The 55,998-nt window shown below is 71.2% G+C and carries 50 protein-coding genes and 2 pseudogenes (2 of these 52 running past the window's edge); 19 read left to right on the plus strand and 33 right to left on the minus strand.

The window, feature by feature from the left end:
* Nucleotides 1-2,256, plus strand: the 3' portion of a protein-coding gene (locus tag ACWGJM_RS05745; protein WP_453410397.1) for a GH92 family glycosyl hydrolase. 72 nt of this gene lie to the left of the window's left edge; 2,256 of the gene's 2,328 nt are visible here — the last part of the coding sequence; its start codon lies beyond the left edge, outside the window; the stop codon is at nt 2,254-2,256.
* A 74-nt stretch (nt 2,257-2,330) separates the two neighbouring features.
* Nucleotides 2,331-2,822, plus strand: coding sequence for a peptidylprolyl isomerase (locus ACWGJM_RS05750; protein ID WP_453410398.1), 492 nt, complete (start codon nt 2,331-2,333; stop codon nt 2,820-2,822).
* Between the two features lie 78 nt (nt 2,823-2,900).
* On the opposite strand, the gene ACWGJM_RS05755 is transcribed toward ACWGJM_RS05750, so the two are convergent.
* Nucleotides 2,901-3,362 carry a hypothetical protein gene (locus ACWGJM_RS05755; protein WP_453410399.1) on the minus strand — a complete coding sequence of 154 codons (462 nt, stop codon included), beginning with the start codon at nt 3,360-3,362 and terminating at the stop codon, nt 2,901-2,903.
* Between the two features lie 99 nt (nt 3,363-3,461).
* Between ACWGJM_RS05755 and ACWGJM_RS05760 the strand changes: the two genes are divergently transcribed.
* On the plus strand, nt 3,462-3,782 hold the full coding sequence (locus ACWGJM_RS05760; RefSeq protein WP_453410400.1) for a hypothetical protein: 321 nt from the start codon (nt 3,462-3,464) through the stop codon (nt 3,780-3,782).
* Between the two features lie 6 nt (nt 3,783-3,788).
* Here the strand turns inward: ACWGJM_RS05760 and ACWGJM_RS05765 are convergent, their stop codons facing one another.
* On the minus strand, nt 3,789-4,727 hold the full coding sequence (locus ACWGJM_RS05765; protein ID WP_453410401.1) for an SDR family oxidoreductase: 939 nt from the start codon (nt 4,725-4,727) through the stop codon (nt 3,789-3,791).
* Between the two features lie 124 nt (nt 4,728-4,851).
* Here ACWGJM_RS05765 and ACWGJM_RS05770 point away from each other — a divergent pair, with 124 nt between their 5' ends.
* Nucleotides 4,852-5,427, plus strand: coding sequence for a helix-turn-helix domain-containing protein (locus ACWGJM_RS05770; protein ID WP_453410402.1), 576 nt, complete (start codon nt 4,852-4,854; stop codon nt 5,425-5,427).
* 242 nt (nt 5,428-5,669) lie between these two features.
* On the opposite strand, the gene ACWGJM_RS05775 is transcribed toward ACWGJM_RS05770, so the two are convergent.
* Both ACWGJM_RS05775 and ACWGJM_RS05780 read right to left on the minus strand, forming a co-directional pair.
* Complete coding sequence (locus tag ACWGJM_RS05775) at nt 5,670-5,843, minus strand: hypothetical protein (RefSeq protein WP_453410403.1); 174 nt, start codon at nt 5,841-5,843, stop codon at nt 5,670-5,672.
* Nucleotides 5,844-5,863: 20 nt separating this feature from the next.
* The gene (locus ACWGJM_RS05780; protein ID WP_453410404.1) at nt 5,864-6,145 is read right to left on the minus strand and encodes a hypothetical protein; all 282 of its coding nucleotides are present in this window, start codon (nt 6,143-6,145) and stop codon (nt 5,864-5,866) included.
* A 136-nt stretch (nt 6,146-6,281) separates the two neighbouring features.
* On the opposite strand from ACWGJM_RS05780, the gene ACWGJM_RS05785 reads away from it, so the two are divergent.
* A complete protein-coding gene (locus tag ACWGJM_RS05785) occupies nt 6,282-7,031 on the plus strand; it encodes an SDR family oxidoreductase (protein ID WP_453410405.1) in 750 nt (249 codons plus the stop codon).
* A gap of 14 nt (nt 7,032-7,045) precedes the next feature.
* On the opposite strand, the gene helR is transcribed toward ACWGJM_RS05785, so the two are convergent.
* From helR to ACWGJM_RS05820, 7 genes are all read right to left on the minus strand, one after another.
* Nucleotides 7,046-9,217 (minus strand): RNA polymerase recycling motor ATPase HelR, encoded by a 2,172-nt coding sequence (gene helR / locus ACWGJM_RS05790; protein ID WP_453410406.1) that lies wholly within the window; start codon nt 9,215-9,217, stop codon nt 7,046-7,048.
* 98 nt (nt 9,218-9,315) lie between these two features.
* A complete protein-coding gene (locus ACWGJM_RS05795; RefSeq protein ID WP_453410407.1) occupies nt 9,316-10,530 on the minus strand; it encodes a glycosyltransferase in 1,215 nt (404 codons plus the stop codon).
* A 195-nt stretch (nt 10,531-10,725) separates the two neighbouring features.
* Nucleotides 10,726-13,386, minus strand: a complete 2,661-nt coding sequence (locus tag ACWGJM_RS05800) for a discoidin domain-containing protein (RefSeq protein ID WP_453410408.1) — start codon at nt 13,384-13,386, stop codon at nt 10,726-10,728.
* Nucleotides 13,383-15,104 carry a DUF2264 domain-containing protein gene (locus ACWGJM_RS05805; protein WP_453410409.1) on the minus strand — a complete coding sequence of 574 codons (1,722 nt, stop codon included), beginning with the start codon at nt 15,102-15,104 and terminating at the stop codon, nt 13,383-13,385. The genes ACWGJM_RS05800 and ACWGJM_RS05805 overlap by 4 nt, the downstream gene beginning before the upstream one ends.
* Entirely contained in the window at nt 15,104-15,970 is an 867-nt protein-coding gene (locus ACWGJM_RS05810) for a carbohydrate ABC transporter permease (protein ID WP_453410410.1), read from the minus strand. The genes ACWGJM_RS05805 and ACWGJM_RS05810 overlap by 1 nt, the downstream gene beginning before the upstream one ends.
* Nucleotides 15,971-15,978: 8 nt before the next feature.
* On the minus strand, nt 15,979-16,920 hold the full coding sequence (locus ACWGJM_RS05815; RefSeq protein WP_453410411.1) for a carbohydrate ABC transporter permease: 942 nt from the start codon (nt 16,918-16,920) through the stop codon (nt 15,979-15,981).
* Entirely contained in the window at nt 16,917-18,236 is a 1,320-nt protein-coding gene (locus ACWGJM_RS05820) for an ABC transporter substrate-binding protein (protein ID WP_453410412.1), read from the minus strand. The genes ACWGJM_RS05815 and ACWGJM_RS05820 overlap by 4 nt, the downstream gene beginning before the upstream one ends.
* 91 nt (nt 18,237-18,327) lie before the next feature.
* Between ACWGJM_RS05820 and ACWGJM_RS05825 the strand changes: the two genes are divergently transcribed.
* On the plus strand, nt 18,328-19,377 hold the full coding sequence (locus ACWGJM_RS05825; RefSeq protein WP_453410413.1) for a LacI family DNA-binding transcriptional regulator: 1,050 nt from the start codon (nt 18,328-18,330) through the stop codon (nt 19,375-19,377).
* 6 nt (nt 19,378-19,383) lie between these two features.
* On the opposite strand, the gene ACWGJM_RS05830 is transcribed toward ACWGJM_RS05825, so the two are convergent.
* Nucleotides 19,384-20,490, minus strand: a complete 1,107-nt coding sequence (locus ACWGJM_RS05830) for an NAD(P)/FAD-dependent oxidoreductase (RefSeq protein ID WP_453410414.1) — start codon at nt 20,488-20,490, stop codon at nt 19,384-19,386.
* Nucleotides 20,491-21,106: 616 nt separating this feature from the next.
* Here ACWGJM_RS05830 and ACWGJM_RS05835 point away from each other — a divergent pair.
* Together ACWGJM_RS05835 and ACWGJM_RS05840 are read left to right on the plus strand one after the other, a co-directional pair.
* Complete coding sequence (locus ACWGJM_RS05835; RefSeq protein WP_453410415.1) at nt 21,107-23,428, plus strand: glycosyl hydrolase family 95 catalytic domain-containing protein; 2,322 nt, start codon at nt 21,107-21,109, stop codon at nt 23,426-23,428.
* Nucleotides 23,429-23,453: 25 nt separating this feature from the next.
* Nucleotides 23,454-25,379, plus strand: a complete 1,926-nt coding sequence (locus ACWGJM_RS05840) for a glycoside hydrolase family 97 catalytic domain-containing protein (RefSeq protein ID WP_453410416.1) — start codon at nt 23,454-23,456, stop codon at nt 25,377-25,379.
* A gap of 450 nt (nt 25,380-25,829) precedes the next feature.
* On the opposite strand, the gene ACWGJM_RS05845 is transcribed toward ACWGJM_RS05840, so the two are convergent.
* On the minus strand, nt 25,830-26,408 hold the full coding sequence (locus ACWGJM_RS05845; RefSeq protein WP_453410417.1) for a TetR/AcrR family transcriptional regulator: 579 nt from the start codon (nt 26,406-26,408) through the stop codon (nt 25,830-25,832).
* 91 nt (nt 26,409-26,499) lie between these two features.
* On the opposite strand from ACWGJM_RS05845, the gene ACWGJM_RS05850 reads away from it, so the two are divergent.
* Both ACWGJM_RS05850 and ACWGJM_RS05855 read left to right on the plus strand, forming a co-directional pair.
* A complete protein-coding gene (locus ACWGJM_RS05850; RefSeq protein WP_453410418.1) occupies nt 26,500-26,946 on the plus strand; it encodes an anthrone oxygenase family protein in 447 nt (148 codons plus the stop codon).
* 203 nt (nt 26,947-27,149) lie between these two features.
* Complete coding sequence (locus ACWGJM_RS05855) at nt 27,150-27,575, plus strand: DUF4267 domain-containing protein (protein ID WP_453410419.1); 426 nt, start codon at nt 27,150-27,152, stop codon at nt 27,573-27,575.
* A gap of 899 nt (nt 27,576-28,474) precedes the next feature.
* On the opposite strand, the gene ACWGJM_RS05860 is transcribed toward ACWGJM_RS05855, so the two are convergent.
* The 3 genes and pseudogenes from ACWGJM_RS05860 to ACWGJM_RS05870 form a co-directional block, all read right to left on the minus strand.
* Nucleotides 28,475-29,254: an SDR family NAD(P)-dependent oxidoreductase gene (locus tag ACWGJM_RS05860; protein WP_453410420.1), complete on the minus strand. Its 780-nt coding sequence runs from the start codon at nt 29,252-29,254 to the stop codon at nt 28,475-28,477.
* A 49-nt stretch (nt 29,255-29,303) separates the two neighbouring features.
* Nucleotides 29,304-29,603, minus strand: coding sequence for a hypothetical protein (locus ACWGJM_RS05865; RefSeq protein WP_453410670.1), 300 nt, complete (start codon nt 29,601-29,603; stop codon nt 29,304-29,306).
* 59 nt (nt 29,604-29,662) lie between these two features.
* Nucleotides 29,663-29,776: pseudogene (locus ACWGJM_RS05870) on the minus strand (hypothetical protein); the annotation flags it as partial.
* Here ACWGJM_RS05870 and ACWGJM_RS05875 point away from each other — a divergent pair.
* On the plus strand, nt 29,736-29,957 hold the full coding sequence (locus tag ACWGJM_RS05875) for a hypothetical protein (protein ID WP_453410421.1): 222 nt from the start codon (nt 29,736-29,738) through the stop codon (nt 29,955-29,957). The pseudogene ACWGJM_RS05870 and the gene ACWGJM_RS05875 overlap by 41 nt on opposite strands.
* 21 nt (nt 29,958-29,978) lie before the next feature.
* On the opposite strand, the gene ACWGJM_RS05880 is transcribed toward ACWGJM_RS05875, so the two are convergent.
* Complete coding sequence (locus ACWGJM_RS05880; protein ID WP_453410422.1) at nt 29,979-30,428, minus strand: DUF4396 domain-containing protein; 450 nt, start codon at nt 30,426-30,428, stop codon at nt 29,979-29,981.
* A gap of 700 nt (nt 30,429-31,128) precedes the next feature.
* Entirely contained in the window at nt 31,129-31,323 is a 195-nt protein-coding gene (locus ACWGJM_RS05885; RefSeq protein WP_453410423.1) for a hypothetical protein, read from the minus strand.
* A 493-nt stretch (nt 31,324-31,816) separates the two neighbouring features.
* Here ACWGJM_RS05885 and ACWGJM_RS05890 point away from each other — a divergent pair, with 493 nt between their 5' ends.
* The 3 genes from ACWGJM_RS05890 to ACWGJM_RS05900 all read left to right on the plus strand — a co-directional run bounded on the left by ACWGJM_RS05890 (nt 31,817) and on the right by ACWGJM_RS05900 (nt 35,960).
* Nucleotides 31,817-32,875: a hypothetical protein gene (locus ACWGJM_RS05890; RefSeq protein WP_453410424.1), complete on the plus strand. Its 1,059-nt coding sequence runs from the start codon at nt 31,817-31,819 to the stop codon at nt 32,873-32,875.
* A 213-nt stretch (nt 32,876-33,088) separates the two neighbouring features.
* On the plus strand, nt 33,089-34,522 hold the full coding sequence (locus tag ACWGJM_RS05895; RefSeq protein ID WP_453410425.1) for a cytochrome P450: 1,434 nt from the start codon (nt 33,089-33,091) through the stop codon (nt 34,520-34,522).
* Between the two features lie 55 nt (nt 34,523-34,577).
* Nucleotides 34,578-35,960 carry a hypothetical protein gene (locus ACWGJM_RS05900; protein WP_453410426.1) on the plus strand — a complete coding sequence of 461 codons (1,383 nt, stop codon included), beginning with the start codon at nt 34,578-34,580 and terminating at the stop codon, nt 35,958-35,960.
* 10 nt (nt 35,961-35,970) lie between these two features.
* Here the strand turns inward: ACWGJM_RS05900 and ACWGJM_RS05905 are convergent, their stop codons facing one another.
* Entirely contained in the window at nt 35,971-36,375 is a 405-nt protein-coding gene (locus ACWGJM_RS05905; RefSeq protein ID WP_453410427.1) for a VOC family protein, read from the minus strand.
* Nucleotides 36,376-36,491: 116 nt separating this feature from the next.
* Here ACWGJM_RS05905 and ACWGJM_RS05910 point away from each other — a divergent pair, with 116 nt between their 5' ends.
* Complete coding sequence (locus ACWGJM_RS05910; RefSeq protein WP_453410428.1) at nt 36,492-37,514, plus strand: helix-turn-helix transcriptional regulator; 1,023 nt, start codon at nt 36,492-36,494, stop codon at nt 37,512-37,514.
* Here ACWGJM_RS05910 and ACWGJM_RS05915 read toward each other — a convergent pair.
* Nucleotides 37,452-38,486 carry an LLM class flavin-dependent oxidoreductase gene (locus ACWGJM_RS05915; RefSeq protein ID WP_453410429.1) on the minus strand — a complete coding sequence of 345 codons (1,035 nt, stop codon included), beginning with the start codon at nt 38,484-38,486 and terminating at the stop codon, nt 37,452-37,454. The genes ACWGJM_RS05910 and ACWGJM_RS05915 overlap by 63 nt on opposite strands.
* An 86-nt stretch (nt 38,487-38,572) precedes the next feature.
* Between ACWGJM_RS05915 and ACWGJM_RS05920 the strand changes: the two genes are divergently transcribed.
* On the plus strand, nt 38,573-39,352 hold the full coding sequence (locus tag ACWGJM_RS05920; RefSeq protein WP_453410430.1) for a helix-turn-helix domain-containing protein: 780 nt from the start codon (nt 38,573-38,575) through the stop codon (nt 39,350-39,352).
* Here ACWGJM_RS05920 and ACWGJM_RS05925 read toward each other — a convergent pair.
* Both ACWGJM_RS05925 and ACWGJM_RS05930 read right to left on the minus strand, forming a co-directional pair.
* Nucleotides 39,331-39,753: a hypothetical protein gene (locus tag ACWGJM_RS05925; protein ID WP_453410431.1), complete on the minus strand. Its 423-nt coding sequence runs from the start codon at nt 39,751-39,753 to the stop codon at nt 39,331-39,333. The genes ACWGJM_RS05920 and ACWGJM_RS05925 overlap by 22 nt on opposite strands.
* Before the next feature lie 288 nt (nt 39,754-40,041).
* Nucleotides 40,042-40,521, minus strand: coding sequence for a MarR family winged helix-turn-helix transcriptional regulator (locus tag ACWGJM_RS05930; protein WP_453410432.1), 480 nt, complete (start codon nt 40,519-40,521; stop codon nt 40,042-40,044).
* 102 nt (nt 40,522-40,623) lie between these two features.
* Between ACWGJM_RS05930 and ACWGJM_RS05935 the strand changes: the two genes are divergently transcribed.
* The gene (locus ACWGJM_RS05935; protein ID WP_453410433.1) at nt 40,624-41,007 is read left to right on the plus strand and encodes a hypothetical protein; all 384 of its coding nucleotides are present in this window, start codon (nt 40,624-40,626) and stop codon (nt 41,005-41,007) included.
* A gap of 59 nt (nt 41,008-41,066) precedes the next feature.
* Here ACWGJM_RS05935 and ACWGJM_RS05940 read toward each other — a convergent pair whose 3' ends face one another.
* Both ACWGJM_RS05940 and ACWGJM_RS05945 read right to left on the minus strand, forming a co-directional pair.
* Nucleotides 41,067-42,098 carry a LacI family DNA-binding transcriptional regulator gene (locus ACWGJM_RS05940; protein WP_453410434.1) on the minus strand — a complete coding sequence of 344 codons (1,032 nt, stop codon included), beginning with the start codon at nt 42,096-42,098 and terminating at the stop codon, nt 41,067-41,069.
* A gap of 20 nt (nt 42,099-42,118) precedes the next feature.
* The gene (locus tag ACWGJM_RS05945) at nt 42,119-45,013 is read right to left on the minus strand and encodes an aminotransferase (protein ID WP_453410435.1); all 2,895 of its coding nucleotides are present in this window, start codon (nt 45,011-45,013) and stop codon (nt 42,119-42,121) included.
* Nucleotides 45,014-45,226: 213 nt separating this feature from the next.
* Between ACWGJM_RS05945 and ACWGJM_RS05950 the strand changes: the two genes are divergently transcribed.
* Complete coding sequence (locus ACWGJM_RS05950) at nt 45,227-46,609, plus strand: glycoside hydrolase family 43 protein (protein ID WP_453410436.1); 1,383 nt, start codon at nt 45,227-45,229, stop codon at nt 46,607-46,609.
* Here ACWGJM_RS05950 and ACWGJM_RS05955 read toward each other — a convergent pair.
* The 5 genes and pseudogenes from ACWGJM_RS05955 to ACWGJM_RS05975 all read right to left on the minus strand — a co-directional run bounded on the left by ACWGJM_RS05955 (nt 46,603) and on the right by ACWGJM_RS05975 (nt 50,791).
* Nucleotides 46,603-47,346, minus strand: coding sequence for a class I SAM-dependent DNA methyltransferase (locus tag ACWGJM_RS05955; protein WP_453410437.1), 744 nt, complete (start codon nt 47,344-47,346; stop codon nt 46,603-46,605). The two genes, ACWGJM_RS05950 and ACWGJM_RS05955, sit on opposite strands and share 7 nt — an antisense overlap.
* 72 nt (nt 47,347-47,418) lie before the next feature.
* Complete coding sequence (locus tag ACWGJM_RS05960; protein WP_453410438.1) at nt 47,419-48,600, minus strand: epoxide hydrolase family protein; 1,182 nt, start codon at nt 48,598-48,600, stop codon at nt 47,419-47,421.
* Nucleotides 48,601-48,623: 23 nt separating this feature from the next.
* The gene (locus ACWGJM_RS05965) at nt 48,624-49,169 is read right to left on the minus strand and encodes an ABC transporter ATP-binding protein (protein ID WP_453410661.1); all 546 of its coding nucleotides are present in this window, start codon (nt 49,167-49,169) and stop codon (nt 48,624-48,626) included.
* 189 nt (nt 49,170-49,358) lie between these two features.
* Nucleotides 49,359-49,516 (minus strand): annotated as a pseudogene (locus ACWGJM_RS05970) (MBL fold metallo-hydrolase); the annotation flags it as partial.
* 126 nt (nt 49,517-49,642) lie between these two features.
* The gene (locus tag ACWGJM_RS05975; RefSeq protein ID WP_453410439.1) at nt 49,643-50,791 is read right to left on the minus strand and encodes a glutathione-independent formaldehyde dehydrogenase; all 1,149 of its coding nucleotides are present in this window, start codon (nt 50,789-50,791) and stop codon (nt 49,643-49,645) included.
* A 202-nt stretch (nt 50,792-50,993) separates the two neighbouring features.
* Between ACWGJM_RS05975 and ACWGJM_RS05980 the strand changes: the two genes are divergently transcribed.
* Nucleotides 50,994-51,182 carry a hypothetical protein gene (locus ACWGJM_RS05980; RefSeq protein WP_453410440.1) on the plus strand — a complete coding sequence of 63 codons (189 nt, stop codon included), beginning with the start codon at nt 50,994-50,996 and terminating at the stop codon, nt 51,180-51,182.
* Nucleotides 51,183-51,201: 19 nt separating this feature from the next.
* Here ACWGJM_RS05980 and lexA read toward each other — a convergent pair whose 3' ends face one another.
* From lexA to ACWGJM_RS06000, 4 genes are all read right to left on the minus strand, one after another.
* Nucleotides 51,202-51,873 (minus strand): transcriptional repressor LexA, encoded by a 672-nt coding sequence (lexA, locus tag ACWGJM_RS05985; RefSeq protein WP_453410441.1) that lies wholly within the window; start codon nt 51,871-51,873, stop codon nt 51,202-51,204.
* A 97-nt stretch (nt 51,874-51,970) separates the two neighbouring features.
* A complete protein-coding gene (locus ACWGJM_RS05990) occupies nt 51,971-53,131 on the minus strand; it encodes an XdhC family protein (protein WP_453410442.1) in 1,161 nt (386 codons plus the stop codon).
* Nucleotides 53,124-55,259 (minus strand): xanthine dehydrogenase family protein molybdopterin-binding subunit, encoded by a 2,136-nt coding sequence (locus ACWGJM_RS05995; RefSeq protein WP_453410443.1) that lies wholly within the window; start codon nt 55,257-55,259, stop codon nt 53,124-53,126. Before ACWGJM_RS05995 ends, ACWGJM_RS05990 begins: the two co-directional genes overlap by 8 nt.
* Nucleotides 55,256-55,998 carry the 3' portion of an FAD binding domain-containing protein gene (locus ACWGJM_RS06000; RefSeq protein ID WP_453410444.1) on the minus strand. It continues 250 nt past the right edge of the window, so 743 of the gene's 993 nt are visible here — the last part of the coding sequence; its start codon lies beyond the right edge, outside the window; it ends in the stop codon at nt 55,256-55,258. Before ACWGJM_RS06000 ends, ACWGJM_RS05995 begins: the two co-directional genes overlap by 4 nt.

Consider the following 55,998-nt stretch of genomic DNA (forward strand, 5'->3'; position numbering starts at 1 on the left):
ACCGCGCCCGCGGCCGAGGCGGCCGCCGACCAGGACGGCCAACTGACGGACCTCGTCAACCCGTTCATCGGAACCGAGAACGAAGGCAACACCTACCCCGGCGCGGCCGTGCCCTTCGGGATGGTGCAGTTGTCGCCGGACACCGGGCACAACACCGGTTACGACTACGCCCAGAACCACATCCGGGGCTTCTCCCTCGTCCATCTCTCCGGCGTCGGCTGCGGCCTGGGCGGCGACCTTCCCGTACTGCCGACCACCGGCGACGTCACGGAGACCGACTACGCGAAATACGAGGCCGAGTTCAGCCACGACACCGAGAAGGCGAGCCCCGGCTACTACAAGATCGGGCTCAAAACCGGCATCGACGCCGAACTGACCGCGACCGCGCGGACCGGCGTGCAGCGCTACACCTTCCCCGCGACGGACAAGGCGAACGTCCTGCTCAACGCGGGCCAGTCGCTGCACCGGACGGTCGCCACGAAGGTCGAGGTCCTCGACAACCGGACCGTGCGCACCGCGATCACCGGCAGCGGCTTCTGCCAGGACACCAAGCCGTACACCGTCTACACGATCACCCGCTTCGACCGCCCGTTCACCGCGTACGGCACCTGGGACGGCTCCACGGTCACCGACGGGTCGAGGACCGGCCGGGACGGCGCGTACGTCCGCTTCGACACGACCGGGGACCGGACCGTCGAGGCGACCACCGCCCTGTCGTACGTCGACGCCCACGGCGCCGCCGTCAACCTCCGCGCCGAGGGCGGCCGTTCATTCGACCGGGTGCGCGACGCCGCACGGCGGGCGTGGGAGGACCGGCTCGACGACGTGCGTGTGCAAGGCGGCAGCGACACCCTCCGCCGTACGTTCTACTCGTCCCTGTACCGGTCCTTCCTCGCGCCGAACATCGGCGGCGACGCCGACGGCCGCTACACCGGCTGGGATCAGAGGATCCATCGCGCGCGGGGCTTCACGTACTACCAGAACTGGTCCCTGTGGGACACCTACCGCACCCAGTCCCAGCTCCTCTCTCTGCTCGCGCCGCGTGAGGCCCGGGACATGGCGATATCCGTGATCAAGATCGACGAGGAGAGCGGCTGGCTGCCCAAGTGGGGGTACGGCACGGTCGAGACGAACATCATGACCGGCGACCCGGTGACCCCGTTCCTCACCAACGCGTACCAGCAGGGTTTGCTGAAGGGCTATGAGGATCGGGCCTACCGCGCTCTGAAGAAGAACGCCGACGGGGTGCCGCCCGCCGACTCCCCGGCCGTGGGACGTGAGGCGAACGAGGCGTACATCGCCGACGGCTTCGCCCCGTACATCAAGGGCCGCCCGCACGCGAAACCGGGAGACTCGGACTACGATCACGGCGCGTCCGCGACACTGGAGTACGCCCTGTCGGACGCCATGCTCGCCGAGATGGCCCGCGACCTCGGCCATGCCGCCGACGCGGCGCGCTACACCGCCCGCGCCCAGAACTACCGCAGGATGTTCGACGCCTCGACCGGCTTCTTCCGCGCGCGCGACGCCTCCGGCGCCTTCACCGGACCGGACGACCCGGCCAGGAGCGAGGGGTTCCACGAGGGCACCGCGTGGCAGTACCAGTGGCTCGTGCCGCAGGACCTGCCGGGCATGGTCGCCCTGATCGGCGGCGAGCAGGCGGCCAACGACCGGCTGGACTCCTTCTTCGCCTACGACCAACTCGTGCGGGATCCCGCCAAAACCGCCCGCGAGGTGTGGGTGAACGGTCCGTACGACTACTACAACGCGGACAAGTACAACCCGCAGAACGAGCCCGACCTCATCGCGCCCTACACCTATCTCTCGACCGGCGAGCCGTGGAAGACGACCGACGTGGTGCATGCCGCGCTGACCCTGTTCACGGACACCCCGACCGGCATGACCGGCAACGACGACCTCGGCACGATGTCCGCCTGGAACGTGCTGTCGTCGATCGGTCTCTTCCCGGTGCAGCCCGGCTACGACACCTGGGGCCTGTCCACACCCGTCTTCGACCGCGTCGACCTCACCCTCGACCGGCGCTACTACCCCCACGGGTCGCTCACGGTGACGGCGCCCGGCACCTCGGACGCCCGCCGCTACATCCGGTCGGCCCGCGTCGACGGCTCCTCCTACGACCGCACGTACCTGACGACGCACGACCTGCGGCACATGCGGTCACTCCAGTTCGCGGTCGGTGCCGAGCCGTCCGGGTGGGGCACGGCCGCCCAGGCCGGGCCGCCTCCGCTGAACTGACCGCGCCGACACGGGTCGCCCTTGGGCATGCCCTCCGGGAACGCCGGGCGCTGCTTGACGATAGGTTGATCGCCATGAGCGAGAACGTTTACTTCGACATCACCATCAACGACGCACCGGCCGGCCGGATCGTCTTCAGGCTCTTCGACGACGTCGTGCCCAAGACGGCCAGGAACTTCCGCGAGCTGGCCACCGGCCAGCACGGCTTCGGTTACGCCGGTTCCTCCTTCCACCGGATCATCCCGCAGTTCATGCTTCAGGGCGGCGACTTCACCCGGGGCAACGGCACCGGCGGCCGGAGCATCTACGGCGAGAAGTTCCAGGACGAGAACTTCACCCTCAAGCACGACCGGCCCTACCTGCTGAGCATGGCGAACGCCGGCCCGCACAGCAACGGGTCGCAGTTCTTCATCACCACCGTCGTCACGGACTGGCTCGACGGCAAGCACGTGGTCTTCGGTGAGGTCGTCGAGGGCCAGGACCTCGTCGACCAGATCGAATCCCTCGGCAGCGGCAGCGGATCGCCCAAGGGGAAGGTCACGATCGCCGCGAGCGGAACGGTGTAATCGGCGCCGCTGGTGCGGCGGGCCGGTTCTCGCCCGTTCTCCGGGTGGGTCAACCGGCCCGCACCTGCCGCGGTCGTGTCACACGGGGAGAGCTCCGGCCGGCTGACCACGCTCTCGCCCGCAGGCGGTGAGAGCGAGGACTCCTGAGCCCTCGACCCTGGTGTGCCCACCCAGTGCTCCGGGATCGACCGAGAGCCGGGCGGCGATGTCCTTGGCGTAGCAGGTGTCGGGTATCCGGTGTTCCTCCTTGATGCGGCGGCACCGGGCGGCGAACTCCTCGGAGTCGGAGAGGCTGACGCCGTCGAAGGCATCGGCTGGGAAACCGTCCTGATGCGGCAGGAGGTAGCCGGCCTCGGCCGGGTGCCCGGGGCCTTCGTCCCCGCCCTCCGCGGCGGTGAACGCGTCGTAGTGGCGCACCACTTCGCCGTCTTCGGCGATGCACCAGGCCGTCCAGCCGTCCCCGCAGCTCATTCCGTACCAATGGGCGGCGCCGAACCGGCGGCTGAGGTCGACGCACCGCCCGCGTACGACGTCCGGCATCGTCTGCTCCCGGTCGTCCGCTTCTTCGATGCGGTGAGTGTTCTGGGACGAGTCGCCGAAGACGAGGGTCCAGCCGTCCAGTGCCGGGCTGACGAATCCGTGACCAAGGCTCCGGCCCTGCTGGAGGGGGAAGCCCTCGCCCAAGCGGCCGACGCCCGTGGCAACCGGGAGATGGACATCCGAGGCGGGATCAGGCCCGGGGCGCTGTCGGTCCTCGTGGAGTGCCAGGGCAAGGGAAGACTGACCGTCTCGGTCGAACCGGTCGGGCTGAGCTTCCCGCTCGACTGCGTGGACGGAAGAGTCAGCAGCATCCTCAACGGACTGGAAGTGACGCGCACCCACGAACACGGGACGGTGAGCGTCGCCGCCCCGGCCGGCGTCCGCTGGGCGCTCACCGTCGGACGGTCCCGTGGACGGTAGGGGAACCTACGCGGCGGTGTCGTGGAAGTGGAAGTAGTGGCCCTTGTCGAGGTCGTCGATGAGCCCGGGGCCCGTCGGCTGCCAGCCCAGTAGTTCGCGGGTCAGGGCGCTCGAGGCCGGGCTGTCGAGCGCGATGAAGCCGGCGAGCCAGCCGAAGTGTTCGGCCGCGTCCTCCGGCGGGACGGCGGTCACGGGGACGTCGAGGTGCCGCCCGATCACTTCCGCGACGGTGCGGATCGGCACCCCCTCGTCGGCCACGGCGTGCAGCACCGACCCGGCCGGGGCCTCTTCGAGGGCGAGGCGGAACAGGTGAGCCGCGTCGGAGCGGTGCCCGGCGGGCCAGCGGTTGGTCCCGTCACCGACGTGGCCGGCGACGCCCTTGGCGCGGGCGATGCCGATCAGTGCGGCCATGAAGCCGTGGTCCCCTTCGCCGTGCACCGTCGGAGGGAGCCGGACCACGGACGAACGGACGTCATGGGAGGCGAGGGAGAGTGTCAGCTGCGCCGTGTCCAGCCGGGTCCGCGGACCGTCGCCGAGATGCTCGAGGGACAGGCGGCGACCGGCGTCCTCTTCGGTGGCGACGCGTCCCGGGGCGAGCCCGAGTATCCCGGAGGCGAGGACGAACGGCCGGCCGGAACCCGCGAGCGCCTCGCCGAATGCCTCGACCGCGCGGCGGTCCGCGTCGGCGGCGCCCTGGAAGTCCCCCGAGAAGGCGATGTCGTGCTTGAACGCCAGGTGGATCACGCCGTCCGACGCGGCGGCCGCGCTCCGCAGGACGTCGAGATCGTCCACGGTGCCGCGCCGCACCTCGGCCCCGGCCGCGGTCAGGGCGGCGGCCGAAGAGTCCGAGCGGGCGAGCCCGACGACCTGGTGGCCGGCGCCGATGAGTTCGGGAACCACGGCGGAGCCGATCCAGCCGGAGGCGCCGGTGACGAATACGCGCATGAGAAGCCCTTCGGATAGGTCGACCGTCCTCGGCGCGGCGTGTGGCCACACCCACGGTCGATGTCAGTGACTGCCATCGACCGTAGCACCGATGTCAGTCACTGTCATCGCGTAAGATCAGGACATGGGTCGATGGGAGCCAAACGCGCGCGGGCGACTCGAGCGGGCCGCACTGGAGCTGTACGGCGAGCGCGGATACGAACAGACCACGGTGGCGGAGATCGCCAAGCGGGCCGGGCTCACCGAGCGAACCTTCTTCCGGCACTTCGCCGACAAGCGGGAGGTCCTGTTCGCGGGCGCCGCCTCGCTCCAGGAACTCTTCGTGAGCACCGCCTCCCAGGCGCCCGAGTCCGCGGCACCGATCGACGCGGTGGCCGCGGCTCTCGAGGCCGTCGCCGTCATGTTCCAGGAACGCCGCGCACACGCGCGGCAGCGCCATGCCGTCATCGTCGCGAACGCGGAACTCCAGGAGCGCGAGCTGATCAAACTCGCCTCACTGTCCGCGGCACTCGCCGACACCCTGCGCGGGCGCGGCGTCAAAGAGCCGGCGGCGAGCCTGACCGCGGAGGCCGGGGTCGCCGTCTTCAAAATCGCGTTCGAGCGCTGGATCGACGCGGACAACGAACGAGACCTCGGGCACCTCGTCCGGGAGTCGCTGGACGAACTCAAAGCGGTGACAGCGGGTCACGCGCGGCCCTGAGCGGGGCGCGGCATCTGGCTCGCGGCCAGGGTCCGGTACAGCGGGCTGCTGGTCAGGAGATCCTCGTGGCGGCCGCTCGCCGTGGTGCGGCTCGAGGGGCGGGTGAAGGAGCCGGCCACGGCGGCCGCGCCCGCGAGGTCGGTGAAGACCGCGAAATGCGCGTCGCCGGGGCCCGTACCCGCACCTTCGCTGTCGGCGAGGGTGAGGTACGGCGGCGGACAGTGATCGCACGCGAAGGAACCTCACGAGGTCCTGGTGTCGTCCCGTTCGCCCTCCGCCTGGGACGGTTCGGTCCTGGGGACGTCCGGGTGCTGCTCCACGGCCGCACGTTCGGCCGGTTCGTCGCGCTCACCCTCGGCCTGTGAGGGCGTGTGAGAGTACAGCCAGGAGTCGTAGTCCGAAGCTCCGGTCTTCATGGCGAGCCTCCCTCTTCCGCTCAGGTCTCGATCACGGCATCGCAGTCGGGGCACACCACGGACGCGTACTGCGGGGAGTACCAGGGCGCTCCGGGGTGCTCGGCGGGCCTCCAGGAAGCCGTTCGCATGGCGAAGGTGTCCTTGCCGCACAGGGTCCGCGGCCCTGTGGCGGAGGACATCCCCGGCGCGGAGGGCGCCGCGTGCACCCTGCGGACAGGCTGCTGCTCACCGCCCTGCGTTCCCGAGGAGGTACGCGCGGCCTTCGGCTTGTCGAGCTCGTACACGACGACGATCCCGCCCATGTCTCCATGGTAGGCGGGCCCCATGGACACCGCGGGGTCGGCGGGCGCTCGTCATGGGGGCCGGTGGGCTGGGGGCCGCCTGCGCCCGTGCCCCGGCGGCCCCCAGCCCACCGGGGCACGGGCGGCCGTGGTGGACGTGACCGAGGCGAAATTGCAGTCACTGCGGGACGATCCGGCGCTCGCGCACGCCGGTGTGCGGGTCTTCCCGGCCGATGTGACGACCTCCGAGGCGTGCGAGGAGGTCATCGCGGCGGTGGCCGGCGAGCTGGGCGGGCTGGATGTGCTGGTGCACTCGGTCGGTACGAACGACCGGCGCCCGGTGCTGGACACCCCCGACGAGGTGTGGGACCGGATCGTCACGCTGAACCTGGCGACTGCGCGGCCCGTTCAACGCCATGCTCCTGAGCCCGCCGGTGGGGCTCGCGGTACAGGCCCTCGGGGCGGCCGTGCGCGCGGCCCCGGCGTCACCGTCGAGGACGTACTCAGGGCGACCCGTGCGGTCGCACCCGCGCTGGAGATCGTCGACAGCCGGATCCGCGACTGGAAGATCACGCTCGTCGACACCGTCGCCGACAACGCCAGCTCCGCCGGTCTGGTCTGCGGTCCCTGGACGCCGCCGGCCGAGGTGCCCGACCTCGCCTCCGTCCTCGTCGACCTGGTCGGCGACGGCGAGCACGTCGCCACGGGCAGCGTCAAGGAGGTCCTGGGCCACCCGGCCGCCGCCGTCGCCTGGCCGGCCAACACCCTCGCCGGCTTCGGCACCGGGCTGGAGCCCGAACACGTCGTGCTGCCCGGCACCATGACCACAGCCCCCTTCGTCAGCGCCAGCCGGCGGGTCGAGGCACGCTTCAGCCAACTCGGCCCGGTGTCCGTGGCCTTCGTCTGACGCGTCGGCCGGAGTCAGGAGCTCTTGAGGACGACGAGTCGCTGGGTCGCTCGGGTCATCGCGACATAGCGGTCGACCGCTCCTTCGATGCCCTCGCCGAACTCCTCCGGGTCGACGAGGACGACCAGGTCGAACTCGAGCCCCTTCGACAGCTCCGGGGCCAGCGACTGTACGCGGGACGTCGCCCGGAACGCCGGATCGCCGATGACGCAGGCGATCCCCTCGGCATGTTCGGCCAGCCAGGTGTCGAGGACGGAGTCCAGGTCGGCAACGGATCCGTACGCGACGGGGATGCCGTTGCCGCGGATGGAGGTCGGCACGTTGGCGTCCGGGAGCGCGGCCCGGATGACCGGCTCTGCCTCCGCCATGACCTCTTCCGGTGTGCGGTAGTTGATGCTCAGGGAGGCCAGCTCGATCCGGTCGAACCCGACCCGCTCGAGCCGTTCCTGCCACGACTCGGTGAACCCGTGCCTGGCCTGGGCTCGGTCCCCGACGATGGTGAAGCTCCGGGACGGGCAGCGCAGGAGCAGCATCTGCCACTCCGCGTCGGTCAGTTCCTGGGCCTCGTCGACGACGATGTGCGCGAACGGACCGGCGAGCAGGTCCGGGTCGAGGGCGGGCAGCTCGGACTCGTCGACCAGGCTGACCTGGGCGTCCTCGCCGCGCAGCATCGTCACCAGGCCTTCGCCGTCGTCACCGTCGGCGCCGGAGTCGGCCGCGGCCCCGATCAGGTTGTCGACGACCTGTGCCATGCGCTCGCGCTGGGCGGCGAGGACGGCCTCGTGCCGGTGCTTGCGCCGCGCCGCCTCCGGGTCGCCGAGCCGCTGCCGGGCCGCGTCCAGGAGAGGCAGGTCCGACACCGTCCAGGCCTGGGCGTCCGCGCGCTGGAGCTTGCGCACGTCGTCGCGGCCGAGCCAGGGAGCGCACATCCGCAGATAGGCGGGCACCGACCACAGGTCTCCGATCAGGTCGGTCGGTTCGAGCAGCGGCCATGCGCGGCCCAGGGTGTCGACCAGCTCCTTGTCGTGCAGCAGCGACCCGCGGAACTGCTCGCGCGGGACGTCGTCGCCGTCGTACTTGTCCAGCAGGATGGTGACCAGCTCCTCCCAGATCTGGTCACGTGCTTCGTTGTGCGGCGTACTCGGCCCCGGTGCCCGGAACGCCTCGGCCCAGTCGTCGGCGCTCAGCCAGAGGTCGGACCAGTCGGTGGTGACCGTCATTCCCTCGGCGGGCGGTTCCTCGTAGAACCTGACGGCCGTCTCGATCGCCCTGACCATGTCCGCGGACGACTTCAGGCGGGCCACGTCCGGGTCTGCCTCGAGCGTCGCTTCGGCTCCCTCGTCGACGAGGTCCCGCAGGACGCAGGTCTGCACGCCCTCCTCGCCGAGGCTGGGCAGGACGTCGGAGACGTAGTTCAGGTAGGGCCGGTGCGGGCCGACGAACAGGACGCCGCCCCGGCGGTTTCCGAGACGGGGGTCGGAGTACAGGAGGTGGGCGGTTCGGTGCAGGGCGACGACGGTCTTCCCGGTGCCCGGGCCGCCGTCGACAACGAGAGCGCCACGGGATCCCGCGCGGATGATGGCGTCCTGGTCGGCCTGGATGGTGGCGAGCACGTCACGCATCCGGGCCGACCGGTCGGTGCCCAGACTGGCGATGAAGGCGGACTGGTCGTCGAGCGCGGCATGCCCTTCGAGCCCGTCGGCGGTGAACACCTCGTCCCAGTAGTCGCTGATCCGGCCGCCCGTCCAGCGGTACCTGCGGCGGCTCTTCAGGCCCATCGGGTCGGCGTGGGTCGCCGCGAAGAACGGCTCGGCCGCGGGTGACCGCCAGTCGAGCAGCAGCCGGCGGCCCTCGCTGTCGGTGAGGCCGAGCCGTCCGATGTAGACGGGCTCGCGGTCGTCCGCGGCGACCATGTGCCCGAGACACAGGTCCAGGCCGAAGCGCCGCAGGGTGCGCAGGCGTCCGGTCAGTCGGTGGACCTCGATGTCCCGGTCCATCGCGGCCCGGCCCACTCCGCCCGGCGCCTTCAGCTCGGCGTCGAGGCGGTCGGACAGCTCGGCGATCGACTGCGCCAGGCACTCCGCGATGGCGGTGAAGTGCCGTTCGTCGTCGGCGATGAGCGCCGGGTCTGCCTTTGCGGAGAGGCGTTCGGGCAGGTCGAACGCGCTCGTGGTCAGGGGGTTCACTGCATCAGCTCCGATGTGGGGGCCGCTCGCGCCCATGGCGCACGGCGAGGCGTCCGGACCGCTTTGCTCACGGGTCCGGGCCGGCGGGTTGCGCGTGGTCACGCGGACGCGGACGGCGTTCCCCGGCTGATCTCGTCGAGGAGCAGCCGCGCGGCCACGGTCGCCCCGTCGGTGCGGATCGTGCCGGCCAGGGCGGTCGCGCGGGCGCGGGCCCCGGGGGTCAGGGCCACCTTGAGCGCGGCCGACAGGGACTCGGAGGTGGGGGTGGGGCCGTCGTGTGCCGCGCCGATGCCCAGTTCGGCCACCCGGGCGGCCCAGTGCGGCTGGTCCACGATCTGGGGGACGACCACCTGGGGCGCGCCGGCCACGGCGGCCGTCGTCGTGGTGCCCGCGCCGCCGTGGTGGACGACGGCGGCCACCCGGCGGAACAGCGCCTGGTGGTTGACCTCGCCGACGGCGAAGCAGTCGTCCCGGTCGTCGACGGCCGCGAGGCCGGCCCAGCCCCGCCCGACGAGCACGCGGTGGCCCTGGGCGCGCACCGCTTCGACGGCCACCCGGGCGACGTCCGGTGAGGTGCGCATGGCCATGCTGCCGAAGCCCACGTACACCGGCGGCGCGCCGGCCTCCAGGAAGGCTTCCAGCTCGTCCGGGAGCGGGCGTTCGTCCGGCAGGATCCACGCCCCGGTCTGCACGAGGTCGAGATCCGTCATGTCCTGCCAGGGGCCCAGGCCCGGGTCCGCCGCCAGCCACGGCCGGTCGGTGAGGACATGGTCGCGGACGTTGTCCACCGGTGGCAGGCCGATCTCCGCCCGGTGGGCGTTGAGCGCCTCGCCGTACAGCGCGTTCACGCGCTCGGCGTCCACCTTCCACAGCGTCTGGATGTCGGCGTCCGGCGGGGCGGGGCGGCCCGGCCGACCCGGCGGCGGGAACTGCGACGACGGCATTCCGAACGGATGGAAGCACGCGAACACGTAGCGGATGCCCAGTTTCTCGGTCACCGACCGCGCGCCGGCCGGCAGCAGGCCGGTCGCCACCAGCGCGTCACACCCCTCGGCCGCCGGGGCGACCGTGTCGAAGTGCGCGGCGACCAACTCGGGCGCGAGCCGGAACGCGTCCGCCGGCGACGGATTCGGCCTGGTCACCAGCGAGCGCACCGACGGGCCGAACGGCACCGGCTCCACACCGGCACGGGCCAGCAGCTCCGCGAACTCCTCGTCCGGCGGCACGCACACCCGGACCTCGGCGCCGAGTGTCCGCAGCGCCATCGCCAGTCCCGCCAGCGGTTCGACGTCCCCTCGCGACCCATACCCCATCAAAAGCACATGCACTTCGTGAATCCCCTAATTCCGCAGGTTCTGGCCTCGGCCGATGATTCTGCGGCACGATGGGGGCCTTGCCGCAAGCCCCCCAGTGCGCTATATGTTGAACATGGCAAGGAGTGCGTGACTCCTTGCCTTTGTCGTTTGCGGCCTTTTCTCGTCCGCGTCCGCTGCGTCACGTCCGCTGTGTCACGGACGGATCGTCAGCCAGTCCAGGGCCGCGACCTTGGGACCTCCCTTCGCGACTAGGTACAGGGTGTGGAGGCCGGTCAGTCGGCGGCGCAGGGTGAGCGACTGCTCCTGCCAGATGCTGGTGGAGCCGGTGGCGCGTACGGGCAGGGTTCCGGCCAGCGGCCCGTCCGGGGCGTCGAGCCGGAGCTGGAGTGCGCAGCCCGCGGTGCAGGTGGAGGCGAGGCGCACGGTGAGCCGGTCGCCGGTCACGCTCGCCCGCCGGAAGCCGATCCGGTCACCTGAGCCCAGTACACCGGTGGCGGCCGTGCCGCGCGCGACGCCGCGCACGGTGGTGGCCTGCTCGGCCTGGAGCGTGGCGGAGGCGTCGGGGCCGTCGCCGTACAGGCGCAGGTCGTTGACCACCCAGGGAGCGGGGCCGCGCGCGGTGAGCGTGATCCGGACGTACCGGGCCCTCTGCGTCGGGAAGACCGCGTCCTGGGTGAAGGACCGCCCGGAGACCCGGGCGAGCGGTCCGCTCCAGTGCGTGCCGTCGCGGCTCACGGACAGGGAGAAGCCGTACGGCTGCCCGCTGGTGTCGCGCCCGGCGTCGAGGGAGAGCCGGCCGAAGGTCTCGGTCTCGCCCAGGTCGACGGTCAGCGACTGGCCGGCGGCCTGCGCGGCGGCGGCCGTCCAGCGGGTGTTGATGTCCCCGTCGATGGCGGCGGAGGCGTCCGTGCCGTCGCTCGCGGTCGCGGTCCAGGTGCCGTGCCGGACGCGCTGTGCGCAGCCGGGGAGGTCGCAGCCGGTCGACCAGACCGGCGCGCCGTACTCGTACGCGCCGATGTCGGGCGCCGCGCCCCGCACGTCCGTGGTGATCCCGTCGATCGCCTCGCCCGCGTCTACGGCGGGTGAGCCGTCGGTGAGCCACAGTTCACCGTTGACGGCATCGGTGTAACCGGGTTGGTCGGTGATGAGGTTGGAGCGGACGACGGGCAGCGGGTCGCCGGTCCGGCTGACGGTGATGGGCATCGGGCCGACGATGTTGCTGATGTAGGTGTTCGAGGCGTCCGTGGCGTTGGACACCTGCACCGAGGCGCCGTTGATGCCCACGCCGTAGCTGGAGTCGTGGTCCTGGTTGCCGATGCTGGGCCCGGCGTGCCCGTTGAAGGCCGTGCCTCGTTGGCCCGTGTTCCATGCGACGTTGTGGTGCAGCAGGAAGTTTCCGGAGTAGTTGTCGATGTAGTAGCCGACCTGGCCGTCCGCGTCGTGCGAGGTGTTGTGGTCGGTGGAGCTGCCGGAGGCGTTCAGGCTGCAACAGACGTAGAAGGGCGCGCCGTCGCGGGAGGTGCGCATCGCTTCGGACATGTCGTTGTAGGCGATGCGGTTGCCGTGGAACTCCGTGCCGTTGAGCTGCCAGGCCGTGTCGACGGAGGCACGTCCGGTGCGCCGGATCGTGTTGTGCGTGACGGTGTGGTCGTTACCGTTGATCTCGATGCCGGGTGTGTAGCTGCCCATCCATCCGACGTCGTGGATGTAGTTGTCGGTGACGGTGTTGCCGGTACCGCGCACCAGCACTCCGTCGCCGGCGGACCGCGAGATCTCGCTGTTCTTCAGGGTGTTGCCCGTGCCGAGGATCTGCACGCCCGAGTCGAGGATGCGGGAGGCGACGATGTGCCCCTCGAACGGCGGGATGGCGAGGTCGCTGTCGGGTGGCATGGGGAGGGTCGAGAACTCGGAGATGTAGGTGGCGTGGAGTCCGTCGATCACAACTCCCCTGCTGCCGGGGCCGGTTCGCAGTGAGGTGCCCCACAGGTTCAGCCCGCGCACGGTGACGTACGAGCTGCTGCTCAGGTCGATGCCCCAGAGGCGGTGCTTGGCGGTCACCGTGTGCCCGGCCATGCCGCTGTTCGGTGGTACGAGGTAGAGCCGGTGCGCGGACTCGTCGTAGTACCACTCCCCCGGCTGGTCGAGGGCGGCCTTCGAGCCCACGAGGTAGTAGTTGCGGTAGTTCTGGTTGCCCATGCACAGGGGCGGGCAGCGGTGGTTGCCGCCCTTGAAGTCCAGCTTGCCGGGCGAGGTGGCGGTGGCCGTGCCGGTCTGCTGGGCCCACGGGTTGGAGCCCGCCCACAGGTGCACGGTGGCGCCGGTCCAGTCGGCGTCCGGCAGGTCGGTGTCGTCGATGTGCTGGTCGGTGGAGGTGGGATCGGCCTCGGCCCAGGTGGTGTTCAGCGGATCGGCGCCGGAGTTGGGCCAACGGCCCTCGGCCGCGCGGTCGTCGTCCAGGAACACCGCGTTGAAGTCGGGGTCGAGCGGCAGGTTCGTGTCGGCGGCGACCAGTCCGTCCCCGGCGTCCTTCCAGCCGGTCACCGGCTCGGTTCCGTCGACGGTGACCTGGCCGTCTCCGTACGCGGCGAGGGTGATCGGGGCGTCCTTCGTGCCGGAGGGCGGGGTGACCTGCTCGCGGTAGGTGCCGTGGTGGACGAGGCAGGTGTCGCCGGGGCGGACGCGGGAGAGGCAGGCGCCGATGGTGCCGAGGGGGCTCGACGGGGAGCCGTGGGCGTGGTCGCTGCCCCAGGGGGCGACGTGATAGGTGCGGCCGGGGTCCGCCGCGTGCGCCTGGACCGGGAGGGCCGGCAGCGTTGTCAGGGCGGCCAGTACGGACAGGTGTCTCAGTCTCATGTCCCGTCTCCAGTCGTCGGGGGTTGCCGCCAGGCCGCCTCGGCTTCGGGGCCGTCCGGAACACCGAGCACCGCGCATCTCAACCAGTGCTCGCCCGGCGGGATGTGACCGGTCAGCATGGGCAGTGCCGTGCGCCGGGCCAGGACGTTGGTGCCGGGCAGGCAGTCGATGACCTCGCCCTGGCGTACGCCGTCGAGATCCCGTAGACCGGTGAAGCCCGCCGGTGCGGACGTGCGGGCGTAACCAGCGCCGGTCCTTCGGTTCACCCCTGTGTCGCGGTCGACCGCGAAGGCGCCCTCCGCCGTGTGGAGGGACCGCCCGGTCCGTATGCGGTGTCTGCGTAGATGCCACGGGGGCGCGGCGGTCAGCCAGGTGGTGATCTCGACGTCGGACCAGGGCCACCAGGTGCTCAGCACGGTGTTGCCCATCAGGTGCCAGCCGGCCGGCTCCTCGCGGGCCCGGTAGTGCGTCCCGCCGTCGTCGCTGAGCGCGAGCATCGAGTCGTAGGCGCCCTGCTCCAGCCCGAGCGCCCCGCTCGGCAGGCTGAAGCCGAAGCGCGTCGAGTAGGCGAACTTGGCGTACTTCGCGGCGCCGTGCCGTACCCAGGCGTGGTGCTGGCGTCCGGCGAGCAGCGTGACGTCCCCGCTCACGCGCATCAGGACCGCACCGGCGTGCGGCTGGGGGCTGACCATCGGGAGAAGCGGGGCGGGCTGCTCCGCGGCGGTCCAGAACGGGTGGTCGGCGGGCAGCGCCAGCGGCAGGAACGCCTTCAGGGACCAGTACGGCGAGCCCGGCGCGTTGTACTGCTCGGCCAGCGCGGGCTGCGGATAGGCGTACCCGATGGACAGCAGCCCGTCGGCGCCGGTTACCGTACGCCCCTGCCACCAGCGGAGATGCCGCAGCAGATACCCCTTGACCTCGTTCCACGGCAGCGCGTCGACCCCGGCGAAGGGCAGCGCGCCCCAGAACGCGGCCTGCGCCCAGCGGTAGGTCAGGCTGCGGCCGTAGGGGACGGCGGCGCCGTCGTCGGCGAACCAGTGCCGGAAGTCGTGCGCGAACCGGGCGGCGCGCTCACGGAAGTGATCACCCTCACCGCTGAGCTGGGCGTACAACAGCCCGTAGAAGTGCATGGCCCATGGCACGTAGTAGTCGCGGCGTTCGGTGGGGCCGTCGGAGTACCAGCCGTCGCCGAGCCAGAAGGTCTCCAACCGATCGAGGCGGGCGGTGATCAGCTCGCGGTCGTAGGCCACGCCCACCCGGTCCAGGCCAAGGCCGATCAGCACCGGGAAGAAGTGCCAGTTGTTGTCGGCGGTTTCGCGCGGCAGGGCGCTCAGCAGCCAGCGGGCCAGCCGATCGCGTTCGGGGCCGGAGAGCGGGTCCCAGAACCATTCGGGCGCCACCGCCAGTGCGAAGCCGATCGCAGCCATCTCCACGATCCGCTGATCGCGGTCACCGGGCTCGCCCCAGTACTCGGGGTGGTCGGGATCGCTGCCGGACGCCAGCCCGCGCAACCACATTTCCACGTGCGGCACTTCGCCATTGCCCGCGGCGAGCGGGGCCAGCCCCCACAGCGGGCGGGCGAAGGACTCCAGTTCTGCGGCGGTGTCGTCGTGAATCGCGGTGTTGACGCCGAGCCGCACCCGGGCCCGTCCCGCGCTGAAGTGTGGCACGACGGGAGCCGTCAACCGGCGTAACTCTTCCTGTAGTTGATTTCTCATCAGCCCTTCTCCGCCCCGGCCGGCAGCCCTGTGCTCAGGAAGCGCTGTGCCAGCACGAACCCGACGAGCAGAGGCGCACAGGCCACCAGACCGGCGAGCGCGGCCTCCGGCTGGTGGATGTCGAGGTCGGCGAAGCCGCTGGAGTTGTTGACCGCGCCGGTGGACTGGAGCAGGGACATCAGACCCAGCTGGAGGGTGAAGGTGCGGTCGTCGGAGAGCATGACGAAGGGGAGGAAGAAGTCGGTCCAGCAGCGCACGAAGCCGAAGAACGCGATCAGGGCGATCGCCGGGCGGGCCAGCGGAACCGCCACCGACCAGAACAGCCGCAGTTCGCCCGCGCCGTCGACGCGCCCGGCGTCCAGCAGGCTGTCCGGCAGGCTGGCCTGAAAGTGCAGGAAGGCGAGGTAGACACCGAACGGGTAGAAGGAGAGCGGCAGGATGACCGCCCAGACCGTGCCGGTGAGGTCGACCGCCGACATCTCCAGGTACAGGGGCAGCACCAGGGCGGCCGGGGGCAGGATCATCGTCACGACGGAGAGGGTGAGCAGTGTCCGGCGGCCCGCGAAGTCGTGCTTGGCGAGCACATAGCCCGCGGGCACGCAGAGCAGCAGGGCGAGGACGACGCTCGCGCCCGCGTAGATGACGGAGTTGCCGATCCACAGGGTGATCTCGCCGTCGTTGTACGACATCAGATGCGACCAGGCGTCACCGACGTTTCCGAGCGCGCCGAAGCCGAGCGGGGATCCGGTCGTCAGATCGTCGGCGGTACGGGTGGGCGCGAGGAGCAGCCAGAGCAGGGGCAGTCCGAAGAAGACGGCGGCGCCGAGCAGGAACAGGGTTCGGGCGCCGCGGGAGAGGGCGGTCATGGTCCGGCTCACCCGGCTTTCGTGGTGTCCGTGGCGTACATACGGGTGCGGGTGATCACGACCCAGGCGGCCAGCAGCCCGACCGCGAGCATGGCCAGCGACAGCGCTGCCGCTTTGCCGAAGTCGCCGTCCTCGGTGGCGTAGACGTAGGCGAGCTGGTTGACGGACCAGGTGGGGCTGATCTGGCCGGGGGCACCCGTGCCCAGCACGGTGGGTTCGACGAAGACCTGGCTGCCGGCGGCGAAGCTGGAGATCAGCACGAAGGCGACGTAGGTGCGGACCATGGGCAGCTTGATGTGCCACATGGTGCGCCAGGCCGACGCCCCGTCGACCTGGGCGGCCTCCAGGACCTCCTTGGGGAGTGCGGTGAGTGCCCCGTACAGGACGACGATCCAGCCGCCCGCGTGCACCGCGACTCCCATCACGGCGAGGACGGCGATCAGACTGCCGCCGGAGAGCGCGTCCGTGGCGCTCTTGACGTCCATGAGCTCCAGCAGCGGTCCGAACGGGCTGTTGTCCGGGCTCACCATGAACAGCCAGAGCAGGGCCGCGGCCGAGCCGGTGACCGCGCCCGGCAGGTAGTAGACGAGTTGGAAGGCGCCGGAAAGCCGGCCCGGTCCGGCGTGCAGGGTGAAGGCGAGCGAGAGGACGGTCAGCAGCAGGACCGGCAGCCAGAGCAGGAGGTACAGGGTGACGTTCTGGGCCGCCTCGCCGAGCCGGTAGTCGTCGAAAACGGCCGTCCAGTCGCGCCCGCCGGAGAAGGAGCCGTCGTGGACGAAGGAGGTCCACAGGGCGTATCCGGCGGGCGCGAGTCCGAAGACCGCGAGGAACAGGGTGTACGGGCCGACGAGGATCCACACGGCGGTGGTACGGCTCCGGTGCCCGCGACGCCGGGGTCCGGCCGGTGCGGCGGTGGCCGTCGCCGGTGGGCGGGTGGAGGTCAGCGTCATCGTCCGACCGTGTATCCGCTGGTCCTGGCCGCCGCGGCCAGCTTGTCCTGCCAGCTCTTCAGCGCGTCGCCCAGGTCGCCGCCGGAGTCGGCCGCCTTTCCGACGGTGTCGTTGAAGCCGGCCTGCCAGTCGGCCTCGAAGCGGACGGCGCCGAAACCGGGGCGCAGCGCGTTCGCCGCCGCGCTGAGTGCGGGCATCGGGTCGGAGGCGTAGTAGGGGTCCTTGGACTTGGCCTCGCCCCATTTCCGGGCGGCCGCCGTGAACGCGGGGTAGGTGGGCTGCCCGGCCTGTAGGGCGACGTCGGTGGTCATCCAGCGCACCAGGTCAACGGCCTGCTTCGTACGGTCCCCGGCGTGCGCGGAGACGAGGAAGGCGCCGCCGCCGACCTGGCCGGCGTAGGACTTGGTCTCGCCGGGCCAGGTGGGCATGGGAGCGGCGGCGATCCGTCCCTCGGGGATCTTGAAGGCGGGCCCGAACATGAAGTCGCCGAACCAGGCGGGGCCCGGCAGCATCAGGATCTTGTTCTCCTTGCCGAGCTTGGCGAAGGCGGGGTCGATGGGTGCGACGGTGGTGACCGCCTTGGCCTCTGCCATCGGCTGGAGGAGGTCGGCCACCCGGGTGCAGCTCGGCCGGGTGAGGTCGATGTGGACCTTGGTGAGGCTGAGCGTGTCCCGGGTGGGACATCCGCTGCTGCCGAAGTAGACGCCGGCGCCGTACTTGCCGTTGATCGCGCCGACGACGGTGCCGGGGTGGTCCTTGGCGGCCTTCAGCCCCACCTTCTGGTACTCGGCCCAGGTCTTGGGGACGTCGTAGCCGTACTGCTTCATGAGCTTCGCGTCGTACCAGAGCACGGTCGGTGCGAGGTCGTTGCGCAGGCAGTACGTCCTGCCGCCGAAGGTGCAGGTGTCGAGGGAGCCGGGGGTGAATCCGTCGCGGACGGACTTCGCTACGAGGTCGTCGAGCGGGGCGGCGTAGCCGAACCTGTCGCTCGCGAGGGTCGCGGCCTCGGCAGGGTTGGCCAGGAAGACGACGTCCGGCCAGCCGCTCTTGGTGCGGTTGGCGAGCGAGACCTTGGTGGGGACGTAGCCCGCGTCGGGCGGGATGATGACGATGCGCATCTTCAGGTCGGGGTGCGCCTTCTTGTACTGCTGCGCCGCAGCGGTTCGGGTGTTGTCCACCCACACCAGCAACTCACCCTTGCCGCCGCCCGAGGTGTCGCTGCCGCCGCCGGTGCCGCCGCAGCCGGCCAGCAGGAGCGCCGCGGTGGCGGCCAGGGAGGCGGCGCGCCAACTCCGGTCCGGACGCCATCTCTTCATCGAGAACCACCTACCACCTCTACACTGGAGGGTTGGCTTGCGATAGTTTTCGCAATCTGCGACCGCTCCGGAAACGTAGGAGATTCATCCGATGACGTCAACAGTCCGGACAGGATCCGGTGAAGCGAGGCGGCGCACGCTGGCCGAAATCGCCGACGAGGCAGGCGTTTCGGTCTCCACCATCTCCAAGGTGCTCCACGAGAGATCCGATGTATCCCCCGAGACCAGGGCCAAGGTGCAGCGTCTGCTGGAGAAGCACGGCTATCTCGCTCGGCAGCGGCCCGCCGCCACCACGGCACCGCCCGGGGGGCTGATCGACCTGGTCATCAACGAGTTGGACAGCCCCTGGGCGGTGGAGCTGATCCGCGGCGCCGAGGATGTGCTGCACGAGGTCGGCATGGGGCTGGTCGTCTCGGCGACGCACGGGCGGCAGAAACGGGCGCGCCAGTGGCTCGACTCGCTGGCCACGCGCCCCACGCGCGGCGCGATCCTGGTCGTACCCGAACTCACCACCGAACAGCAGGCGGACCTCGCCGGACTCGGCATCCCGTACGCCCTCGTCGCACCGATCGACGAGCCCGCGCCCGGCATCCCCTGGGTGGGCGCGACCAACTGGCCCGGCGGGCTCGCCGCGACGCGCCACCTCATCGAGCTCGGCCACCGGCGCATCGCCGTCATCAGCGGCCCGGAACGCCGGCTGACCTCACGCGCCCGGGTGGACGGCTACCGCTCGGCACTGACGGAGGCCGGGCTCCCCTTCGACCCGGAGCTCGTCCGCTACGGCGACTTCACCCACGGTCTCGCCCATCAACACGCTCTGGATCTCCTGGCGTTGCCCGACCGCCCCACGGCCATCTTCGCGGGCAGCGACCATCAGGCGCTGGGCACCTACCGCGCGGCGGCCGAGCGAGGACTGCGCATCCCCGACGACGTCAGCGTGGTCGGCTTCGACGACCTGCCGTTCGCGGACTGGGTGACCCCCCGCCTGACGACCATGCGCACTCCCCTCGCCGACATGACCGCCCTCGCCGCCCGGATGGTGCTGCGGCTGCTGTCGGGCCAGGAGCCGGAGACCACACGGGTGGAGGTGGCCACGGAACTGGTGGTACGGGAGAGCAGCGGGCCGCCGGCGGGACGGTGACGGCGGTCAGGCCGCCGTGTATCCGAGCTGGCGCCGCATGAAGGGGGTCATGAGGGTCTTCGCCTTGGCCAGGGTGGTGGTGCGGGTTCCGAGGACCGCCGTCTCGCCGCCCGGTACGGGCAGCATGGTCACCCCGTCGGCCGGACCGAACGGCACGATGAGCGGGGTGCGGTGAACCGCCCGGTAGGAGCGGGGCTTGTTGCCATGCCGGCCCGAACTGCGCAGGTACGCACGGGCATTGTGGAAGGCGACCTCCGCCTGGGCCAGCGCCGCCGGGGTCACCTTGAGCTCGCTGATGTCGTTCACGTCACCGACCGCGAACACGTCCGGCCGGCCCTCGACGCGGAGCATCCGGTCGACCTTGACGTGGCCCGTCCCGTTCAGCCAGTCACCGTGCCCGGCCAGACGCAGCCAGAGGGTGTTGGGGGTGGTGCCCGTCGCCCAGAAGGAGAGGTCGGCGGCGAGGACGGCGCCCCGGGCGTCACGGTAGGTGCCGAAGTCGTTGCCGGGGGACATGAAGGTGTCGAGCCGTACCTCCACGTCGTGCGACTCCAGCCAGGACCGGGCCTTCCGGCCGGCGCGGGCGCTGCCGGTGGAGTGCAGCAACTCCTGCCCCGCGTGTGCGAGGGTGACCCGGGCGTCCGGCCGGGCCAGGCGGATCTCGGCGCTGAGTTCGACGCCGGAGGGGCCGCCGCCGACGACGAGGACGTGTTCGGCGGTGGCGACCTTCCGCTGGTGTTCGTCGAACGACTTGGCCGCTTCCTCGACGGTGGCGCCGGTGAAGCGTGCCGGTTCCGGGTAATCGGCGCCGGTGGCGATCACCAGCACGTCGTAAGGCAGCCGCTCACCCGTGGCGAGTGCGACCTCACGTGCGATGGTGTCGACGCGCACCGCCTTGCCCACGATCACCCGGCCGTTGCGCAGCAGCCGGTCGTACGGGATGAAGGGGGTCGCCGTCCACTCCGGACGCACACCGGCGCGCAGCGAGGCGATCCGGTGGAAGAAGACCTCCTTGCGGTCCACGAGCGTGACGTGCGCCGTCGCGTCCAGCCGTTTCGACAGGCGGACGCCCGCGTAACCGCCGCCTATCACCACTACGTTGCCATCTCGCACCGGAGTCTCCTGCGCTGGTGTGGGGGGAATGGGCGCGAGATTAACACTTGAAACCTAAAGCGCCCGGAGAGCTCTGTGCGAGTGCTGTGAAGAGAACGTTCACCGCGTCCAGTAGAGGATGTCACGGAAACGTGCCTCGGCGACTGTCCTTTCAGCCGAGGGAGTTGAGGCCGACCGTGTCGGCCATCGCCTCCAACCCCGTGGCGTCGACGTGCAGATGGTCGCCGGGGTCGTAGTCCGGTCCAGGGGGCTTTGTGGGGGGTGGCCGGACGGGGTCGCGCCGGCCGGCTGTGCCGGGAGTGCGGGGTCAGTGCGGCCGCGAGAGCCGCGAGCAAGTACGCGATCGTGCCTCTGCGCATGGGGTGCCGTCCTTCCGGTGGGGAGTCGGATACGGGCCGGACGCGGAACACGGAGTGCGGATCGCGAACGCAGGCAACCTCAATACATCGGAGGAGTCAAGGACTTGAGCTGGGGTTATTGATGTGAACATGGAGCTCAAGCGACCAGAGGCGGCGCAAACCCGTAACTGTTGACGTTGTTGACAGGTGCACGAAGCGTGCTTAGGTTCGCGGAGACACCCGATGTATCGATGATCCGTCAGGTCTGGAGGACGAAAATGACCTCGCAGCCGGAGAAACGTTCACCAGTGCCCCGCAGAGCCGTACTCGGCACCGCCCTGGGCGGAGCGGCGGTCGCGGCCCTGCCCGGAACCGCCCACGCCGAACAACCCTCGGCCGCGGTGCGATCGACCGGCACCAAGGCCGGAAACCCGTGGAAACTCCGCGACACCATGACCACCGACGGCGCCTGGGACCGGTTCCTGCGCGGCCAGGACCTGCTGTGGACCAGGCTGCCCACCCTCTGGTACGAGGGCCCGTTCCTCGGCGACGGGCTGCTCGGCAGCATGGTCTACCAGGAACCGGGCGCCAACCGGATCCGCTTCACCGTCCAGCACGGCCGCGTCCAGGACCACCGGCCCGAGTTCGGCAGCGGCTGGGGCACCTGCCGCCTGCCGGTCGGGCACCTCACGCTCGAACCGGCCGGCACCATCACCGCCGTCGACTGGCGGCTGAGCCTGTGGAACGCCGAGCTCACCGGCACCGTCACCACCACCGCGGGCACGCTCACCCTCTCCGCCCACATCCACGACGAGGTCTTCGCCGCCCGTGTGACGGCCGGCGGCGGGGAACACGTCACCTGGACGTTCCACCCGGAGGAGGCCGTCAGCCCCCGGCACATCAGCGAGGCCCCGCCCTCCGGGTACACCGCCAACCCGCCCTGGACCACCCGCTCCGCCGCCGACGGCACCGAGCAGGTGCTCCAGCCCCTCACCGGCGGCGGGCAGACCGCCACCGCGTACCGCCGCACCGGCCACGACCTGCTGCTCAGCGTCGGGCACAGCTCGCCCTCCGACACCGCCGCCGAGGCCGCCTCGCTACGGAACCTCCGGCGCGCGACGTCGTACGGCGCCTTACGGCGACGGCACACCCGCTGGTGGCACGAGTTCTACCGCAAGAGCTTCGTCTCGTTCCCCGACCAGCGGCTCCAGAGCTTCCACTGGATCCAGCTCTACAAGGTCGCCTCCGCGAGCCGCGCGGGCGGCCCCGTCATGGCCACCTCCGGGCCGTGGCTGGAGCCCACACCCTGGCCCGCGGTCTGGTGGAACCTCAACGTCCAGCTGGAGTACTGGCTCATCCATGGCTTCAACCACCCGGAGCTGGACTCGCTCGCCACCACCCTGCGGCAGAACCAGGAACAGCTCATCGCCAATGTGCCCGCCGCCTACCGCGCGGACAGCTCCGGCATCGGCCGCAGCTCCGACATGTTCGCCGACCGGGAGGTGGGCAGGCCCGGTACCGGCGCCGAGACCGGCGACCTCACCTGGGCGCTGCACAACGTGTGGCTGTCCTACCGGCACTCCATGGACGAGGCCCTGCTGCGCGACACGGTCTTCCCGGTGCTGCGCCGGGCGATCAACTACTACCTGCACTTCCTCACCCCGGGCAGCGACGGCAAGCTCCACCTGCCGAGCACCCTCTCCCCCGAGTACCCCGTCGTGCCGCCGCAGGACACCAACTACGATCTGGCCCTGATCCGCTGGGGCTGCCGGACGCTCCTCGAGTCCGCCGAACTGCTCGGCATCGACGACGAGTCGAAGCCGCGCTGGCAGGAGGTGCTGGCCCGGCTCACGCCGTACCCGGTCGACGACAACGGCTTCATGATCGGCGCGGACACCCCGTACGCGCAGTCCCATCGGCACTACTCGCACCTGCTGATGGTGTACCCGCTGTACCTCGTCAACTGGGACCAGCCCGACAACCGCGAGCTGATCGCGAAGTCGGTGGCCCGCTGGCACGCGCTGACCGGCGCCCACCGGGGCTACAGCTACACCGGGGCCGCCTCGATGTACGCGATGACCGGAGACGGCGACACCGCGATCACCTACCTGCGGAAGTTCTTCGACCCCACCACCCGCTACCCCTGCCGGGCCAACACGCACTACACCGAGGCCGGTCCGGTCATCGAGACGCCGCTGTCCGCCTCGCAGTCGCTGCACGACATGTTCTGCCAGAGCTGGGGCGGCGTGATCCGCGTCTTCCCGGCCGTTCCGTCCGCCTGGGCGGACGTCACCCTGCACGACTTCCGCACCCAGGGCGCCTTCCTGGTCAGCGCCGTCCGGAAAGCGGGAGTCACCCGGTTCATCCGGGTCAAGAGCCTGGCGGGCGAGCCCCTCAAGCTCCGTCACGGCCTGACCGGTCCGCTCACCGTCCTGCTCGACGACGGCACCCCGGCCCGCACCCACGACCTCGGCGACGGCACCCTCGCCATCGACCTGCCGCGCGGCCGTGAGGTGCTCGTGCACTCCGGTTCCCGGCCCGACCTCGTCATCGCGCCCGTCGCCGTCAGCGAACCGGGCGCGGCCTGGGGACTGCCGTAACGGCCACACACCTCGGAGGGATCACATGGCGGTTTCTCTCACCAGAACCAGAACCGCGGTCGCCGCGCTCTGCTCAGGCCTGGTGGCCGCACTCTTCACGACCGTGCCCGCGCACGCCGAGCAGCACGAGCGATCGTGGTCGGTGTCCGAGGCGGCACACGCACCCCGCGCACGGATCGCCCTGGACGACACCACCGGCACCCTGAGCCTCACGGTCTCCCGTGACGGCCGTACGGTCGTCGAGCCGTCACCCGTCGGTATCGTCACCGAACACGCCGACCTGTCACAGGGGTTGCACTTCCTGCACCGCAAGGACCGCACGGTGAAGGAGCGTTACCGGACGAAGTCCGGAAAACGGCTGGACCGCAGGGTACGGATGAACGAGACCCGGCTCTCCTTCGCCGGCGCCGGCGCCCGCCTCGACCTCGTCGTCCGCGCCTCCGCCGACGGCATCGCCTACCGCTACGTCCTTCCCGCCGGGTACGGCGACGTCCTCGGCGAGACCTCCGCGTTCAACCTGCCGCCGGACGCGAGCGCGTGGCTCGGCACCTACCGGGTCGACAACGAGGGCCGGTTCGACCAGTACACCGCCGCGACCGCCCCCACCGGCGAGTACTCCGACCAGGCGCTCTTCTCCACCGCGGGCGGCTACACCCTGCTCGCCGAGTCCGATCTCACCGGCGCCTACTCGGGCGCCCGGCTCGCCCACGACCAGGGCACCGGCACCTACCGGATCAAACTCGCCGACGACCGGGTCCACACCGGCGGCCCCCTCGCCACCCCCTGGCGGGCCATGGTCACCGGCGACCTGGCCACCGTCACCCGCTCCACCTTCACCGACGACCTCGCCCCCGCCACCAAGGTCGCCGACATCTCCTGGATCCGGCCCGGCACCGTGCTGTGGACCTGGCTCGCCGGCGGCCGCACGGCCGGTCAGAGCCTCGCCGCGCAGAAGGCATACGTCGACTACGCCGCCGAGCGGCACTGGCCGTACGAGGCCGTCGACGCGGGCTGGTACTTCAAGACCGACGCGTGGGACACCACCGACCCGAACTGGCAGACCGACAGCTGGCTGCCCCAACTCGTGGACTACGCGCGTGCCAAGGGGGTCGGGATCATCGTCTGGATCCACCAGCGCGACCTCGACACGCCGGGGGAACGCGCCCAGTGGCTGCCGACCCTGGAGCGGTGGGGCGTCAAGGGGGTCAAGATCGACTTCATGAACTCCGAGGCGCAGCCCATGCTCCAGTGGTACGACACCATCCTCCCGGAGACCGCCGCCCACCACCTCATGGTCGACTTCCACGGCTCCACGATCCCCAAGGGCATCCAGCGCACCTGGCCGCAGGTCATGACCATGGAGGGCGTCGGCGGCGAGGAGAAGCGGACCAACACCACCGCCCACCTGACCACCCTGCCCTTCACCCGCAACGTCATCGGCTCCATGGACTTCACCCCCGGCGGCTTCCAGCGCGTCGGCCAGCGCCCCGACTCCGACGCGGCCGAGGTCGGGCTCACCGTCGCCTACGAGTCGGGCCTCCAGATGTTCGCGGGCACCCCCGAGTCGTACGACGCCCGGCCGCTCGCCCGGGCCTTCCTCGACCAGGTCCCCGCCGCCTGGGACGACACCCGGCTGCTCGCCGGGCATCCCGGGCAGGAGGCCGTGCTCGCCCGCCGCGGCGGCGACCGCTGGTTCCTGGGCGGGGTGTACTCCGGCGCCGCCCGCACGGCCGAGGTACCGCTGTCCATCGGCCCCGGACGTTGGCTGGTGGAGACGATCCGGGACGGCGCCGACGGTCTCGTCCAGGACCGCCGGATACTGCGCGGCGGCGACACGCTCGCCGTCGACATCACGGCCGACGGCGGCTTCGCCTCGATCGCCTGCCGCTGGCACCCGGGCGTCACCACCTGCTACGGCCCCGGGGAACAATGGAACAGCGGTTGGCGCTAAGGGCTGATCCTGCCGTCTAGGGTCCGGCCGTGCCGGCGGAATTCCTGACTGATGAGCAGGCCGAGGCGTACGGGAAGTTCGCCGAAAAGCCGACGAGGCCCGAGCTGGACGATCAGAACCGGCTCGGGTTCGCGCTCCAGATGTGCACGGTGCGCTACGCCGGGCTGTTCCTGGTTGTTCGGGCAACGCCAGGACCCTGTACTTGTAGAACGGCCTCTCATCCATGTGAGGGGCCGTTCTGGTGTCACAGTCGGCGAATGACGCGGCGTCAGGGCGCGTATCGGGTCGTGATCAAGGAGTATCGCAGCTTCCGGGGCCAGTGCCCGTCGGAGGTGCGGGGCCCGGCGATCTGCGGCTGCGCCGTGTGGACGCGAGTGACCCGAGGCGTTGCCGTAGGCAGGCAGCGGCGGGGTCCGAGGGCCCCGGCCGCGTGCCCGCCGGGATGGTGTGTCAGAGCACAGCGAGCCGGTCCACCAGCAGTTCCACCCTCTGCTCGGTGTCCTCCGGCGGCAGCCGTCCCGCCCGGGTCAGGGTCGCGAGTCCGTGCAGGGACGCCCAGAACACCTCGGTGAACATCCCCGGGTCGACGCCGTCCCCGGCGACCTCTCCCAGGCTCTCCATCAGCGCGGCGAAGGCGTCCTTCAGCGGCTCCGGGGTGTCCTCCTGCGCGTACGCCAGGCCGCCGTCGAGCTGGAACAAGGCGTCGTAGACCGCCGGGTTGCGCTCGGCGAAGTCGAGGTAGGCACGGGCGAGGGCGGCGACCCGCTCGCGCGGGCTGTTCGCGGCGGACGCCGCGGCCCGCACCGCCACGGCCATCTCGGCGGCGCCCTCGAGGGCGACGGCGCCGATGATCTCGCGCTTGCCGCGGAAGTGGCTGTAGAGGACGGGCTGGCTGTATTCGATGCGCTCGGCGAGCCGGCGCGTGGTGACCGCGTCCCAGCCCTGCTGCTCGGCGAGTTCGCGGGCCGTGGCCACGATGAGGCGCTCGCGGCCCGCCCGTTCGCGCTGCTTGCGTTCCTGTACCGACATGACTCGATCCTAGCACTGCTAGACAATCGAGCGACAGCAGTGCTAGCGTCGCCTCATCATCTAGCAGTGCTAGATTCCTGGAGGGGGCATCATGCTCAACGCGCTCGAGGTCGTCACCACCGTGGGCGTCGGCGTGATGGTGGGGGTGGAGTTCTCCGTCGCCTTCGTCATCAACCCGATCTTCAACGCACTCCCCGAGGACAGTGGCCAACTCGGCCGCGCCCACGGGGGTCGGATGCTCGGCGCCGTGATGCCAATCTGGTACATCACCTCGCTCATCCTCGTCGCGGTCTGGGCTGTCGCGGGATGGCACCACCACGGCACCGGCCTCGTCGTCACCGCCGGCGCGCTGCTGATCCTCAGCGTGATCATGTCGATCCTGCTGCTCGTCCCGATCAACAACCGGGGCAAGACGTGGACCCCTGACAACCGGCCCGCCGACTGGAAGGAGCAGATGAACCGCTGGGACCGCTTCCACTACGTCCGCGTCGCCGTCATCATCGCCGCCTTCGCCCTGCTGGTCGCCGCCCTCGCCTAATACCGAAGCCGCCCCGACATGCACTGGTTCGCCCCTGTATGGCGACAGCCTTCACCCCGTCGGGGTGAACCCGACAGGACTTCGGATTTCTGACCCCGCGGGCCGACGCCGCGCGGGTGGCGCACAACCTGATCAGGCCCCACACGACTCAGCAAGCTCCACGAAGCTCACCAAGCCGGCGAAGACTCGCAAGGAGAAGAACGATGTCGCTGAAGAAGATCAACACCGTCCTGGCCGCCGCCTTCATCCTCTTCATCCTCTGGTTCGGGATGGAGTTCATCCTGAGCCCGGAGACGACGGCGCCGGGCTTCGGCCTGCCGAGCTGGCCGTCCGGCGACGGCGGCGGCTTCCTGATCATCAAGGGAATCCGCGATGTCGTCTTGGCCCTGGTCCTGGGCATCCTGCTGGTGACGGGCCACCGCCGGGCGCTGGGCTGGGTGCTGCTGGTGGAGCCCCTCGCCGCGTACGGCGACATGGCCACCGTGCTGGCCCACCACGGCTCCGTGGCCACCGCGCTCGGCGTCCACGGCCTGACCGCGACACTGATGGTGGTCAACGGCCTGCTGATAATGCGCGAGACCCGCAAGGTCGCGGCCGCTCCGGCAACGCCCGCCCCGCAGCCCGCCTGACGCCACCTTGGCGCGTGTCGGTATTCGCCTGTCAGCGCCCGCCGGGAAAGGCGAGGTGCACGATTTTCTTCCAGTGGGCGGCGGCCTGGTCCCGTTTCTCCGGGATGGCGCAGCGCGGCCCCCTGCCCCGGTTGACAGCATCCACGGTCATGACGGTCCCTCAAGACGCTTCCCCGAGCGACGCGGACGACGTCGAGCGCCACCCCTGCCCGCGCTGCCGGGCCGAACCCGGCTCGCCGTGCCGCTCGCGCTCCGGCGCGGTCGCCGGCACCTACCACACCGGCCGCTTCACCAAGGTGCCCCGGCTCGCCAAGCTCCTGCGCGTGCCGACGCCCGCCGACCGCGGACCCGGCCGGCCGTGGCGACCCGGCACCCCGGTCCCGCTCGCCCTCGCGCCGGACAGCCCGACCGCCGACATCCGCATCGGGTACGCGAGGTGCTCGACGCTCATCCAGGAACTCCAGTCCCAGCTCGACGCGGCGGCCAGCAAGGGCAAGCACGGCGGCCGGCCGCCCGTCATCACCGAAGACATGTTGCACACCGTGCTCCGGCGCCGGGCGAACGGCGAGTCGGTCGAGCAGATCCAGCCCGACCTGATCATCCCGACCGGCAAGCGCAAGGGCCTGGCCCCCAGCGTCGCGAGCATCTACCGCGCGCTCGCCGAGCACGAGAAGCAGGAGGCGTATCCCGAAGCTGTCGCGGCGGCCCGCGCCGACTTCGCCGACCTCCAGGACGTCGACGACATCCCCGCCCCCGCCGAGTCCGCATCCGGCGGCCGGACGATCCGCTCACCCCAGAGGAGGCTCACAGAGACCGAGCAGCCAACAAGATCAATCGCTTGGCGCCAACCGCTGTTCCGTTATTCCCCGGGGCCGCCGCTGACAGCCCGCTGCCAGGGCTCAGTGGACGGAGAACCCGCCGTCGACGAAGACCGCCTGGCCGGTGACGTAGGCGGAGGCGCGGCTCGCCAGGAACACCGCCGCCCCCGCGAAGTCCTCGGCCAGGCCGTTGCGCCCGACCAGCGTGCGTGCGGCGAGCGCCGCCACCTTCTCGGGGTCGGAGGACAGACGTGTGTTGAGCGGTGTCATGACGAAGCCCGGCACCAGCGTGTTGCAGGTGACCCCGTACGGCGACCATGCCTCGGCCTGCGAACGGGCCAGCGACTCGAGCGCGCCCTTGGAGACGCCGTAGGCGCCGCTCTGTACGAACGCCCGGTGCGCCTGCTGGGAGGTGATGTGGATGATCCGTCCGTAGCCGCGTTCGGCCATACCGGGTCCGAAGCGCTGGCCCAGCAGGTGGGGCGCCTCCAGATTCACCGCCATGGTGGTGTCCCACACGTCCTCGCCCAGCTCGCCCATCGGGGGCCGCAGATTCACCCCGGCCGAATTGACGAGGATGTCGGGCTCCCCGAATGCCCCGGCCGCCTCCTCGGCCGCCGCGCGCACGCCGTCGCGAGTGCTCAGATCGGCGCTCACCCAGGCAGCCCGGCAGCCGTCGGCCTCCAACTCGCCGACGGTCGCGGCCAGCTCGGCCTCCTTGCGCGCCACGACCACCACGCTCGCCCCCGCCCGCGCGAGGGCCCCGGCGATGGCCCGTCCGATGCCGGAACTGCCACCGGTCACCACGGCGACCCGGTCTTCCAGCGAGAACAGTTCGGACAGATAAGCCTTCGAGGTCATGATCGCACCCTAGGCGGCGCGGCCACGGCGACGACAGCCGGGGGCGAGGTCAGGCACCCGCCTCGCGCACGTCCCCCTGTGTCTCGTGCCCGCCCTCGCGCAGCCCCCGGGCGGCCCGCTCCGCCACCGGTGCCAGTCTTTCCGCCGCGCTGTCCACGATCTCCAGGTCGGCCTTGGTGTGGGCGATCGCCGCGTCGATGAGGAGGGCCACCAGGGGGTCGTCCAGGCGGGAGCGGCGCAGCCGGGTGAGGCCGGCGAGTTCGGAGACGTACTTCTGGCGCTGCGCCGCCACGAGGGTGTCCAGCGCCTCGGGGCCCCGCCGGTGCGCACCCAGGCGGTCGTCGCCCACTCGCGCAGTTCCTCCTGCCCGGCCAGGGTGAGGGTGCAGCGGGTCTTGTCGGGGCGGTCCGACTGTGTCACGTGGGAGCGGGTGACGTAGCCGTCGCGGACCAGGCGGTCCAGGATCTGGTACAGGTGACCGATGGCCACCGGCTGGACGAAACGCGAACTCGCCCGCCTCACCTTCTACGCGGGCCTCGGCCTCGCCCTCGGCCGGCGCGTACTCGACGGTCGCCTCACCGCCCTGACCGGCGCCGCGCTCCTGGCCGTCCTGGCCGCGATCGCCCTGGTCTGCGGCGCCCTGGCCCCACCGATCCGCGCACTGTCCCCTATCGCGCCGGCTCAACTGCTGGCGGCGGAATGAGAAGACCGCCCTCCCCCGGGGTCAGTGATAGGCGTGCACGACGGCATGGCCCCTGCCGCGGCCGATCATCCACCGGTTGACCGGAGTGGTCAGCACGAACGCCAGGGCGAGGGAGAGGACGAGCGAGACCCAGAAGAGGACGTCGGTGAGCCCGGCATCCATGGCTCCGGGCACACCCACCATGACGGTGTTGTCGATCAGTTCCATCACCGCGATGGACACCGTGTCCGCGGCGAGCGCGACCTTGAGCGCCCGCCGGACGGGCAACCCGGCACGCAGCACACCGCGCATGGTCAGCGCGTAGCCGAAGACGAAGGCCAGTGCGACGGAGACCACGACGGTGGCCGCGTTGTGCAGGCCGGCGGCGGTTCCGACGACCATGCCCAGGACTTCGCCGATGGCACATCCGGTCAGGCAGTGCAACGTCGCCTGCGCGGCCGTCCGCCAGGAGCTGTGCGTGCCGTGTTCCATCGTGGACTCCTCATGTCGGATGAGCTCTCCACCACGGCCAACCGTATACCCCTAGGGGGTATTCCGCCCTCAAGTGAAACGGCGAGGACCCCCCGAAGAACCGCAACGAGCGCCGTCGGCTTCTGTCGGGGTCCGGGGAACCGTCGTCGCGGTAAACGGTGGAGGGTGCGAGGACCCTGCCGTTGTGCTCGACGCACGGCAGGACAGCCAAGGCCACAGGGGCTTCGGGTGGGCAGCCGGTCCAAGCGCGGGAGTTTGGTTCCGATCTGTTCAGCCTCGCCGTGCTCGTCATGGAGACGCTCACCGGCGGGCGTCCGCCGTTCGACGTCACCGAAGTACCGGCCCCGCCGGAACTGCTCGCCTCGCCCAGGGGCATCGCGCTCGCCGCCCTGTGCCTCGGCTATCTCGGTGCGCTGCCGGCCTCGCGGAGGGAGGTGGCCTTCCGTGTGTGCCAGCATCTGCCGCTGAGCCTGCGCGGCCCCGTCCCGCCCTGGGTGGCGGAACTCGTCGGGGAGGAGGGGACGCGCCCTGAACGGCTGGCCCTGCCGCGCCGCTGCCGGAGGGTCTACGTCGGCTCTCCGCTGTACACGGGCTTCCGCCTGAACCGTGGAACGAGGGGGACAGCGGACAGCGGACAACGGACAACGCCATGGGGCCCGGATCGCGCGATCCGGGCCCCATGGACGCGCAGACGCTGCCGTCAGTGCGTGGCGTTGAGGCTCCCGCCCGCCGTAAGGCCCTCGGGCGAGGCAACGGCCAGAACGTCGGCGCAGAGGTCCGCGATCGGCGTCTCGATGTGGAGGCCGCCGGAGCCGCCGGCCGCCAGGCCGCCGGAGACGCGGTCCAGGTCGGCTTCGGACATCTGGGCCGTCTCCACCCGGGAGGCATGGTTCATGACGCGCTGTTCCCTTCGCATAGGCACTTTTCCATGGCGTAGTCCGCTCGCTCGATCCCCGACAGCAAAAGCCTTCAGGCGAGAGCCGGTACCGGCGACCTGCGCCACGCGAAGGATCAAAGCACGCCCGTCAGGCGACGGCCAGCCGCCCACGACGTGCACAGGCCCCATCGCGAAAGCAACCTTCACCGGCGTGACGACCCGGTGACCGAGGACGCCCACTCCTTCACAGGGCCCCCTGCCCCGGAGCACGCGCGGCCATGGCCCTCGGTCCGCGGCGGACACTCGGACACACGAATCCTCGGGCTGCGGAACCGCCGTGACCACGGTTCAGGGGCGGTGTGCAGATTCAGCGGATTTCCAGCAACCATGCGGCTTCACCCGGACGGATCAGTGCAGCAATACCGGGCGTCGGCCCAGCAGGCGATCTTGGCCTGGCTGCCGCAGGATGGTGCCGGTTGCCCGCCCACCCTGTTCCCCGAGGGAGCCTCGTATGGCAGTGATGACGGAGGAGCTCGTACCGGCGCTGGAGGATGCGCGCCAGGCTCACGCCGCGGTCCTCGACCGGCTCCGGGCCGATGCGACGGTCACGCCGGCGGGCCCTCACCGGGAGACGCTCGAACGACAGGCCGCCGAGGTCCAGGTCGGTGTACAGCGCATCCAGCGTCAGGTGCGCGATCTGCAACCGCACGGGCTCGTGGGCGCGGCGGCGAGTATGACGCGCTACGTCTCGCACGGCGCGGTGCGCACCGCGATGCTGCCGCTGAACATCGGGGCGGCGGCCGTCAAGGGCATGCTGCCCGGCAGGCGCCCCGCCGACGCACGACGGCTGCTGCGGAACGCGGAGAGCGAGTACTCGGCTGCCGCGCGGGCGCTGGCGACGTGCCGGGCCGGAGAGGTGCTCGCCGAGCACGTGGACGACGAGACGACCGCCCGGTTGCTCGCGTCGCTGCGGCGTCAGGACGAGGAACTGCTGCTGGAACTGGAGGAGAGCCTCGCCGAGCACGCCCGTGCCGTGGCGGAGTCCGCCGCCGGCTTCGGGCCGGGCGCGAGTGGCGACGGCGGTCTGGCCGACGCGGCGGTCCGGACGGTGCGGACCGCCATCGTCCAGGCCGGTGACGTGCTGCACAGTGGCGTCCGCAAGGCCAGGGGTGTCGCCGAGGGCGCGGTGCGGCAGAGGTCCCGGCCCAGCCCCAGTCCCGAGGAGGTCCTGGGCGCGGTGCGGAGCGAGGAGGACCTGCCGATCCACGGGTTCAGCCAGCTCAGCACGGATCAGATCCATCGGCGGCTGGGCACGCTGTCCCAGTCGGACCTGACGCTGATCGAAGCCTACGAGCGTACGCACGCCCGCCGGAAGGGAGTCCTGGACGCCATCGAGCAGCTGCGCGGCGAGCAGCCGTGGGCCGGCTACGACACCATGGACCCCGACGAGATCACCATGCGGATGCGCGACGTTCCGGTCGACCAGGCCCGTCGGGTACAGGAATACGAGCAGCGCCACCGCCGGCGCCAGGAGGTCGTGTCCGCCGCCGAGGAACGCATGCGTGGCTGACGTCGGCGGCTGATGTCAGCGGCCGCGGTCGCGCCCGGCCCGGATCGTCCGGCGGTCCCGGCGTCGGACAGCCTTCTTGGCCCCATGACTGATGCTACTCGTCGGTACCCCGTCATGGATCAGACGGTCCCCCTGAGGTAGGGTCACCCCCCGGCCCTCAACCATTCACCGGTGACGGGCCGTTGCGGGGAGCGTCGGAGGGCTGCAAGCACGATGGAATCGCACCTGGTCGACGGAGGACCGACGGAGCTCGGTGGCGCACGCCTGGAGGACCTCGACCCGCAGCCGTTGCTGACGCGGGACTACGAGACGCGCCCGGCGCTGGTGTACGAGCGGTTGCGCGAGCGGCACGGGCCGGTCGCACCCGTCGATCTGCTGGGCGTGCCGGCGTGGCTGGTGCTCGGCTACCGCGAGGCGCTCCAGGTGCTTCAGGACGACCAGGGCTGGCCGAAGGGGCTGGAGAACTGGCGGGCCCGCACGGAGGGCCGGGTGCCCGCGGACTGGCCGCTGGCCCCTTCCCTGGAGGTCAACCACGTCCTCATCCAGGGCGGTTCCGGCTACCGCACGCTGCGCACTGCGTGGGACGCGGCCCTGCGGCCGTTCCAGGACCCGCGCCGGCCGCAGGCCAAGCGGCTCCGCGCGGCCGTCACGTCTTACGCCGACGAGCTCATCACCCTGCTCGGCCAGGGCGGCGGCACCGGCCACGCCGACCTGTCGGCACAGTTCTCACGGCCCCTGCCGCTGATGGCGGCGAGTCATCTCCTCGGCTTCCCCGGCGCCCAGGGTGATGACGCGCTGATGGACATGTGGCGGGTCCTGGATGCCGGCCCGGACGCGGAACCCGCCCTCGGGCGACTCCTGGAGACGCTCGCCGAACTCGCCGCCGCCAAGATCCGCGAGCCGGGCGACGACTTCCCCTCCCTCCTGCTGGCCGCCCATCCCGACCTGTCCGTCGACGAACTGGCCCGCGAGCTGTTCATGCTGCTCGGCATGACCTCCGACCACGTCGGAATCCTCATCTCCAACACCGTCGTCGAGGTGATCTCCGGCGAGGTCGACGGCGGCGTACGGACCGTGCTGTCCGCCGGGATGGTGCGGGAGACGATGAACCGGGTGGTCATGCGCAAGCCGCCGCTGGTCAACTTCGTGCCGCGGTTCGCGGCCCAGGACACCCGGCTCGGCGAGTACACCGTCCGCGCCGGTGACCCGGTCTGGGTCTCCTCCTCCGCCGCCCACGCCGACCCGCTCTTCGCCGGCCAGATGACCCCGGGCTCCACGATCAGCAGCCGGGCGCACCTGTCCTGGGGCGCGGGCCCGCGCCAGTGCCCGGCCCGCGAGCTGGCCTCCACGATCGCCGCGGCGGGCGTGAGCCGCCTGTTCGAGCGCTTCGCCCACCTGGAACTCGCCCTCCCCGTCGACCAACTCCCGTGGCGGTCCTCCCCGTTCATGCGGGGCCTGCGCTCCCTGCCCGTCCGGTACGAACTCGCCGCCCCCACGGTGTCCCCCGCGTCGCGGACACCGGACGCCGAGGACGCCGGTGACACCGAGGCGGTCGAACCGGCCGGGACGCCCGTCCCGGACCAGGCCGCCAAGCGGCGGTCGTCGCTGTGGCGGTACCTGACGGGGCTGATCCGCACGGGCGGCTGACCGTCCGGAGCGACCGGCCGCCGGCGGGCGCGGTCTTTGATCACTGGGGGGCAGGATGACTGATCAGTATGAAGACGCGCTCATGGCGTTGTCGTGGAACGGGGCTGCCCCGAGCAGTGTGCTGCTGCGGCTCCTGAAACACGGCGACCGGTACGTCAGGAGGAATGTCACCCAGCGCAAGGATCTGCCGCCGGAGGTGGTCGAGGCGATCCTGGCGGACCCCGACCCGGAACTGCGGGTCGATTTCGCCGACAGCTGGAACGCCGATCCCGCCCAGCGCGCCCGGCTCGTCGATGACCCGGTCCGGAAGGTCAGCCTTGCGCTCGCCATGGGCCCTTCGCCGTACCGGGTCCGGGTGGAACCGATGCCCGACTGGGCGTACGAGCGGCTGCTCACTCATCCGGATGAGCGCATCCGCCATGAGGCCGCGGTCGCGCCCGCCACACCCGCCCACGTCCTGGCCGGCCTGGCGGACCATGCGGACCGTGTCTTCCGCCGGGCGTCCTGCCGAGCGTGGGACCAGTTCCCCGAATCCGTGCGACAGGCGCTGCTCCAGGACGAGGATGTGGGCGTACGGCAGGCTGCCGCACTGCGCGTCTGCCACGAGGACGCGGACCGGACCGCATGGCTCGTGGAGAATCTCGGCGACTCCTGGCGGGTGGCCGACGTGCTGCGAACCGGGCGGCTCGGCCGGGACCTCGCCGAGCGTCTCGTCGCCGCGGACGAACGCCCGTCGGCCGTCGCCGCCAACCCCAGCCTTCCCGCGGACCTGGTCCGGCGGCTGGCCGTCCACCCGGATCCGCACGTACGGCTGGTGGTGTCCGCCCGGGCGGAACTGACCGAGCGGGAACGTGCGGCCATCGACTACACCGTGGAGCCCGAAGCACGCCTGCACCCCCTGGAATGGGTGTGGAACGCCCGCGAGGACGCCGACGTCCTGCGGCGGTGCGCGACCTCGGCACACCTCTGGCTGCGGCGCAGCGCCGCCGTGTGTCCCGGACTGCCGCCGGACATGGTGGAACTGCTGGCGCGGGACGAGGACTTCGCCGTGCGGCTGCTGCTGTGCGAGTTCCATCCCGAACCGCCGCCGGAGCTGCTGCTCGACCTGTACCTCAACGGCGGTCACCGTGCCGTGATGATGCTCATCGCCAACCCTCGGTTTCCCTCGGCGGGGCTGGCGGCCCGCTTCGCCGACTCCGCGGATCCCGAACGTCGTCGGCTGGTGCTGCGCGATCCCGCGCTGACTCCGGAATTCCTGGACCGGCTCAGCCGCGAGCCGGAGACGATGGGGCCGGCCGCCCGGGATCCGCGGCTCCCCCTGGCGCGGCTGCGTGAACTGCTGGCCGGTCCGGACCCGGTCGGTGCCGCCGCCGGCAATCCCGGCCTCCCTGTCGAGGACATGCACCGGCTCCTCGACAGGGCGGGGGTACCCGCGTAGACCGCCGTCGTCACTCCGCGCCCAGGAGGCGCTGCACGGCCTCGGGGCTGACCGGTGCGAAGAAGTTGACCAGGTTGCCGTCGGGGTCCCTGAACAGCAGGGAACGGTTGCCCCAGGGCTGGGTCGTGGGCTCGTTCACGAACTCGATGCCGAACGGGCGGAGCCTGTCGTACTCGCGGTCCACGTCGTCGACGAGGAACTCGATGATCACGCTCTCGTTGGCGGCCGGTCGCGGCACCCGCGCGCCGAGCGCCCGCACCGTGCGGACGCTCGCGAGGGCGAGGGTTCCGGCGGCGGTGCGGAACTCGGCGAAGTCGTCGGTGAAGCGCTTCGCGGTCTGGCCCGTCACCCTCTCGTAGAACTCGACCATGCGGTCGACGTTGTCGGTGATGATGCGGATCGAAGCGAACTGCATGGCGGACTCCTTGGACGTGTCGCGGGACTGTGGCGCGGTACTGTGCCGCGTCTTGTGCAGACCGTAGGACGGATACAGGACAGGATCCGCCCGGTATCCGGGAGAGACTTGGCCACATGACTCGTCCCACCGCGCGTGTGCTCGCCCTCCTCGAGATTCTTCAGGCGGGAGGCGTCCATACGGTCGCCCACCTCGCCGGGCGGCTGGGCGTGGACGCGCGCACGGTCCGCCGGTACGTCGATCACCTGGTCGACCTCGATGTGCCCGTCGAGTCGGTGCGCGGTCGCTACGGCGGCTACCGGCTGGCACGCGGGTACCGGATGCCCCCGCTGATGCTCACGGAGGACGAGGCGCTGGCCACCGTGCTCGGTCTGATCACGGCGCACCGGGCGGGGCCGGCCCCGACGTCCGACGCCGCCGCCGGCACCGCCGCCGCGAAGCTGCGCAGGGTGCTGCCCGAACCGCTGGGCCGACGGCTGGACGCGCTGCTGGCCTCGACACGGTTCACGGCGTCCGCCGACCGCGGCGCCGACGGTCCAGGTGGGCGTGTCCTGCTCACGCTCGCCGAAGCCACCGCAGGCCGGCACCCGGTGTCGATGGAGTACCGCAGCCGTGGTGGCAGGGTCAGTCACCGGGTCATCCACCCCTACGGTCTCGTGGCCCACTCGGGCCGCTGGTACGTCACCGGCGCGGATGCCGAAACGGGAGACGTACGGACCTTCCGGGTGGACCGGGCCGCTCACCCGCGCGTGCTGCCGGGCTCCTTCGACCGGCCCGAGAACTTCGATGCCGCGTCGCACACGCTGGCCACGCTCGCCGAGACGCCATGGACACACGACGTCGAGATCCTCGTGCAGGGCACGCTGGAGCACATCCGGTCGAAGTTCCCCGAAGGCATCGCACTCGTCGACGAAGTCCGGCCGGCCGCGGCCGCCCCCGTGCGCTTCCGGGACCCGGACGAGCCGGCTCGGCACGAGACGTGGTTCCGTGTCCGGCTCCGCGCCGAGCGGCTGGACTGGATCCCGCCTCTGATCGCCGGGCTCGACTGCCCGTTCGTGGTGCAGAGGCCCACCGAACTACGCGTCCTTGTTCAGGAGTTGGCGCAACGACTCGCCCGGTTCGCCGCTCCGCACGACTGATGGTTGCACGCTCGCGTCTTTCCGGCTTCCCGCAGCCCGTACGGCCGGGATCAGGTCTGCCAGACGTTCGAGCTGGTCGCGCTGGGCGGACAGGCCCAGGGCGCCGAGGCGGGCGACGACGTGCCGGGCGCCGGCGGCGGCGTACCGTCGCAGACCCTCGAGTACCTGGTCGGCCGAGCCGGTGACGACAGCCTGGATCTTCTCCAGCTCCTCCAGGGGCATGCCGTATGTGGCCCGCGCATACTCGTCCAATGGCCCGCGGCCGCTCTCGACGTCGTCGTCGATCCGCACCGACACGAACAGCGCGGGGGTGATGTCCTCGGCCGCGCGTCCGGCGCCGGCCGCCGCCGTACGGATGTCGCGGAGCCCGGAGGCGTAGTCGGCGGGGTCGGGCGGGTAAGGCAGCCATCCGTCGTACAGCCGACCGGTGCGGGCCAGCGCCGCCGGGGTCGCGCCGCCGAGCCAGATGGGCGGGCCGCCGGTTCGGGAGGGCCTGGTCGTGGGTGGGATGTCGTCGAAACGGAGGATCTCGCCGTGGAAGGAGCCGGCGCCTTCCCACAGGGCCCGCCACAGGGCGACGGTCTCGTCCAGGCGGGCGAAGCGCCGCTCCCACGGCACCTCGGACAGGGTGTAGAGAGGCCGTCCGAAGCGGCCGGGGAAGCCGGCGCCGACGGTCACGGTGAGCCGGCCGGCGGACAACAGGTCGATCGACGCCAGTGACTGCGCGGCCTGGACCGGCCGGCGCAGGAACGGCATCAGTGCGGCCGTTCCCAGGGGCACGGTCTCGGTCGCCGGGGCGAGCGCGGCCAGCATCGTAAGGGCTTCGATGCGCGGGCTGATCAGTGAGTCGTTGACGAAGAGGGAGGCGAAGCCCAGGTGTTCGGCCCGGCGGCCGAAGCCGATGAGGGTGCGGGGGTCGTCGGCCGCGCCCCACTGGGCGGTTCCGGTCGGAAGCAGTACACCGATGTCCATGCCGCCGATGTTCATCACCGCCGCGGGTAGCGACAATTCCCTGGGGGGAATGGCCCGGAAGCCGCCCGGACCGTTACAACAGGCCCGTGGACTTCCCTCGTGCGCTTCGCGAACGCCGTACCCGCCGTCATCTCAGCCAGCTCGACCTGGCGCTGCGGGCGGGCACCACCCAGCGGCACCTCAGCTTCATCGAATCCGGCAGGTCCGCCCCCGGCCGGAACATGGTCGTGCGGCTTGCCGAGTCGCTGGAACTGCCGTTGCGGGAGCGCAACGAACTGCTGCTGGCCGCCGGGTACGCGCCCGCCTACCCCGAGAGTTCGCTCGACGACCCGGTGCTGGCGCCCGTGCGCACGGCGATCGACAACATCCTGCGCGGGCATCTGCCGTATCCGGCGCTGGTCGTGGACCGGCGCGGTGATCTGATCGCGGCGAACACCGCGCTCGACGTGATCACCGAAGACGTGGCCCCCGAGCTGCTGGGCCCGGGCACGAACGTCTACCGCCTCGCGCTGCACCCGGACGGCCTGGCTCCCCGCATCCACAACCTCGCCGAATGGGCGCGCCACATCCTGGCACGTCTCGGCCACCTGGCGGAGTTGCGCGCCGAACTCACCTCGTACGTTCCCGAGTTGGAGCCGTCCGCCGGGCAACTCGGTTTCGCGGTACCGCTCCGTCTGCGGTCCTCGTACGGTGAGCTGAGCCTGATGACGACGGTGACGACCTTCGCCACCGCTGTCGACGTCACACTCGCGGAGCTGAAACTGGAGGCGTTCCTGCCGGCCGACCCGGCGACGGCCGAGGCTCTCTCGGCGGCCGCCGGGCCACTGGCCTCGGCCGCTGGGAGTCAGGCCCCGGGGAACATGTAGTCGGTCTTGATCCGTCCGGTCTCGTCGAGCACGACGATCTCCGAACCACCGCTCACCACGTCTCCGGTTTCGGCGGACACGGCCTCCCAGCCGAACCTGACCACGCCGTGGAGGCGTACCGCGCCGGCGCACGCCCGGAATGTGAATCCCTGCTTCTCGACGAAACGCTCGTGGCTTCGCGTCACCCGGGTCTCGATGGCGTCGTGCCCCCGAGCCTCCAGCGTCGTGTGGTCGAAGCCGAGTTCCGCGGCGATCTGCCGTATCTCCGTGGGCGGCTGGAGGATGTGGGTGCCGTCCTCGGCCCACAGCAGCTCGATGGCCGCGCGGCGTTCGGTGGCCTCCGGCAGGTTCCACTGTGCTGTGTAGCGGTCGGCCAAGTGCTGCGGATCGATGTCGATCACGTGAATCTCCTTGCCGGTCAGGTCACTTGCGACCAGATCCTGCGGCACACGGCGGAGCCCGACAATTCCCCGCGGGGAATGGGCCCGGCCACGCTCAGGTGACGGGCAGCCCCCAGCGGGGCCCCTCACCGTTCGGGGGTACGGCCGCGACGGTCAGGCCGGGCCGGTCGCCCTCGGCCGTGATCAGCGCGGACTCGCCCTTGCTCAGGGCCACTTGGCGGTTACTGCAACGATCCGGAGCCGTGGCTCACCTCGAGCCACTGAGGCAGCGTTCCCCTTCGGCATATTTCAGCGCTCGCGTTCCTCCTCCACCGCGGCCTCGTAGGCGCGCAGCGTCTCGACGAAGAGGCGCCGCTGTGCCGGCGCCAGCGGTGTGAGCACGCGGCGCCAGGCGGCGGCGCCGGGGGCGAGCCAGGCCGAGATCGCGTCGTGCTGGTCGGGGGCGATGGCCACGATCCGGCGTCGCCGATCGGCCAGGTCCTCACGCCGGTCCAGAATGCCCTTCCCGCTCAGGTCCCCGACCATGAGGCTGACCGTGGTGGGCGCCACCTCCAGACGCGCGGCCAGTTCGTTGACGGTCATGGGCCCGTCGAACAACAGGCACGAGAGCAACGAGAGGTGACGGGGCGCCAAGGACTGCGACCGCAGCACCTCGGGCACGGGAATGCGCTTCACCCGGCTCGCCATCCGAGGCATGAGCAACAGCAGCTCGCGCACCGCGGCGTCCACATCACCCGCCTCGGCCTCGCGCCGCACGGATCCGGCCATCCTGCACCTCTCAGTATTTACCTTTGTCAGCAAAGGTGTTTTGCTCGCAAAGACATCAGACGTCGGCTGCCCGGCACCGCGGGCACGAACGGAGATTCCACCATGCCTCACTTCACCGTGCACATCAGCGAGTCCGTCCTCGACCGGAAGGTGGAAGAGGGCCTGATCCGTGGGCTCGCGGATGCGGTCGGCTCCGTCTACGGCGAGCAGTTCAGGCGCCTGGTCGCAGTCGATCTCATCGGCATCCCCCCGCACCGGCGCGGCATCGGCGGGGCACCGTCCGACCAGGCCGCCCCGAGCATCACGCTGAGCCTGCGCGAGGCGGCCTACCGGCACCCGAAGGTGCCGGACGCACCCGCGCAGCTGATCGCGTCGATCACCGAAGCGGTGGCCGGCGTGCTCGGCGAAGAGGTCCGCGAGCAGGTGACGGTCGGTCTGCCGGCCGTCCCGGAAGGGCGCTCAGGAGTCGGGGGTCAGGTCGCCTGACGGCAGGCCCCGGTCCGATCCGGCACCATGTCGGCGTGTCGTCGAGGCCGCGGCCGCGCTCAGGGGGCGAGCGGTGGGCTGCGTCGTCGGGTCGACGCCCGGACGTTGAGGACGACGGGCAGGGTGCGCACCGTTCCCTCGGGAGCTTCGCCGGACAGGAGCTCGCACAGCAGACGGGCGCTCTGGGCTCCCATGTCCCGTGGCCGGAGGTCGATCGCCGTGATCGGCGGCTCCGCCGTCCGCATCGCCGTGCAGTCCACGCACGACGCCAGCAGCAGGTCCGCGCCGACGGTGCGGCCCGCCGCGCGGAGTTCGGGCAGGCATGCGGCGGCGGCACCGTCGGGGGCGCACACGAGGGCGTCGATCCCGGGTTCCTCCGCGAGCAGGTTCCGTACGACGTAGCGGACCTGGTCCCGGCCGGCTTCGTAGGGCGTCTTCCGCACGATCGCCGGCAGACCGTTGCCGGCGCACCAGCGGGCGTGGGCCCGCTGGAGGGTGCGGGACCAGTCGGAGGAGGCGCCGGGGGCGATGAAGGCCGGACGGCGGGCTCCGCTGTCGCGGAGGTGGTCCAGCAGTTCGGTCATCGACGCCTCGTGGTCGGTCCAGACGACCCCGGTCGGCTCCTTGTCCCCGACGTACCGCTCGGCGGTGACGACCGGCAGCCCGGAGTCCATGAGCCGCCGGACCACCGGGTCCTCGGGCGCCGGATCGCACAGCACCAGCCCGTCGACCTGGGGCATCGCCCCGCCCTTCGGCAGGTTCCCGGAGGACAGCAGGGTGACGTTCAGACCGGCTCGGGCCGCCTGCTCCACCACTCCGAAGACGAACGACATGTAGTACTCGGCGCTGGTCAGGAACTCGGGAAAGTACAGCGCGAGCGCGTCCGTGACCGACGTGCGCAGGGTGCGGGCGCTGCGGTTGGGCGCGTAGCCCAGCCGGCGGGCCGCTTCCAGGACCGCCGCCCGGGTGGGTTCCGCCACCCGGCCGTGCCCACGCAGCGCGTCCGAGGCCGTCGTCTTGGAGACCGCGGCCGCGCGGGCCACGTCGGCGATGGTGGGCGGCGGAGTACCGGGGCGGGAGGGCATGCGCATGATGCCAGGCGAGTCGCGGGTCACCAGCCGTGCGTCAGTACGTCGTCCAGGGCCGCGACGAAGACGTCCGCGCTGCTCCGGGTCAGGCACATCGGCGGCTTGATCTTCAGTACGCACTGGCGGTCCGAGGTGGGCTGGACGATCACGCCCAGTTCCCTCAGCCGGTCGCAGATCGCGGCCGTCTCCTCGGTGGCGGGCTCCAGGCTCTCCCGGTCCCGTACGAACTCGACGCCCAGGTAGAGCCCGGAGCCGTGCACCGCGCCGATCAGCGGATGCCGCTCGGCCAGTACCTCGAGCCGGTCCTTCAAGTACCCTCCGACCTCACGGGCGTTGGCCTGGAGATCCTCGTCGCGCAGCGCGTCCAGCACGGTCAGGCCGACCACCGAACTGACCGGGCTTCCTCCCGCGGAGGAGAAGAAGTAGCCCTGGGTGCGGTATGCGTCGGCGATCTCACGGCGGGTGATCACCGCGCCGAGCGGATGCCCGTTGCCCATCGCCTTGGCCACGGTGACGATGTCGGGCACCACGCCCTGCTGCTCGAATCCCCAGAAGTGCGAGCCGAGCCTGCCGTAGCCGACCTGCACCTCGTCGGCGATACACAGTCCGCCGACGGCGCGCACGGACTCGTACACGGTGTGCAGATAGCCGTCCGGGAGGGCCAGACCGCCCGCGTTCCCGTAGTACGGCTCGCAGATGAAGGCCGCGGGCGGGTGTCCCTCGTCGGCCAGTTCACGGATCCGCGCGGCCGCTTCGGGACCGTACCGCCGGGCCTGCTCCGCGCGGTGGCGGCCCCGGTAGGAGTTGGGGGCGTCGACCGTGTGCACCCACGGCGGGCGCGAGGTCAGGGCGTTCGGGTTGTCGGCGATCGAGGTGGAGACCGCGTCGGAGGCGTACGTCCAGCCGTGGTAGGCCTCTTCGACCGCTACCACGTCCTGCCGTCCGGTCGTCGCCCAGGCCAGCCGGAGCGCGAGGTCCACCGCCTCGGAGCCGCTGTTGACGAGGAACACGGTGTCCAGCTCGTCGGGGAGCAGCGCGGTGAGCCGTTCGGACAGTTCCACCACCGAGGCGTAGTGGAAGCGGGAGTTGGTGTTCAGCCGTTGCCACTGCCGGTGCACGGCGTCGCTCAGGGCGGGGTGTCCGTGGCCGAGGACGGTCACGTTGTTGAGCATGTCGAGGTAGGCGCGGCCGTGCAGGTCCAGGAGGTGGTGCCGCCAGCCGCGTTCGATCCGGGGCGGCGCCTCGAAGTAGTGCTCCTGGACGGTGGCGAAGGAACTCTCGCGTCGCCGGAGCAGCCCGGCCTCGCCGTCGTCCCGCCCGGAGGCCGCTTCGTCGGATACGCCCAGCAGCGCGGTCGGGTCCGGGCACACCGCCAGCCATCCGGCGGCGAGGTCGGGCGTGGTGAACCGGGGCGGCCGGACTCCGGTGCCGGGTGCCGGCCGGGACAGCTGGACGGTGAGCACATGACGTCCGTCGTGAGCGGTCACCGTGCCGAGCGGGTGCCCGGCGGGGACCGGGCCCGGTCCGGCACCGGCGTGGATGCCGTCGAGCAGCAGGTCGAACCCGTCCGCGTGCAGGGTCAGCCCGGCCTCGCCGTGCCGGGTGACCGTTCCGGCCCAGGGCGCGCGGACCTCCAGGGGGCCGGCGAGGTGGAGGTCGACGCCCAGGGCGCAGGTCGCGGCGGCCTCGGTGGCGTCGGGTGTGCTCCGCGTCAGGCGGAACTCGCCGTGCCGGGTGCGGGTGGCCTCCCGGCCGGCGGCCGACGCGGTTTCGGCGCCGGGATCGAGCCAGCGACCCGAGTGCAACTCGTCGCTGAGCACCCCGAGATCGAGTACGGGTACCTCCTCCGGCAGCGCGGGCAGCAGCCGGTGTTCCGCTGCGGGCAGGGGCATCGGCGCCGGGCGGCCGAGCGCGTCCCGCACCTGCGCCGTCATCACCTCGGCGGGGACCGACACCGCCGCCTCGAACATCGCCCACTCGCGGTCCAGCGCGTCCGAGACGTAACCGTTGCCGGGGTCCTGAAGGTTGTCGTACTGCCCGCTCACCACCAGGAGGGACGCCCGCAGCACGATCAGGGGCCACAGGGCGTCGGCTTCGTCGTCCGTGAGGGGCCGCACGGCGTGGAAGGCACGGACGGCGGGCAGTACCGAGGCCGGTCCGGCCCCGTGGTGGTGCAGGACGGAGGTGCAGGCGACCGCCAGTTCGGCCACCGTCCAGCCGGGCCCGAGATCCCCGAAGTCGATCACTCCGGCCGGCATGCGACGGCCTTCGGGCGTCGTCTCGCAGACGACGTTGTTGTCGGTGACGTCACCGTGGATCGTCTGCACCCGCAGCCGGTCCGCGTACGGCTCCACCCGGGCGGCGGCGGCCCGGGCGGCGCGCAGGACCCGCTGGGCGCGGTCCTGGTCGGGCAGGTGGGGGGCCAGCGTCTCGAGCACGGTTGCCGCGTCGCGCAGATCCCACAGGCGGGGCCGCTTCCGCTCCACGGCCGCAAAGCCGGCGAGTCCCGCCGCGATGCGTCCGGCGAGCTCACCGAGGCGGGCGACGACGGGTGGTGCCAGGTAGCGGCTGTCCATGATCGGCTCGCCCGGTACGAAGTCCAGCAGGCGGCAGGCGAGTTCCGTTCCCCCCATGGCGATGCTCTGCACGACGTCGCCGTCGAGCCCGGGGTGGACGCGGGGCAGCGGCAACCCCGGTGCGGTGGCCGCCAAGTGGCGCAGTGCGGCGCACTGGACGCGCAGTGCCTCGTGGTCCTCGGCGGGGTTCGCGATCTTCAGGACGTAGTCCCCGGTCCGCGTACGCACCCGGTAGTTGCGGTCCTGCTGGCTGCCGAGGTCGTGCAAGGTCCCCGTCACCGTGTAGCGCTCGGCGAGCGCGGCCGACAGCTCCTCCTCGTCGAAGTGGGGCACGGGCGGCATCGAGTTGCTCCACTTCTGGGTTGCCGGAACGTTCCGGCAACCGTAGGTTCGACGGCTGACACCTGTCAACGGCCCCCTGCCCACACCCTCCGCCCCACAGAAATCACAAAGCATGGGCGGAGTGATTGACGCGCACATGGCCACGCCCTACTTTCTGATCGCCTCCCCGAACTACGTTCGATATATCGATCGTCATCGACCACTGGAGTACGCATGAGCCGCCCCCTCCCCAGCCGTCGACTCGTCCTCCGCACAGCCGCCGCCGCTCCCCTGGCCGTGACCGGCGCGCTGACCCTGGGCGTCGGCACCGCCCACGCCGCCGACTCGGCATACGTCATGGGCTACTTCACCGAGTCCCCGAACGGCACCGGCACCGACTACGGCCTTCATCTCGCCGTCAGCAAGGACTCGCTGAACTGGACACCGCTCAACCAGAACAACCCCGTGGTCACCCCCACCGAGGGGGCGCTCGGGCTGCGCGACCCGTTCATCCTGCGCAAACAGGACGGCACCTTCGTCGTCCTCGCCACCGACCTCAAGGGCACCGACTGGAGCTATGTCAGCCAGTACGTGCACGTGTGGAACTCGACCGACCTGCGCACCTTCACTGGCTACCACCGGCTGAAGCTGCACGACATGGACACGCACTGCTGGGCGCCGGAGGCGTTCTGGGACGCCGACCGCGGCCAGTACGCGCTCATCTACTCCGCCGTCAACAGCAGCGGTCACAACGTCATCATGGTCAACTACACGACCGACTTCGTCACCGTCTCCGCTCCCCAGGTCTTCTTCGACCCCGGCTACGACGTCATCGACGGCGACATGGCCGTCGGCGTGGGCGGCGCCAACTACCTCTACTTCAAGAAGGACCAGACCCTCGTCGGCGCCCGCTCCACCTCGCTGGACCCGGGCAGCTTCACCGTCTTCAGCACCCCGGCCGCCCACGGCGGCACCGAGGCCCCGGCACTCGTCAAGTCCCTGACGTCCGGCACCTGGTACCTGTGGGGTGACACCTACACCCCGAACGGCGTCTTCTACGCCTGGCAGTCCACCGACCTCTCGGCGGGCACCTGGACGGCACTGGACCAGAAGACCTACACCCAGCCGGTCAACTCCAAGCACTGCGGCATCACAACGATCACCACCACCCAGTACGACAACCTCGTCGCGAAGTGGGGCGCCCCCGCCTGGAACCGGCTGAAGTCCTACAACTACCCAGCCCGTTACGTCCGCCACTCCAACTTCGTGGGCCGTATCGACGAGTACCCCTTCGACCCGTACACCGACTCACAGTGGAAACTCGTCCCCGGCCTCGCGGACAGCTCCGGTGTCTCCTTCCAGTCGGTCAACTACCCGACCCGCTGTCTGCGGCACTACAACTACCAACTGCAACTCGACGTGAACGACGGCACGTCGGCGTTCGCGGCGGACGCCACCTTCTACCGGACGGCGGGCCTGGCCGACGCGAGCTGGTCGTCCTTCCGCTCCTACAACAACCCGACCCGCTACATCCGCCACTACGACTACGCCCTGCGCATCGACCCGGTATCCACGGCCACCGAACAGCAGGACGCGACGTTCCGTGTGGGCTACTGACCCACGTCGTAAGGCTTCTGCCATACGGAGACGTGCGCCCGGCTGTCCGCCGTGAACGGGGCCTCGTTCCAGTCGGCCCATCGCTCGCGGAGTTCGAGGTCCGCGAGACGGGCCATCAGGTCCAGCTCGGAGGGCCACACGAAGCGGTGGTGGGAGCGGGTGACCACGGCCCGCCCGTCGGTGAGGCGGTAGTGGTGGGAGACCAGGCGCTGGTTCACCAGGTCGTAGGTGTCGAAGCCGACGTGGTGCTCACCGATGTGGAAGGGCCGGGCGCTCTCCCCCGGCGGCAGCCGTTGCAGGTCGGGCACACCGACCTCGATGACGAACCGGCCGCCGGGACGCAGATGGCGGGCGGCATTGCGGAAGCAGGCGACCTGCTCGTCCTGGGTCAGCAGGTTGCTGATCGTGTTGTAGACCAGGTAGACGAGGCTGAAGTCGCCCGGCACCCGCACCCGGGCCATGTCCCCCTGCGTCACCGGCATGCCGTCCCCGCCGGGCTTGTGGCGCAGCTCCCGCACCATGGGCTCCGACAACTCGATCCCGCTGACGGCCACACCCCGCTCCCGCAGGGGCAACGCGACCCGGCCCGTACCGACCGCGAACTCCAGCACCGGCCCGCCCTCCGCGCGGCGCGCCAGGAACTCGACCGCGGGCTCCAGCACCTCCGGCGCGAACATGTACGCGGACGACTCGTCGTACCTCCGGGCCACCTGCTCGGTCCACACATCCTGTTCCATGGCGCATCAGGCTGGCACACCAACTCCCCGCTCCGCCAAGGGATTACGCCCCGGGCGGGCCGGTGCGGGGCGCTATCGGCCCGTCGTCGCCGCCGTGCGGTAGGGGCGGAAGAACGCGCGCAGTTCCTCCGCGTACAGTTCGGGCTCCTCGAACGCCGCGAAGTGGCCGCCGCGCAGGGGTTCGGTCACGCGGACGACGTTCGTCGTGCGCTCGAGCCACGCCCTCGGCGGGCGGACGATGTCACCGGGGAAGAGCGAGAAGCCGGACGGCACCTCGACCCGGCGGGCGAGCTGCGCGGGCGGGATCGCGGCGTTCGCGCGGTACATGCGCATCGACGAGCCGATCGTCCCCGTGAGCCAGTACAGCATGACGTTCGTGAGGATCTCGTCCTTCGTGAAGCTCCGTTCGATGTCGCCGTCGCAGTCGCTCCACGCCCGGAGCTTCTCGACGATCCACGCGGCCAGACCCGCCGGGGAGTCGGTGAGTCCGACGGCGGCGGTCTGGGGCTTCGTACGGTGCATGGCGGCATAGGCCCCCTCGGTCGCGCCCCAGGCCGCGGCACCGTCGATCCAGGCGCGTTCCTCGGGCGTGAGTTCCTCCGGGGCGCCACTGAAGACCGGCAGTCCCCCGTCGGTGCGGTGGACGGCCACGACCCGGTCGGGGTGGTCGAGCCCGAGGTAGCGGCTCACGTGGCTGCCGATGTCCCCGCCGGCCGCGCCGAACCGGTCGTAGCCGAGGACCGCCATGAGCTCGGCCCACAGACCGGCGACGGCGATGGAGTCCAGGGCCGGGCCGGTGGGGCGGTCGGAGTAGCCGTAGCCCGGCATGTCGGGGACGACCACGTCGAACGCGTCGGCGGGGTCGGCGCCGTGCGCGCCCGGGTCGGTGAGCAGCGGGACGACCTTCGAGTAGCGCCAGAACGAGTCCGGCCAGCCGTGACTGAGAACCAGCGGCAGGGCGGGCCCGGCCGGCGCGGCGGCCCGAACGTGCACGAAGTGGATCCCGAGGCCGCCCAGCGGAACGCGGAAGTGGGGCAGCCGGGCGAGCTCCGCCTCCCGCGCCGGCCAGTCGAACCCGTCCGCCCAGTAGGCGACGAGCTCGCGGAGGTAGGCGAGGTCGGTGCCGAGCGCCCACCCCGCGTCCTCGGGCTCGTCCGGCCAGCGCGTCGCGCGCAGCCGCGAACGGAGGTCCTCGAGTGCCGCGGGGTCGGTCCGCGGCGTGAACGGTTCGGTTCGGGGCGGCAGATCCGGCATGAGGCCCATCCTAGGGGCCGGGCTCACGAAGCGGCCGGGGTGCGGACCGCCTGGCCGATCTTCGACCGGAGGCCGACGAACCCGGGTGATCCTCGGGTCGTGAGCTGCTCGCGCGGGTCGGGGAGGTCGATCGGCTGGTCGAGGACGATGTGGGCGGCCGGTGCCGGGGACAGGACGACGACGCGATCGCCGACGTAGACACTCTCGTCGATGTCGTGGGTGACGAGGACGATCGTCGCGCCGTCGCTGTGGTGCACCTGCACCAGGAGGTCTTCCAGGTGCTCGCGGGTCTGGGCGTCGAGGGAGCCGAACGGCTCGTCCATCAGGAGCAGGGACGGGCGGCCGATCAGCGCGCGGGCGATCGCGACGCGTTGCTGCATGCCGCCGGAGAGCTGCCAGGGATGGCGGTCGGCGGTGCCGGTGAGGCCGACGCGGTCCAGGATGTCCTCGGCCGCGGCGCGGCGGGCGGCGCGGCGAAGGCCCCGGCGGCGCAGCGGCAGGGGCACGTTGTCGCGGACCGTCAGTGCCGGCGTGCAGTGTGCGGGGTGCCACGGGGACGGCCGGCTGATCCCAGTCGTCCTCGGGGACGGAGACGAAGGCGGGTCCGCGTGGGTGCGTCATCGCGATGCGGTGGGCCTCGGCGAGCACGGCGGGTACATCGGCGGGGCGTTCGGGCTGGCGGGAGAACTTCACGTACGGGCGGGGGAACTGGGCGGGGTCGTCGGCGCCGAGGACACGTCTCGCTCCCTGCGCCCCCCGACGACATGCCCTGTCCGCACACCGCGCCGGGCCGCCGCCGCGATCACCCGGTCGATGTCCCGGGGTGGGCCGACGACCACCGCCGTTCGCTCGCCGCCGGCGAGATAGCCGCGATTCCCGACATCCCTGCCGTCTCGATGGTGTCGACGAAGTACACCTGGCGCTCCCTTCAGCGCGAGATAAGCCCCCGGGGTATCTGCACGCCAACACAGATACCCCGGGGGTATTTCTCTCCGGAGCGCCCGCCGGGCGGTCTCCGGTTGTCGTCTGCCGGACGACGTTCTTACGCCTGCGGATGGAGGACGACCTTGGTGTAACCCTCGACCCGCTTGTCGAACTTCTCGTACGCCGCCGGCGCCTGGTCGAGCGGCAGCTCGTGCGAAACGACGAAGCTCGGCCGCGCACGACCCTCGATGATCATGTCGCGCAGCTGGCGGTTGTAGCGCTTGACGTTGCACTGACCAGTGCCCATGCGCAGCCCCTTCTCGAAGAGGCGCCCGATGGACACCACGAGCATGCCCTGCTTGGCCTGCTCGTCCGGTCCGCCGGGGTCGCGCGGGACGTACAGGCCGGGCACGCCGAGCGCGCCCGTCGCCCGGACCGTCTCGACGAGCGAGTTCAGTACGGTCGCAGGTTCCTCGCGGTCTCCGCCCTTCTCCCCCGCGGCCTGGGCCTGGTAGCCGACGGCGTCGATGCCCTTGTCCGTGCCTTGGCCTCCCATCTGCTCCTTGATCTGCTGCGCCGGGTTGCCCTCGGTGAAGTTGATCGGAATGGCGCCGATCTCCTCGGCCTTCTGGAGCCGCTCCGCCACCCGGTCGACCACGAACACCCTGCTCGCGCCGCGCAGCATCGCGGAATAGGCAGCCATCAGTCCGACCGGGCCACCGCCGTACACCGCGACACTCTCACCTGGGCGGACGTCGGCCAGCTCGTTGCCGTGATATCCGGTCGGGAAGATATCGGCGAGAAGAACGAAGTCGGTCTCCTGCTCATTGCCCTCGGGGAGCTTCAGGCAGTTGAAATCGGCGTACGGCACCCGTACGTACTCCGCCTGTCCTCCCACGTAGGGGCCCATCGCGACGTAGCCGTAGGCACCGCCGGCGAAACCCGGGTTCACCGTCAGACAGAAGCCCGTGAAACCGGCCGTGCAGTTCTTGCAGAATCCGCAGGCCACGTTGAAGGGCATGACGACCCGGTCCCCGCGGCTGAGCGCGGTGACTCCGTCGCCGGTTTCCTCGATGACCCCGAGGTTCTCGTGACCGAAGACGATCCCCGGCTCCGCGGCGGTGCGGCCCTCATACATGTGCAGGTCGGAACCGCAGATGGCGGTCGACGTGACACGTACGAGCGCGTCGTTCGGGTGCTGAATCCTGGGATCCTCCACTTGCTCGACCGCTACCTCGAACGGTCCCTTGTACACGACAGCCCTCATCCTCAAGCACCTCCACTGGACGTAAGGCGCGGTCACAGTGAGGAAGACGATGCCGAGGGCCCACTGCCCTTCCAGCAGCAGCCCGCGAAATCCATCGGTCTTCTGTGCTGTGGCTCATATACCAGGCTGGTACATGATGAGACGATTTGCACCCAGAGGACGCAGAGTCCGGTTCTGCTCCGGTCCGGAAGGATTGATCATTTTGTCGCGACGTCTCGGAACACTGCTCGTAGCAGTCACCGGCCTGTCCGGGACCACCTACCCAGAGGGCACCCGAGTGGCCATACGGGGCACCGGGGGGTCCGTCGACGGCTTCGTCGACGGAGACTGGCTGCCGCTCGCCTGGTGGGAGTTCGCCGACATCCAGCCGGACGACGGAGCCGGTCACTGAGCGGTCCGGCGCACCGCACTCACAGCGCGCGCATCACGCTCACGACCTTGCCGAGGATCTGCACCTGGTCGCCGGGGATCGGATCGTAGGCGGGGTTGCGGGGCATGAGCCAGACCTGCCCCTCCTGGCGACGCAGCACCTTGACCGTGGCCTCGTCCTCGAGGAGGGCGGCGACGATGTCGCCGTGATCGGCGCTGTCCTGGCGCCGCACGGTGACGATGTCCCCGTCGCAGATCGCCGCGTCGATCATGCTGTCGCCGGACACCGTCAGCGCGAAGAACTCGCCTTCGCCCACCAGCTGGCGCGGCAGCGTGTAGACGTCCTCGACCATCTCCTCGGCGAGCAGCGGCGCGCCGGCGGCGATGCGTCCGACCAGCGGCACTTCCACGGGCGGCTCGGTCGGAGCGCCCGTTTCCGGGGCCGCGGAGACCCGTACGCGGTAGGCCCGCGGCCGGTGCGGATCGCGGTACAGGACACCTTTGCGCTCCAGGGTCATCAGCTGGTGCGCGACGGAGGATGTGCTGGCGAGACGGACGGCCTGACCGATCTCACGCATGGACGGCGGGTAGCCCTGCCGCTGGACGGTGTCGGTGATGAAACGGACGATGTCCTGCTGGCGGGGGGTGAGCTCACCCTCGGCGGACCGGGTGCCCGGCGGCCGCCCCCGGCGCGCGGGCTCACTGTTCTCCATACCGGGCACCTCCGCACAAGATCTCTCAGAGCGTGACCTTAACCCGCCACACCCCCTGAATGGAACACTGTTTCGACGGCGCGTCGCTTTCGTACACTCATCGTGATCGCGCGTGCACCGCCGGTGTCCGCGTCGCTCCGCTCCCCCGGTCACGGTGGATCGGCGTCCTGGATCCGGTGAGCGGGGCCCCCGTTCCTCCGCGCCGGGCCGCGATGATCTCCGCGACGATGGACAGGGCGGTCTCCTCCGGTGTGCGGGCGCCGAGGTCCAGGCCGATCGGGGACCTCAGTCGCGCCAACTGCCGCTCGCTCACGCCGACTTCGCGCAGGCGGCGGTTGCGTTCCTCGTGGGTGCGGCGCGAGCCCATCGCGCCGACGAACGCGACCGGCATCCCCAGTGCCGTCTCCAGCAGGGGCACGTCGAACTTCGCGTCGTGGGTGAGCACGCACAGCACCGTACGGCCGTCGGTCGTGGTCCGCCGCAGATAGCGGTGCGGCCAGTCGACGACGATCTCGTCGGCCTCGGGGAACCGGGCCTGTGTGGCGAAGACGGGCCGGGCGTCGCAGACGGTCACGTGGTAGCCGAGGAACTTCCCCGCGCGGACCAGCGCCGCGGCGAAGTCGATCGCCCCGAAGACGATCATCCGAGGCGGCGGCACGTTCGATTCGACCAGCAGCGTGAGCCCGCCGGGACAGTACGAACCGTCCGCCGCGAGGTCGACGGTGCCGGTGCGCCCGGTCTCCAGCATGGCCCGGGCTGCCCCCTCCGCCGTGCGGTCCAGGTTCTCGTGGCCGCCGAGACCGCCCTCGTACGTGCCGTCGGGACGCACCAGCAGAGCCCTGCCCAGGAGCTCCTCCGGACCGCGGGCGACCCGGGCGAGGGCGGTCGGCTCGTCTCGTACGGCGGCTGTCAGTGCCGACCCGAGGACGGCCCTGGCGGCCGAGTGCGCGCCGACCGGGGTGATCAGGACGTCGATGGTCCCGCCGCAGGTCAGTCCCACGGCGAAGGCGTCCTCGTCGCTGTAGCCGAACCGTTCGGTGACGCTCTCGCCGGTGCTGAGGGACTGGACGCACAGGTCGTACACCGCGCCTTCCACACAGCCACCGGATACGGAGCCGACGACGGTGCCCGCGCTGTCCACGGCGAGCGCGGCGCCGGGGCCGCGGGGCGCGCTGCCTCCGACGGCCACGACGCTGGCGACGGCGAACTCGCGGCCCTCGGCGAGCCACCGGTTCAGCTCCTCGGCGATGTCAAGCATCCAGCGCTCCGCCGGCGGCCGGCAGCACGCGGCTGGGCCGGATGGGCAGGCTGCGGTGCCGTACGCCGGTGGCGTGCCAGACCGCGTTGGCGATGGCCGCGGCGGCGCCCACGATGCCGACCTCCCCGATGCCCTTGATCCCCACCGGGTCGTCCGGGTCGGGGTCCGCCACCCAGTCCGCCTCGATGAGCGGTACGTCGGCGTTCGTGGCCACGTGATAGCCCGCGAGGTCGGGGCTCACATGGCCGCCCGAGGCCCGGTCGCGGACCGCTTCCTCGTGCAGGGCCATGGAGATGCCCCAGGCCATGCCGCCCAGGAACTGGCCGCGTGCGGTGAGCGGGTTGATGATCCGGCCCGCCGCGAAGATGCCGAGCATGCGCCGTACACGCACTTCGCCGGTGGCGACGTCGACGGCCACCTCGGCGAACTGCGCTCCGAAGGAGTGGCGTTCCTTCTGGGCGAGGGCTCCGATGGCGGCGGTGGTGTCCGACCGCACCGTGATGCCCTCCGGCGGAATGCCGGCGCCCAGGGCGAGCCGCTCGCGCAGTTCGCCGGCCGCCGCCGTGACGGCCCAGGCCCAGGAGCGGGTGCCCATGGAACCGCCGGCGATCATCGCGGGGCCGAAGGCGCTGTCTCCGATGCGCACCTCGACCCGGTCCGGTGTCACGCCCAGCGCGTCCGCGGCGACCAGGGTGAGCGCGGTCCGGGCGCCGGTGCCGATGTCGGCCGCGGCGATCCGCACGGTGAAGGTGCCGTCGTCCCGGGCGGTCACCGTCGCCGTGGACGGTGCCGCCCCGGCCGGGAAGGACGCCGCGGCCGTGCCCGTGCCGAGGAGCCAGCGCCCGTCGCGGCGCAGCCCGGGACGGGGGTCGCGGTCCGCCCAGCCGAACCTGCGGGCGCCCTCGCGGAAGCAGGCGCGCAGATTGCGGCCGGCGAACGGGAGGCCGGAGACCGGTCCCCGCTCGGGTTCGTTGCGCAGCCGCAGCTCGATCGGGTCGATGCCGCACTTCTCGGCGAGTTCGTCGAGCGCGGCCTCCAGGGCGAACGACCCCGGCGCCTCGCCCGGCGCGCGCATCCAGGTCGGGGTCGGCACGTCGAGCCGTACGACGCGGTTGGCCGTGTGGTGGGCGTCGGCGTCGTACATCACCCGGGCCACCCCGGCGCTGGGCTCGACGAATTCGTGCACGGTGGAGGTGAGGCTCTGCGACCGGTGTTCCAGTGCGCGCAGCCGTCCGTCGGCGTCGGCGCCGAGCCTGATCCGCTGGGTGGTGGGGCTGCGATAGCCCGCCAGCGAGAACATCTGACGGCGGGTCAGGACGACTCGTACCGGCCGCTGGAGAACCGTCGCGGCCATCACGGCCGCCACCTGGGGGACGCGGACGCCCTTGCTGCCGAAGCCGCCGCCGACGTGCTCGGAGCGTACGCGTACCGAGGCGGGGTCGAGCGAGAACAGGCTGGCCAGCTCGCCCACGACCCAGGTGGCGCCCTGGTTGGAATCGACGACCTCGAGCCGGCCGCCGTCCCAGCGGGCCGTCGCCGCGTGCGGTTCCATCGGATTGTGGTGTTCTTCGGGGGTGGTGTACTCGACGTCCACGACAGCGGCGGACGCGGCGAGTTCGGCCTCGAGGTCGCCCTTGTCCGTCACCGCCGGCATGTGGCCGTCCACGGGGTAGGCGTCCGGGTGGTCGCCGGTGAAGTCGATGTCGTGGGGCTGCTGTTCGTAGTGCACGACGAGCGTTTCGGCCGCCTCCCTGGCCTGCTCGGGCGTTTCGGCGACGACGAGCGCCACCGGCCAGCCCAGGTGCGGCACCCGGTCGTGCTGGAAGACGGCGCAGGTCGGGTCCGGCTTGCCCAGCAAGCCGACGTAGTCGGTGTCGAGCCGCGGGGCGTTGCGGTGGTCGAGGACGGTGAGGACACCGGGCATGGCCAGAACGGGGGCGGTGTCGATCGCGCGGATGCGCCCCCGGGCGACCGTGGACAACACCAGCCAGCCGTGGGCGAGTTCGGCGAAGGGGATGTCCGCGGCGTAGCGGGCCGCTCCGGTGACCTTGTCACGGCCTTCCACGCGCGCGTGCGGGGTACCGACGGAGGGCCTGGAAGTCCTGGTCCCGGTCGTGGCGGTGGTCATCGGGTGGTCTCCTCGGCGAGTTCGGTGAGCATGGCCACCACGAGGTTGTGCATCAGGGGCACCTTGTATCCGTTGTGCGGCAGGGGCCGTGCGGCTGCCAGCTCGGCGGTCGCCGCGGCCGCGAAGGTCTCGGCGTCGGCCGGCGCGCCGGTCAGCACCGTTTCCGCCGCGAGGGCCCGCCAGGGACGGGAGGCGACCGCGCCGAAGGCCAGGCGGACGTCCTGGACGATGCCGTCGCGGACGTCGAGGGCGGCGGCCACCGCGCCGATGGCGAACGCGTACGAGGCGCGTTCCCGCACCTTGCGGTAGCGCGAGCGGGCGGCGACCGGGGCGGGCGGCAGCGTGACGCCGGTGATCAGCGCGCCCGGCGGCAGTGCGGTCTCGCGGTCCGGGGTGTCGCCCACAGGCAGGTAGAACTCGCCGATCGGCGACTCGCCCGGACCGTCGGCGGTCTCGTAGTGGACGACCGCGTCGAAGGCGGTCAGGGCGACGGCCATGTCCGAGGGGTGCAGGGCCACGCAGTGTTCGGTGGCGCCCAGGATCGCGTGGTTGTGGTGATCACCCTCGACGGCGGGGCAACCGCTGCCGGGCACACGCTTGTTGCACGGCCTGGTCACGTCGGTGAAGTAGCCGCAGCGGGTGCGCTGAAGCAGGTTCCCGCCGACCGTGGCCATGTTGCGCAGCTGCCCGGACGCGCCGGCCAGCACCGCCTGCGCCAACGCCGGGTAGCGGCGGCGCA

This window comes from Streptomyces sp. NPDC054834 (assembly GCF_053611185.1).

Bases quoted from the DNA above. Each gene is read 5' to 3' on its own strand.
- ACWGJM_RS05750 (WP_453410398.1), top strand. From the start codon at position 2,331: ATGAGCGAGAACGTTTACTTCGACATCACCATCAACGACGCACCGGCC.
- ACWGJM_RS05755 (WP_453410399.1), bottom strand. From the start codon at position 3,362: ATGCCGGACGTCGTACGCGGGCGGTGCGTCGACCTCAGCCGCCGGTTC.
- ACWGJM_RS05765 (WP_453410401.1), bottom strand. From the start codon at position 4,727: ATGCGCGTATTCGTCACCGGCGCCTCCGGCTGGATCGGCTCCGCCGTG.
- ACWGJM_RS05770 (WP_453410402.1), top strand. From the start codon at position 4,852: ATGGGTCGATGGGAGCCAAACGCGCGCGGGCGACTCGAGCGGGCCGCA.
- ACWGJM_RS05775 (WP_453410403.1), bottom strand. From the start codon at position 5,843: ATGAAGACCGGAGCTTCGGACTACGACTCCTGGCTGTACTCTCACACG.
- ACWGJM_RS05780 (WP_453410404.1), bottom strand. From the start codon at position 6,145: ATGGGCGGGATCGTCGTCGTGTACGAGCTCGACAAGCCGAAGGCCGCG.
- ACWGJM_RS05795 (WP_453410407.1), bottom strand. From the start codon at position 10,530: ATGGGGTATGGGTCGCGAGGGGACGTCGAACCGCTGGCGGGACTGGCG.
- ACWGJM_RS05800 (WP_453410408.1), bottom strand. From the start codon at position 13,386: ATGAGACTGAGACACCTGTCCGTACTGGCCGCCCTGACAACGCTGCCG.
- ACWGJM_RS05805 (WP_453410409.1), bottom strand. From the start codon at position 15,104: ATGAGAAATCAACTACAGGAAGAGTTACGCCGGTTGACGGCTCCCGTC.
- ACWGJM_RS05810 (WP_453410410.1), bottom strand. From the start codon at position 15,970: ATGACCGCCCTCTCCCGCGGCGCCCGAACCCTGTTCCTGCTCGGCGCC.
- ACWGJM_RS05815 (WP_453410411.1), bottom strand. From the start codon at position 16,920: ATGACGCTGACCTCCACCCGCCCACCGGCGACGGCCACCGCCGCACCG.
- ACWGJM_RS05820 (WP_453410412.1), bottom strand. From the start codon at position 18,236: ATGAAGAGATGGCGTCCGGACCGGAGTTGGCGCGCCGCCTCCCTGGCC.
- ACWGJM_RS05825 (WP_453410413.1), top strand. From the start codon at position 18,328: ATGACGTCAACAGTCCGGACAGGATCCGGTGAAGCGAGGCGGCGCACG.
- ACWGJM_RS05835 (WP_453410415.1), top strand. From the start codon at position 21,107: ATGACCTCGCAGCCGGAGAAACGTTCACCAGTGCCCCGCAGAGCCGTA.
- ACWGJM_RS05840 (WP_453410416.1), top strand. From the start codon at position 23,454: ATGGCGGTTTCTCTCACCAGAACCAGAACCGCGGTCGCCGCGCTCTGC.
- ACWGJM_RS05845 (WP_453410417.1), bottom strand. From the start codon at position 26,408: ATGTCGGTACAGGAACGCAAGCAGCGCGAACGGGCGGGCCGCGAGCGC.
- ACWGJM_RS05850 (WP_453410418.1), top strand. From the start codon at position 26,500: ATGCTCAACGCGCTCGAGGTCGTCACCACCGTGGGCGTCGGCGTGATG.
- ACWGJM_RS05855 (WP_453410419.1), top strand. From the start codon at position 27,150: ATGTCGCTGAAGAAGATCAACACCGTCCTGGCCGCCGCCTTCATCCTC.
- ACWGJM_RS05860 (WP_453410420.1), bottom strand. From the start codon at position 29,254: ATGACCTCGAAGGCTTATCTGTCCGAACTGTTCTCGCTGGAAGACCGG.
- ACWGJM_RS05875 (WP_453410421.1), top strand. From the start codon at position 29,736: ATGGCCACCGGCTGGACGAAACGCGAACTCGCCCGCCTCACCTTCTAC.
- ACWGJM_RS05880 (WP_453410422.1), bottom strand. From the start codon at position 30,428: ATGGAACACGGCACGCACAGCTCCTGGCGGACGGCCGCGCAGGCGACG.
- ACWGJM_RS05885 (WP_453410423.1), bottom strand. From the start codon at position 31,323: ATGAACCATGCCTCCCGGGTGGAGACGGCCCAGATGTCCGAAGCCGAC.
- ACWGJM_RS05890 (WP_453410424.1), top strand. From the start codon at position 31,817: ATGGCAGTGATGACGGAGGAGCTCGTACCGGCGCTGGAGGATGCGCGC.
- ACWGJM_RS05895 (WP_453410425.1), top strand. From the start codon at position 33,089: ATGGAATCGCACCTGGTCGACGGAGGACCGACGGAGCTCGGTGGCGCA.
- ACWGJM_RS05900 (WP_453410426.1), top strand. From the start codon at position 34,578: ATGACTGATCAGTATGAAGACGCGCTCATGGCGTTGTCGTGGAACGGG.
- ACWGJM_RS05905 (WP_453410427.1), bottom strand. From the start codon at position 36,375: ATGCAGTTCGCTTCGATCCGCATCATCACCGACAACGTCGACCGCATG.
- ACWGJM_RS05910 (WP_453410428.1), top strand. From the start codon at position 36,492: ATGACTCGTCCCACCGCGCGTGTGCTCGCCCTCCTCGAGATTCTTCAG.
- ACWGJM_RS05915 (WP_453410429.1), bottom strand. From the start codon at position 38,486: ATGGACATCGGTGTACTGCTTCCGACCGGAACCGCCCAGTGGGGCGCG.
- ACWGJM_RS05930 (WP_453410432.1), bottom strand. From the start codon at position 40,521: ATGGCCGGATCCGTGCGGCGCGAGGCCGAGGCGGGTGATGTGGACGCC.
- ACWGJM_RS05935 (WP_453410433.1), top strand. From the start codon at position 40,624: ATGCCTCACTTCACCGTGCACATCAGCGAGTCCGTCCTCGACCGGAAG.
- ACWGJM_RS05940 (WP_453410434.1), bottom strand. From the start codon at position 42,098: ATGCGCATGCCCTCCCGCCCCGGTACTCCGCCGCCCACCATCGCCGAC.
- ACWGJM_RS05945 (WP_453410435.1), bottom strand. From the start codon at position 45,013: ATGCCGCCCGTGCCCCACTTCGACGAGGAGGAGCTGTCGGCCGCGCTC.
- ACWGJM_RS05950 (WP_453410436.1), top strand. From the start codon at position 45,227: ATGAGCCGCCCCCTCCCCAGCCGTCGACTCGTCCTCCGCACAGCCGCC.
- ACWGJM_RS05955 (WP_453410437.1), bottom strand. From the start codon at position 47,346: ATGGAACAGGATGTGTGGACCGAGCAGGTGGCCCGGAGGTACGACGAG.
- ACWGJM_RS05960 (WP_453410438.1), bottom strand. From the start codon at position 48,600: ATGCCGGATCTGCCGCCCCGAACCGAACCGTTCACGCCGCGGACCGAC.
- ACWGJM_RS05975 (WP_453410439.1), bottom strand. From the start codon at position 50,791: ATGAGGGCTGTCGTGTACAAGGGACCGTTCGAGGTAGCGGTCGAGCAA.
- lexA (WP_453410441.1), bottom strand. From the start codon at position 51,873: ATGGAGAACAGTGAGCCCGCGCGCCGGGGGCGGCCGCCGGGCACCCGG.
- ACWGJM_RS05990 (WP_453410442.1), bottom strand. From the start codon at position 53,131: ATGCTTGACATCGCCGAGGAGCTGAACCGGTGGCTCGCCGAGGGCCGC.
- ACWGJM_RS05995 (WP_453410443.1), bottom strand. From the start codon at position 55,259: ATGACCACCGCCACGACCGGGACCAGGACTTCCAGGCCCTCCGTCGGT.